Origin of the sequence: Streptomyces sp. NPDC093261, assembly GCF_044753645.1 — a bacterium.
Classification (GTDB): domain Bacteria; phylum Actinomycetota; class Actinomycetes; order Streptomycetales; family Streptomycetaceae; genus Streptomyces.
This window is the reverse complement of record NZ_JBIVNO010000001.1, coordinates 859,789-916,594: the sequence shown is the minus strand read 5'-3', so window position 1 is coordinate 916,594 and position 56,806 is coordinate 859,789. Positions and strand designations below refer to the sequence as shown.

Genomic DNA, 56,806 nt, shown 5'->3' with positions numbered 1-56,806 from the left:
CGCGCTCGCGGACGCCGGGGTCACGGTCCACGCCGACGACCGCGTGCTGGCGTACGCCAAGGACTCCCGAGCCACGGTGGTGGAGGCCACGCCGGAGGACTGGGACACCGAGTACCTCTCGTACGACATCGCCGCCGCGGTCGTGGACTCCCTGGACAAGGCCGTACAGCACATCCGGCTGTGGAGCTCCGGTCACACCGAGGCGATCGTCACTACCTCGCAGCAGGCCGCCCGCCGATTCACCCGACTGGTCGACTCGGCCACGGTGGCCGTGAACGCCTCGACGCGCTTCACCGACGGCGGCCAGTTCGGCTTCGGCGCGGAGATCGGCATCTCCACGCAGAAGCTGCACGCCAGGGGCCCGATGGGCCTGCCGGAGCTGACCAGCACCAAGTACATCGTCACCGGCGACGGGCACGTACGGCGCTGAGCGGGCGCTCGGCGACGGCCGTTCGTCGCCCCTGGCAACCACCTGTGAATCCCGTCTCGCCAGGCGGATGAATTTCCTTACCGTCTGCCCAAATTGACCCCCCAGGTCTACTCTGGAGCCGTGCCGGAGGACGTGGGGGGCACGCCGTTCGCTGACGGCCGGGAGCCCGACGACGACCGCGACCGCGGAGGTATGGACGAAGAGTTCGCCTCCGTGGTCTTCGACGAGGCCTTCGTACGGGCGGCCGTGGTCCACGAACCGACGGCCGTCGAGAGACTCCTCGCGGCCGCACAGGCCCGCGCCGAGGCCCAGGAGGCCGAGGCACGCCGGGCGCGCGGCCGGGGCACACGCGGTGACGACGACCGCTACGAGGACGCATACGGTCCCGACGAGGACGGCGCCTTCGGCTACCACCGGGACCTGGACGACCTGGACGACCCGGAGCTCCTGGAAGGCCGCTACGGCCCCTCGGGCGTCTGGGGCAGGCCGTATGGCAAGGGCGCCCCCCGCTGGCACCGTCCGGTCGCCTGGATGCTCGCCCTCGTGATGGGCATAGGCATGGTCGCGCTGGCCTTCACGGCCGTCTACCGGGGCGGCTCCTCAGGCCGGCAGGAGGTCCCGCCCGCCAGGACGGGTCTGGAGCAGGGCCAGGAGACGAGCGCCGGCCCGGGCCCCTCGGCCTCCGCGGAATCCTCGCCCCCGGTCTTCTCGGCCGTACCGCGGACCCCCTGAGCAAGCCCTACGGCGTACGGTGTACGCAGGCCCGTAGACGCCCCCAGGCCTCCTGTAGACGCCCCCCACCCCGCCCGGCGACCTGCCGCGCATCCCGCCGGCGACCCGCCTGGAACCCCGCCCGACGACCCGCCCGACGAGGTTCGGCGTCCTTTCGGCATCCGTGCGAAAACCTGGTGAGAACCTGTCAGAAGTTGTCGTGTACCAGGGCGTTTACCGCGGCTTCCGCAGACCTACCCTGAAGGTATGGGCGGGCCTGGGGACCCACCTGAGGGGACGCCCGAGGGTGCTCCCGGCGGTGGCGAGGACGAGTACCGATCCGTCGTGTTCGACGAGTCGTTCATCCGTGCTGCCCGCCTCCAGGAGTACTCCGCACGGGAGCGGATGGCCGACCACGCCCCGGCCGTACGCCGCCGTCCGGCGCTGCGCCGCGGACTGCCCCGGCAGGCGCTGATCCTCGTCCTGCTGCTGGCGCTCGCCTTCGGCACCGCCATCTACATGGGCGTGCGCCACCCCTACCAGGCACCCAAGGCCCAGCTCGTCGAGCAGCTGCGCATGACGGTGATACCGCTCGCCCCCCGGTCCGCCGTCCCCGGCGCCACGGACCCCGAGGTCCTGTACGACCACAGCCCCGCCGCCCAGTTCCGGATCGGCGCCGAGGGCTTCACCCTGCCCCCCGTCCGGCGCACCGCGCACTTCTCCGAGAGCCAGGTCGTCGCCGCCGTCACCATCGCCAAGGACTACCTCGTCGAATCCTCGCTGGACCCGGACGTCCTCACCGGCGACGCCGTGCGCGCGGTACGCGTCCTGGTCGCCCCGGAGCAGCTCGACCAGTTCGACCAGAGCTTCTACCGCCCGGCCGCGGACGGGCGGCACTCGCCCACCGGCTGGCTCGTCCGCTTCGACCCCGCGCGTGTGCAGCTGGCCGACCACCGGATCCGTGTCCAGGGCACGCTTCAGGCGGCGGAGCCCGGCTCGGACGCCCTGGAGGTCACCGCCGACCACACCCTCGTCTACGCGCTGAGGCCGGCCGGCGCGGATGCCAGGGCGAAGGCCTCGCTGGTCACCGTGCGGCGCGAGCTGACCTTCCGCTTCGACCGCGACGACCTGCGGATGCACCAGGCCGAGCTGCTTACCTCCTACGTCCAGGCGGGCCCGCTCGCCTGCGCCGGGGACACCGCGGACCGCCTCCATCCGCTTCTCGCCGGCCAGACCGCCAAGGCGGGCGCACCGGCCGGCACGAACCCGTACGAGAACGACAGCCCCACAGCCCTGTGCGGCACCCTGTCCTCGGACGCGGAGCCGAGGGTCTGACACCGGGGGTCTGACACCGGGGGAGAACCCGCGGGAGACGCCACAGGCGGCCGCGAGCCGCGCCGGCGGCCCGCCAGGTGCCCTCGGGTCGTGCGGGCGGCCCAGGGCCCCCGCAGGCCGCCCGGGGTCCCGCCCGCGCCGGAGGCTCAGCCCTCGCCGTTCCCGGCGTCGTCGTCCCGCCGGCTGTCGTCCGGGCGGGTGCCGCCCGGGCCGCCGTCCCCGTCATGGCCCTCGCCGGGGGCGCCCGGCGCGTCCTTGGGGGCGCCGCTCGCGAAGCCCGCGAAGCCGCGCCGCACCCGGCCCCCGAGGTCGCCCGCACCGTCCGCTATGTCGCTGACCAGCTTCATCAGCGGGTCCTTGGACTGCTTCACGTCGTTCGCGTAGTGGGCCGCCGACTGCCGGAAGGAGTCCGAGACGGAGGTGTTCTTGTCCTCGCTGCGCCGGTCGTAGTGACCGTCCATGATCCGCTGGTGGTCACGGGAGCCGGCCCACCTCTTCAGCTCGGCCGCGCGGACCGCCGCGAAGGGATGCGTACGCGGCAGGACGTTCAGGATCTTCAGCACGGAGTCGCGCAGATCGCCCCCGGCCTCGTACTCCTCGGCCTGCTCCAGGAACGCGTCCACGTTCATCTCGTGCAGATGGTTGCCGCCCGCGACCTTCATGAGCCCGCGCATCGAGGCCTGGAGGTCCTGCCCGACCAGGAGCCCGGCCCGGTCGGCCGACAGCTCCGACTTGCGGAACCACTCCCGCAGCGCGGTCACGATCGCCGTGATCGCGAGGCTGCCCAGCGGGATCCACGCGACCCGGACCGCGAGATTGGTCAGGAACAGCAGGATGGTCCGGTAGACGGAGTGGCCGGAGAGCGCGTGCCCGACCTCGTGGCCGACGACCGCCCGCATCTCCTCCTCGTCGAGGAGCTCCACGAGCCCGGTGGTCACGACGATGATCGGCTCGTCCAGGCCGATGCACATCGCGTTCGGCTGCGGATCCTGGGTGACGTACATCGGCGGGACCGTGGCCACGTCGAGGATGTAACAGGCGTCCCGCAGCATGTCGTTGAGATGGCCGAACTGCGCGTCCGAGACCCGTACCGAGTCGGACAGGAACAGCAGCCGCAGACTCCGCTCGGGCAGCAGACCGCTGAGCACCTTGAAGACCGTGTCGAAGCCGCTCAGCCTGCGCAGGGCCACGAGAGCCGAACGGTCCGCCGGGTGTTCGTACGCGCGTGAGGAGATCCCCGGGAAACGCCTGCGTCGCCGGCTCGGCACGGTGCCGGGCCCCTGGTCGAACGCGTTCTGCTCGAGACCCTCGTCGGACATGTGTTCCCCCATGTGTCTGATGGCCGGATCGACGGCGGGTCCACCGCGCGACCACGCGAGGAGCGACGACGACCCCGATGTGCCCCCGAAGCGGAGTCCAGCCTAGGCGGAGATACCGTGGCAGGGCAGCACACCGTTAGGAGCGATCCCATGGAGCATGTATCCGCCGCATGGCTCACCGAGGCCGCGCAGGCCGCCGACCGACAGGGCTCGGGCGATCTGCTCCGGGTCGTGCTGGTCGTGATGGTCCTCGGCTGCATTCTGACCGCGTGGTTCCTGCTGCGCGGCTACAAGCGCAAGTGACGGCCCGCGGGGCGCGGCCACCGGCGGCCGTGCCCCGTCCCGGCGTCGGAGCCGCCTCGGGCGCCGGCTTCGACGCCGGGACGGCCGGAGTCCCCCTGAAACGGCGGAGTCGCCGTGAGCGGCGCGACGGCACCCGCATACGATGAGCCGACGTCTTTATCCCGCCCACACCGGATAGGTTCTGCCGAAGATGAGCTTCCACAGCACCGCTGCCCAGTTGGCCACCCTCGCCGAGGGCGAGACCGAGCGCCACACGAGCATCAGCCCCTTCATGACGGGTGGTGGCGCCCTCGTCATCCTTCTCCTGCTGCTGTGGATCACCACCCGCTTCAACCGCGACCGCTGAGTCCGGCACCGGGCCCGGCCCCGGCCGCCCGCGGGGGCCTGTCGGCCGGTGCCCGTCGGCCGGGCCGGTAGGGTCTGCACGCATGGGAGAGCAGCACATGCCCACCGGTCCGGCGAAGGGCACGCGTATCGGCCCCGGCAACGGTCCGTCGAACCCCGGCAAGCGCCGACTCGGCGTCATGGGCGGAACGTTTGACCCGATCCACCACGGGCACCTTGTCGCGGCCAGTGAGGTCGCCGCGCAGTTCCATCTCGACGAGGTGGTGTTCGTGCCCACCGGCCAGCCGTGGCAGAAGACCGACCGCAAGGTCTCCGCGGCCGAGGACCGCTATCTGATGACGGTCATCGCGACCGTCGAGAACCCCCAGTTCTCGGTCAGCCGCATCGACATCGACCGCGGCGGCCCCACCTACACCACGGACACCCTGCGCGACCTGAAGGCGCTGAACCCGGACACCGACCTCTTCTTCATCACCGGAGCCGACGCGCTGAGCCAGATCCTCACCTGGCGCTACACGGACGAGTTGTTCTCCCTCGCGCACTTCATCGGCGTCACCCGCCCCGGCCACACCCTGGCCGACCCCGGCCTTCCGGAGGGCGGTGTCTCGCTGGTCGAGGTTCCCGCGCTCGCCATCTCGTCCACAGACTGCCGTGCGAGAGTCGCCAAGGGCGAACCCGTCTGGTATCTGGTGCCGGACGGTGTGGTGCGCTACATCGACAAACGGCAGCTGTACCGCGGCGAGTGAGCCGAGAGGGGCACCGGTGAACGACCGATACGACGGGTACGCGGGCGGCGACCAGTACGAACTCGTCGGCTACGACCAGTTCGGGCAGCCTGTGTACCAGCAGGTCCCGACGCAGCGCACCCCGCAGGGCTACGACCCCTACGGCACCCAGCAGCACCAGCAGCCCCAGGGCCATCAGCAGCCCCAGGGGTACGGCTACGACCCCTACGCGACCGGCCCCCAGCAGCCCGTGCCGCCGTATCACCACGGTCAGCAGCAGCCCGGGTCCCCCCACGACGCCGGCACCCAGCCGCCCACCGCCCCGTACGACCCCTACGCCCCGTACGGCACCACCACGGCCGGCGGCTACGACCCGTACGGCCAGACCTCAACCAGCGGACAGCAGCCGCGCGTTGCCGAGCAGACCGCCTACATCCCCCAGCAGGCGGGCCCGGCCGACAGCGGCCCGGAGCACGACGACGGCCCGGCCAGCCGCACCGAAGGCGGTGCGGCGGGACGGTCCGGGAGCGCCCCGAAGGAGCCGCAGGGCGACCGAGCCGCGGGCTCCGAGCAGTTCGCCTTCGCCGAGGAGCCCGACGCCGACTCCGAAGACGTCATCGACTGGCTGAAGTTCACCGAGAACCGCACCGAGCGCCGCGAGGAGGCCAAGCGCCGCGCCCGCAGCCGGGTCGTCGCCCTCGTCGTGGTCCTCGCCCTGGCCGTCGTCGGCGGCGTCGGCTACCTCTGGTACGCGGGCCGGCTGCCCGGCACCTCCTCCGGCGGCAAGTCCGCCCCCACCACGGCGACGGGCGCCCAGAACCGTGACGTGCTGGTCGTCCATCTGCACAACACCAAGGGCGGCGGCACCTCCACCGCGCTGCTCGTCGACAACACCACCCTCAAGCAGGGCGCCACCGTCCTGCTGCCCAATTCCCTCGCGCTGACCTCCGACGACGGCTCCACGACCACCCTCGCCAAGTCGGTCGCCGACGACGGCTCCTCCGGCACCAGCGACGCCATCGACTCCGCCCTGGGCACCAACATCGAGGGCTCCTGGCGCCTCGACACCCCGTACCTCAACAACCTCGTGGAACTGGTCGGCAACATCGAGGTCACCACCAACGCCGACGTCCCGGACCCCGACGCCAAGAAGAAGGGCGGCTCCACCCTCGTCCACAAGGGGGAGGACCAGACCCTCAGCGGCAAGATGGCCGTCGCCTACGCCACCTACCGCGCCGCCGGCGAGTCCCAGGACGCCCAGCTCGAGCGGTTCGGCCAGGTGATGCAGGGCGTGCTGCGCAAGCTGTCCTCGGACCCGCAGGGCGCGACGACCACCGTGCAGACGCTCGCCCAGATCCTCGACCCGCCCCTGACCGACAAGGACCTCGGCAGCTTCCTCGCCAAGCTCGCGGACCGCGCCAAGGAGGGCGCCTACAAGACCGCGCTGCTGCCGGTCCGCTCCGACGGCACCGTCGGCCAGGACGCCACCGACAGCGTGGTCAAGACCCTGCTCGGCGGCACCGTGAAGAGCCCCCGGCCCGGCGACGCCGTGCGGGTCGGCATCCAGAACGCCACCGGCTCCAAGGGCGCCGCGGAACAGGCCCGCGTCGTCCTGGTCAACGGCGGCTACGCCTTCGTCGACGGCGGCACCTCGGCCGTCCGGACCGCGTCCCGGATCACCTACGCCGACGACGGCGACAAGGAGAACGCGATCGAGGTCGCCAAGACCCTGGGCCTGCCCACCAGCGCCGTGCAGAAGGGCAAGGTCACCTCGAACGCCGACGTCTCCGTCGTCCTCGGCCAGAACTACAAGGCAAGTCCGTGACGGGGGCCACACGCCGGGCGCGTGGCGTGCCCCGTTAATCACATGGGGTGCTGTCGGCGGTCCGTGAGACCCTTGAGGTAGCACTGACCGCCGACCGAAAGCCACGTAGTGACCGCCACGGACCGCTCTCTCGAACTCATCACCGCCGCCGCCCAGGCGGCCGCCGACAAGCTCGCGCACGACATCATCGCCTACGACGTCAGCGATGTGCTGTCGATCACGGACGCCTTCCTGCTGGCCTCCGCGCCCAACGACCGCCAGGTCAAGTCGATCGTCGACGAGATCGAGGAGCGGCTGCTCAAGGAGCTCGGTGCCAAGCCGGTGCGCCGCGAGGGCGACCGCGAGGCCCGCTGGGTCCTGCTGGACTACGTCGACATCGTCGTCCATGTGCAGCACAGCGAGGAGCGCGTCTTCTACGCCCTGGAGCGGTTGTGGAAGGACTGCCCCGAGCTGGAGCTGCCCGCCGACGCCCAGGCCACCCGCGGCAAGGCCGAGGAGCACGCCCGGCTCCAGGCCGCGGGGGAGGCCGCCGCGCTGAACGCCGAGCTGGGCGGGGAGCTGCGGTGACCGCCCCCGGCGCCGAGAACGGGCGGAAGGGCCGGGGCCGCCGCCTCATCCTGTGGCGCCACGGCCAGACGTCGTGGAACGTGGAGCGCCGCTTCCAGGGCTCCACGGACGTCGAGCTGACCGAGACCGGCGTCGGCCAGGCCCGCCGCTCCGCCCGCCTGCTCGCCTCCCTGAAGCCGGACGCCATCGTCGCCTCCGACCTCAGGCGCGCCGCCGACACGGCCGCCGAGCTGGCCACGCTCACGGGCCTGGACGTCACCCTTGAGGAGGGGCTGCGCGAGACGTACGCGGGCGTCTGGCAGGGCCTGACCCACGAGGAGATCATCGCCCGGTACGGCGAGGAGTACGCCGCCTGGAAGCGCGGTGAGCCCGTCCGCCGAGGCGGTGGCGAACTGGAGACCGAGGTCGCCGACCGCGCCGCCCCCGTGGTGCTGCGGCATGCCGAGAAGCTCCCCGAGGACGGCACCCTCGTGGTGGTCAGCCACGGCGGCACGATCCGCACCACCATCGGCCGTCTGCTCGGTCTGGAGGCCCGCCACTGGGAGAGCCTCGGCGGTCTCTCCAACTGCTGCTGGTCGGTCCTCGGCGAGGGTGTGCGCGGCTGGCGTCTCCTGGAGCACAACGCGGGCACCCTGCCGGAACCGGTCCTCGGCGACGACGACTGACACCGCCTCACCAGGCGGCGGGACCCGGATTTCACTTTCCGGCAGGTCGCAGGCTAAAGTTCTTCTTGTTCGCCCCGCCGAGCGGGGCGAGACACCAAGCGGCTTCGCCGCCTGGCCACGAGGGGCTATAGCTCAGTTGGTAGAGCGCCTGCATGGCATGCAGGAGGTCAGGAGTTCAATTCTCCTTAGCTCCACGGATCGACACTCTCGGGTGTCAGAGATCGGCAGAAGATCCCGTCCCACAAGGGGCGGGATTTTTTCTTGGCCGTATTCCGGCCGAGTGGCGCGTCCCGCAGCGTCCCGCCTCACACCGACCCGTGCCTGATGCGGCGTCACCTCAGCGGTGAGGCGGGACGCGACGGGCGGCCGGCTCGGGCGGTGTGCGGGGTGCGGTGTGCGGGGTGCGGTCCTCGGCACACTGTTCCCGGACCGGCTTGAGTCACTTGGGCCTCCGGGGCGTATACCTCTACGGACGCGCTCCTCCTGCGCACGTACGCGCTGGCCATGACGGCCACGCCGGGGGCCGTGTCCGGACTGGTACGAAGGCGTCGCTGACCGTATTGGCCCGGCCGTGGCAGAATCAAACGGCCGGAAGGGGGCGCGGCCCGACGGGAGGGAGTAGCGATGCCTGCGAGCATCCGCGGGGAGGTCCATGATCTCCTCGCAGTGGCGGTGCCACGTCGGAATGCCACCCTCCTCGACTGCCCTTCCTGCGGCTCGTCCCATGTCGCCCAGGTCCTCGGCGACAACGGGGGCATCTCGTACGTGTGCACGGCCTGCGGCCACAGCTGGAGCTGATCGATGGGTGCACACAGGCGGAAGTGCGACTGGTGCGGCAGTGGCACACCGATCGTCCGGGACATGGAGCCGGTCAACCCGGACTACCAGTACTGGTGCGAGGAATGCGCGCGGGCGCTGATCATAAAAGGCGACCCGATCGAGACCTATCGGGAGCTGGAGGGCGAGCCGATCTACGGCCGCCTCCTCGACGAGCACTGCACGCTCAAACGCTTCTACTCGTTCGCCACGGCCTGACCCCGGGGGCGCGCCACGCGTGATCCGTGGCGGGCGGGGAGGGCCGCGGAACGGGTCTTCACCCGCGTCCGCGTGCCCCAGGGAAACGATTTGGTGTTTCACCCGGTGGACCGTGTAATGTTGGCGTCGCCGCCAGGGAAACCGGGCGACGCGGTGAACACCCGGTTCCGCCGGGTGGCCACGAGGGGCTATAGCTCAGTTGGTAGAGCGCCTGCATGGCATGCAGGAGGTCAGGAGTTCAATTCTCCTTAGCTCCACAGGAATTGAAGGCGGTCCATCCGGTCGGATGGGCCGCCTTCGTCGTAGGCGCCGCCCGGGTCGCTGGGGCCGCCTCTCGTGGTAGGCGCCGCCCCGGGCCGTAGACGCCACCTTCCCCGTGAGCCCGTAGAACGCCGACGGCGGGCCGCCCTCCTCGGGGCGGCCCGCCGTCGGCGTCCTCGCGGCCGTGCCGGCGTCTCAGCGGCCGAGAGCCCGGCGTCCCCGGCCCTGCGACAGCACCGGGAGGTTGCTGCGGGACGGCGCCGACCGGGTGTCCTCCTCGATCCGCAGCGCGAGCGCGGGGCAGCGGCGTACGGCCCGCAGCGCCTTGGCCTCCGCATACAGCGGCACCGGCGCCTGGGCGACCGTCGGGAAGCCGTCGGCGCCCAGTTCGAAGACCTCCGGGAGGATGTCCGCGCACAGGCCGTGGCCGCGGCACAGCGTCCAGTCGACGTAGATCTTCTGACGGCTGGCGCCCGCCTCGGGCTCGGCCTGGCCGCCGCCCGGGATCCCCGTGGGGGCCCGGCCGCCCTCGAAGAGCGGCAGCACGCCCTCCACGGGCCTGCCGCAGCCGTTGCCGAGGACATGCGCCGCCAGGTCGTCCGTGAAGGCCTTGATGGTCGATTCCAGGAACATCGCCGAGCCGTCCGGGTGTGAACAGGCACCGCGCCGCTTCACGGCCTTGGCGACCTGCTTGAGGGCCTCCAGGGCGGCCGGACCGCCGCCGTTGAGGATGTCCTCCATGCCGCGCGCCGCGGCCGGCAGCCCGAGGTAGCAGGGGCCGCACTGGCCCGCGCTCTCCTCGGCCAGCCACTTGGCCACCTGGAGGGACTCGCCGAGCGGGCAGGTCTCCTGGCTGATGGGCAGGATCGCGCCGGCTCCGAGCGCGCCGCCGACCGCGTCCAGGTTGTTGCGCGAGACGATCGCCTCGTCGACCGTCTGCGCGTCGATCCACTTGCCGTGGTAGCCGCCGGTCAGCACGCCCTGCGGGGCCGGCGGGGCGCCGGCCAGCTGGAGCACGTACCGCAGCGGCACCCCCGTGGGGACCTCGATCACCATGGGGCGGTTGACGGCGCCGGAGACGGTGAGCATGACGGTGCCGGGCTCGTCGTAGAGCCCGGTGTTGCAGTAGCGCTCGGCGCCGATCCGCGCCGCGATCGCGAGCTGGGCGAACGTCTCGGCGTTCGACAGCAGGGTGGGCGCCCCGCCCACGCCGCTCTGCGAGGCGCTGGTCTTGCGTCCGGGCGGGATGGGCGGCCCGCCGTCGATGGAACGGATCAGCGACGCCGCGGCTCCGGTGACCATGCGGACCGGATTGCGCTGCACGCGCGCGCGTATGGGCGCGCCGCGCCGGTCGCTGAGGCCCCGCTCGGCCAGCGCCTGCTCCATGGAGCGTTCGGTGGAGGCCCGGGTCACGCCGACCACGAGCTGCCGCGCTCCCAGGGCCTCGGCGACCAGGAGGGCGCCGTCCAGGATGAGGTGCGGGGCACGGTTGATCAGCACCGTGTCCTTGCGGCAGGCCGGCTCGTCCTCGCTTCCGTTGACGACCACGACCGGCCGGATGCCCCGGCGGATCGCCGACTCGGCGACCGACCGCAGCTTCTTGTGGAAGGGGAAACCGGCACCGCCGCGCCCCTTCAGGGAGATCTGCTCGGCCAGCTGTGCGAGCTGTTCGCCGCCCATCGGTTCGAGCGGGCCGTGCACCTTGAGGTGCATGGGCAGGTCGAGTCTCTCGACAAGGTCGAAGCCCGACGTGAGCTGCGGAAGTCCGACCACGCGGACCTCTGGGACGTCGGGCAGGGCCTCGTTCACTTAAAAACCTCCGGAAGGCGCGTTCCAGGGTTCGCCGGTTCCCGGCGTGTCATAGGCGCCGGGAAGCGTTTCCGTCGCGGGACCGCTGTTGTACGTGTTGTTGGAGTTGTACGTCCCGTAGGCGGCGTTCGTCTCACCGGTGTCGTACATCTCACTCCCGCCATAGCCGCTGTATCCCGAATTGCCATAGGACGAGATGGTGTAGCCGGTGTCCTGAAGCGGGTCGTACGCGGAGGGCGGCGCCTCGCCGACGGGCGGCGGCGACGGGATCGGCCAGCTGCCGGAGGTGCTGCCGGCTCCGTCGATCCGGGGCATCGCCTCCGTGGCCTGCATGTCACGGGGCAGGTCGATGCGCCGGGTCGCGTCGGGGGTCATCGGGCCCTGCGCGGCCGGGGTGCCCGCCGTGGCGCGGTAGGCCGCCGCGAAGCCGTTGCCCGGCTCCGGGGTCATGGTGCGCGCCGGAGGGGCCTCGTAGAGGGGCGCGGAGGGCTGCGGAGGGATCAGGCCCTCGCCGGTGCCGCCACGGCCCGCGGAGCGCGCTCCGAAGCCCGCCAGGGCGGCCGCCGCCTCGGCGTTGCGGGCGCGGCTCGCCTCCAATCCGTCGCGGCCCGGCCGCTCGCCGGTCCCGATGATGGCGAAGATCCGGTCGGCCACCTTGCGCTTGAACGAGCGCGGGGCGGCGCGCAGGCCCAGCGCCGCCATGACCCCGAGCAGGCACAGCTCGTAGGACACCATGAAGAACGGCTTCGCCGCGCGCCCCGCGTACAGGCCGTGCACCAGTGCGGCGCACCAGGACGGGTAGGCCAGCATGTGCATCGCCCGCCAGCGCGCGGCGACCGGCGCCGGGGAGGCGAAGTTGCTGCGCAGGGCGCCGGTGACTCCGACGAAGATCATGAGCAGCCCGGCCAGGGAGCCGAGGCCGATGAGCCCGGCCGAGCCGCTGACGCCCAGGCTGAAGGGGATCAGCGCGGCGATCAGCACGGTGTGGTCGAGGGCCAGTTTGACCGTGATGTGCACCAGAAGGAACGCGATCGAGGCCACCGCGGTCGTGCGGTGCACGGCCTGCGCCACGATCCGCTGGCGGATGTTGAGGAAGATCCGGTCCTGGGCGACGAGCCCCCAGATCACCGAGCAGCTGAGGGAGACGAGCGAGAGAACGCCCGCTCCGAAGTTGAGGAAGTCCCGGACTGCGTTTCCGCCCGCGAGCACGATGACGGGTATCAGCAGCAGGACCACAGCCGACGCCACGCCGTAGGCCGAGCGGCCCGGCTTGGGTAGCGAGCTGTTACTACGTGGAGGGTTCATGGGGGCAACTCCGAACAGTTTCGGGAAGGCGGTCCCGCTGCCGCACTCTAAGGGGCTCCAAACCGAGCAGTACGAGGTTTGAGTTATTGCGTTGTTATCAAAGGGCAACGGGCCGGTAGTGATGTCCTCTTAGTGGCTGTTACGCGAAGTAACAGTTGAACTTTGTTCAGCTTTTCGGGACCTTCACAACTGGACCGTCGGTGACTGAGTACGGTTCCGCCCCGCGTTGGGTTCAGTCACCTTCGCACGCGGGCGTGCCGCCCGAGGCCCGTCGCGGCGCGCTCGGACGCTGGGGTACCCTGGCGCCATGCGTGCCGTACGCCTTCTGCTTAGCGGGCCGCGCTGATCAGTCCCGACCACCGGGTGCATCGGATGGTCGGCATCGGCGCGGCGTCCCCTCCTGTGCGAGGGGATTTTTCGTTTCTTGAATGTCGCAGCCGCAGGCAGAGACGATCGATGGAGCTTTGAGGACCATGAGCGAGACGAACCCCGCCGCCACCGCCGCCGCGTCGGCGGAGGCCGCGCCGCACCGCTACACGGCCGCGACGGCGGCCGAGATCGAGGCACGCTGGCAGGACTTCTGGGACGCCGAGGGCACCTATGAGGCGCCGAACCCCAAGGGGGACCTGGCCGGCGACCCCGAGCTGGTCGCCAGGCCCAAGAAGTTCATCATGGACATGTTCCCGTACCCCTCCGGTGCGGGCCTGCACGTCGGTCACCCCCTGGGCTACATCGCCACCGATGTCTCCGCCCGGTTCCAGCGCATGACCGGCCACAACGTCCTGCACACCCTGGGCTTCGACGCCTTCGGCCTGCCCGCCGAGCAGTACGCCGTGCAGACCGGCACGCACCCGCGCGTGTCCACCGAGGCCAACATCGCGAACATGAAGGCGCAGCTGCGCCGGCTGGGCCTGGGCCACGACAAGCGCCGGTCGTTCGCCACGATCGACCCGGACTACTACAAGTGGACCCAGTGGATCTTCCTGCGGATCTTCAACTCCTGGTACGACGAGGAGGCCCGCAAGGCACGCCCGATCTCCGCGCTGATCGCCCAGTTCGAGTCGGGTGAGCGCGCGATCCCGGGCACCACGCGCGCGTGGAACGAGCTGAGCGCCACCGAGCGCGCCGACATCCTGAGCGAGTACCGCCTGGCCTACGCCTCCGACGCACCCGTCAACTGGTGCCCCGGCCTGGGCACCGTCCTGGCGAACGAGGAGGTCACCGCCGACGGCCGCTCCGAGCGCGGCAACTTCCCGGTCTTCAAGGCCAAGCTTCGCCAGTGGAACATGCGCATCACCGCCTACGCCGACCGGCTGCTGGAGGACCTGGACGAGCTGGACTGGCCCGAGGCCATCAAGCTGCAGCAGCGCAACTGGATCGGCCGCTCCGAGGGCGCCCGCGTGGACTTCCCGATCGACGGCGAGCACATCACGGTCTTCACGACGCGCCCGGACACCCTGTTCGGCGCGACCTACATGGTGCTGGCGCCCGAGCACCCGCTGGTCGACAAGTTCACCCCGGCCGCCTGGCCCGAGGGCACCCACGAGGTGTGGACCGGCGGCCACGCGTCCCCGGCCGAGGCCGTCGCCGCGTACCGCGCGCAGGCCGGCGCCAAGTCCGACGTGGAGCGGCAGGCCGAGGCCAAGGACAAGACCGGCGTCTTCACGGGCGCGTACGCGACCAACCCGGTCAACGGCGAGCGGATCCCCGTCTTCATCGCCGACTACGTCCTGATGGGCTACGGCACCGGCGCGATCATGGCCGTCCCGGCGGGCGACCAGCGCGACTTCGAGTTCGCCCGCGCCTTCGAGCTGCCGATCCGCTGCGTCGTCGAGCCCACCGACGGCCGGGGCACCGACACATCGACGTGGGAGGACGCCTTCGGGTCGTACGACGCGAAGATCATCAACTCCTCCAACGACGACATCAGTCTGGACGGCCTGAGCGTCAACGACGCCAAGGCGCGCATCACCGAGTGGCTGGAGCGCAAGGGCATCGGCCAGGGCACCGTCAACTTCCGTCTGCGCGACTGGCTGTTCAGCCGCCAGCGCTACTGGGGCGAGCCCTTCCCGATCGTCTACGACGAGGACGGCGTCGCCCACGCGCTGCCCGAGTCGATGCTGCCGCTGGAGCTGCCCGAGGTCGAGGACTACTCGCCGCGCACCTTCGACCCGGACGACGCCGACACCCAGCCCGAGACCCCGCTGTCGCGCAACGAGGAGTGGGTCAACGTCACCCTGGACCTGGGTGACGGGCCGAAGAAGTACCGCCGCGAGACCAACACCATGCCCAACTGGGCCGGTTCCTGCTGGTACCAGCTGCGCTATCTGGACCCGCACAACAGCGAGAAGCTGGTCGACCCGGAGATCGAGCGCTACTGGATGGGCCCGCGCGAGGGCATGCCGCACGGCGGTGTCGACCTGTACGTCGGCGGCGCCGAGCACGCCGTGCTGCACCTGCTGTACGCGCGGTTCTGGTCAAAGATCCTGTTCGACCTGGGGCACATCTCGTCGCCCGAGCCGTTCCACAAGCTGTTCAACCAGGGCATGATCCAGGCCTACGTCTACCGCGACAGCCGTGGCATCGCGGTGCCGGCCGCCGAGGTGGAGGAGCGCGACGGCGCCTACTACCACCGGGGCGAGAAGGTCACCCGTCTGCTGGGCAAGATGGGCAAGTCCCTGAAGAACGCGGTCACTCCGGACGAGATCGCCGCCGAGTACGGGGCCGACACGCTGCGCCTGTACGAGATGGCGATGGGCCCGCTGGACGTGTCGCGGCCGTGGGACACGCGCGCGGTGGTGGGCCAGTTCCGGCTGCTGCAGCGCCTGTGGCGCAACGTCGTCGACGAGACGACCGGCGAGGTCACCGTCGTCGACGCCGAGCCCGACGAGGACACCCTGCGCGCGCTGCACAAGGCGATCGACGGCGTCCGCCAGGACCTGGAGGGGCTGCGGTTCAACACCGCCATCGCCAAGATCACCGAGCTGAACAACCACCTGACCAAGGCGGGCGGCGCGGTACCGCGGCCGGTCGCCGAGGCCCTGGTGCTGCTGATCGCGCCGCTGGCCCCGCACATCGCCGAGGAGCTGTGGCGCCGGCTGGGTCACACCGACTCGGTCGTCCACCAGGACTTCCCGGTCGCCGACCCGGCGTATGTCGTGGATGAGACCGTGACCTGCGTGGTCCAGATCAAGGGCAAGGTCAAGGCGCGCCTGGAGGTTCCCCCGTCGATCTCCGACGAGGAGCTGGAGAAGGTGGCGCTGGCCGACGAGAAGGTGGTCGCCGCGCTGGGTGGCGCCGGGATCCGCAAGGTGATCGTGCGCGCACCGAAGCTGGTGAACATCGTCACGGCGTAGCGCCCCGGCGGCGGTGTCGCCGATGTCGGGGTAGTCCCCTACGGGCAGGTTCGGGGTTCTCACGGAACCCTGGACCTGCCCGCTGCGTTTACCGTGGAAGAGGGGTGCAGCCACCGCCATGGCCGGCCGGAGGAGGAGCGTCGTGGAAGCCGTTTTGACCGTCATCGCGCTCCTGTTCGTGTTGTGCGTCGTGCTCGGGGTGTACGCGACGGTGAAGGCGGTCGGCGCGGCCAAACGCGGCGTGGACCGCACGATCGCCCAGGCCCGGCGCACGGTCGAGGACACCACCCTGCGCGCCAGGACCCTCGCCCAGCCGGGTCCGGCCGGTGAACTCGCCCAGCTCCGCCTGACGCTGCGCACATCGATGCGGGCCACGCAGGACGCGCTGCACGCGGGGGTCGCCGAGGACGCGTCGCTGAAGGAGTCGCTGGGCCTCTTCGAGCGCCTCAGCGTGCACGGACGCGAACTGGACGCCGAGCTGCGACGTCTGGAGGCCGAGCCGGACCGGGGCACGCTCGCCTCCCGGCTGCCCGACCTGCGTGAGCGCACCGAGCGGATCACACGCTCCGCGGACGCCTTGCGCTGGGCGGCACACGACCGGGCACGCCGGTTCGCGGACGACGACCTCGACACCCTGAGCGCGCAGATCGACGTGGAGGCGGGCGCGTTGCGCCACTGGGCCAAGGAGCGGCCGACACCGTCCGCCACCGCATGGCCGGAGGCACCGGCGCCCGAGGCCACGGCCGCCGACCGCCAGACCTGGCCCGAGACACCCGAGTCCCATGAGGCACACGAGTCCTCCCGGCCTTCCCTCACCCCGCCCGGGCAGCGGTCCGCCTACCCCTGGCAGAGGAAGCCCCGACCCGAGAGCACCACATGATTCCGCCAAGGTACGACCAGGTCGGAGGGGCCGGACTGCCCCTCATGCGATCCGGCAGGTAACCTCCAGCACATGTCCCGCCATGTCGCTGTCGTCACCGATTCAACGGCCTATCTGCCGCCGTGGACGATGGAGCGCCACGGCATCACCGCGGTGCCGCTGACGGTGGTCCTGGGTGACCGGGCGCTCGAGGAGGGGACCGAGATCTCGGCCCGCTCCCTCGCCCAGGCCCTCCAGAAGCGACAGTCCGTCACCACATCACGGCCCAGCCCCGAGCTGTTCGCCGAGACCTACCGCAAGATCGCCGAGTCGGGCGCGACCGACATCGTCTCCCTGCATCTGTCGTCCGAGTTCTCGGGAACGTACGACGCCGCCGTGCTGGCCGGGCGCAACGCCCCGGTGCCGGTACGGGTGGTGGACACCGGGATGGTCGCGATGGCCCTCGGCTTCTGCGCGTTGGCCGCGGCGGAGGCCGCGGAGGCGGGGGGTTCGGTCGACGAGGCTGTCACCGCCGCGCAGAAGCGGGCCGCGGACACCTCGGCCTACTTCTACGTCGACACGCTGGACTATCTGCGGCGGGGCGGCCGCATCGGGGCCGCGCAGGCGCTGCTGGGTTCGGCGCTCGCGGTGAAGCCGCTGCTCCAGCTGAACGGCGGACGCATCGAGCTGCTGGAGAAGGTGCGCACCGGGTCCAAGGCGATCGCCCGCCTGGAGGAGATCGTGGCGGAGCGCGCGGGCGGAGGGCAGGTCGACATCGCGGTCCACCATCTCGCCGCCGCCGAACGGGCGTCGGCCCTCGCGGACCGTCTGAGCGCACGGGTGCCGGGTCTGGTCGATCTGCATGTGAGCGAGGTCGGCGCGGTGATCGGGGCGCACACGGGGCCCGGGCTGCTCGGGGTCGTGGTGTCGCCGCGCTGACTGGGCGTTTTGCGGCTCGTGTGGGGCCTGTGGACCCGTGGGGCTTGTGGACCTGTGGGGTTTGTGGACCTGTGGGGTTTGTGGCCCGTGGGGCCTGTGGACCTGTGGGGTTTGTGGCCCGTGGGGCTTGTGGACCAGTGGGGCTTGTGGAGCCCGTCGGGCGGTGGGGCCCTGTGGCTCCCGTCGGTCGGTGGGCCCTGCGGATCGTGGGGGCGGTGCCTGCGGATCGTGTGGGTGGCGCGGTGCCTGTTTGCCCATCGTGTGAGTGACGGAGTTATCCACAACTATCGAGTAATCCCCGGCAATTGACCAAGATCACCAGACGTCGGCGGTCTGCCCGATCCTCGGCGTATGGCACTTCGATCACGTTCACGCACGGTTGTCTCCACCAGCGGTCCGGGCCGCGGCCCCGGCTCCGACGGCCGCACCCGTCACCGCGCGAACCCCGCGCCGGGACGTCCGAGTCGGCACCACAGGACCCCCTCGGCCGACGCACTGCGCCTGCGCGCGGAGGCACTCTTCGCCTCAGGACCGACGGACGGGCGGACAGGGGGAAACGGGCCGCCGGGGACGGACACGGCGGAGAAACCGGAAGCCGGTGACTCGGCTCTTCCGGCGGCCGACGGCCTGGCTCTTCCGGCGGCCGACGGCCTGGCCCTCCCGGCGGCCGACGGCCTGGCCCTCCCGGCGGCCGACGGCCTGGCCCTCCCGGCGGCCGGTGGCTTGGACTCCGCGACGGCCGGTGGCCTCGGCGACCCGGCGGTCCGCGGCCGGGGCATCCCCACGGACGACGCTCCCGCCGCCCCTGAACCCCCGGGCCCGGGCATGGCCTGGCGGGAGCGGTTCGGTCCGGCGCTGCGGGAGCGCATGCCGCTGTGGTTGCAGTCGAGGTGCGGTCTGGAGCGCAGGAGCGTGGCCGCGCTGGGGGTGCTGCTGGTGGTGGCCGTGGTCTTCGCCGCACAGCACTTCTGGTCCGGCCGGACGCAGCAGGTGCGGGCACCGGAGGTGGTGCGGGCGGCGGCGCCGTACGGAGCGCCGGACCCCCTCGGGGCCAGGCGGCCGGCGGAGCCCGTGGCAACAGCGGGCCCCCGGCCCACGGGCGGTGCCGGGCCGACGAGTGCGGCGGTCGTCGTGGATGTCGCCGGCAAGGTGCGCAAGCCCGGGCTGCTGAGGCTCCCGGCCGGGTCCCGGGTCGCGGACGCCCTGCGCGCGGCGGGCGGCGTGCGCCCGGGCACGGACACCGACGGCCTCAACCGCGCCCGTCTGCTGGTGGACGGCGAACAGATCGTGGTGGGCGGCGGCCCCGCGCCCGCACCAGGCCCGGACACGGCGGCTCGGGCCACCGGCCGCTCGGCGGCCGGCGCGGCACCCCTCGCCGGTCCGGTCTCGCTCAGCACCGCGACCGTGGACCAACTCGACACACTGCCCGGGGTGGGACCCGTTCTGGCCCAGCACATCATCGACTACCGCTCCCAGCACGGCGGATTCCGCTCTGTCGACGAACTCCGCGACGTCAACGGCATCGGTGAGCGACGATTCGCCGACCTACGGAATCTCGTTCGGCCATGAGGCCGCCGGAGGATCACCGCGCTCACCGCGCTCCGTCGGCCGTGCGTGAGGCGGCCCCCAGCAGGCTCGGGGAGGCACACCCCCGCCAGGAGGGCCCGGTGGATCTACGGCTGGTGGGGCCCGCGGCGGGAGCCTGGGCGGCGGCCGCCTGGGCCCTGGGCGCCCCGCCCGCGTGGGTCACCGTCGTGGTGGTCGTCGCCTTGGCCGCGGCCGGAGGACTGCTGGCGGTGCGGAGGAGGGAAGCCGGGGCCGGTGTGCGCCGGACCCGGGGCTCGCGGCCGACGGTGTCCGCGGCGGCGGTGCTGCTCTGCGTAGCGGCGGCAGGGGCCTCCGCCGGGCTGAAGGCGGCGGATCTGCGGCGGGGGCCGATTCCCGACCTGGCGCGTCGGCACGCAGAAGTGACCGCGGACATCGAGATCACCTCCGATCCACGGCTCACCAGGCCCAGGATCATGGGGGATCACCCGGCGCCGACCGCCGTGCTGCTCGACGGGGAGGTCCGGCGGCTGACGAAGGCGGACGGAACCGTGGTGCTGACCCGGACGCCGGTGCTGATGGTCGTCGACCTGAACACCCGGCCGGTCCACGGGTCGGCGGACATGGCCGGGGGAGGCGTGCGGTCCCCTTGGCTGGCTCTGCTGCCCTCCACTCGGGTGCGGGTCGCCGCCTCGCCGGCACCTGCGCTGACCGGAAGCGATCGCGTCGCCGCCGTGGTGCGTGTACGGGGCGCACCGCCCCGGGTCGTGAGCGGCCCGTCCGGGGCGCAGCGGTGGGCGGGACGGATGCGGGCCGGGCTGCGTGCGGCGACCGACGGGCTCGATCCGGACGCGCGGGCGCTGCTGCCCGGGCTGGTCGTCGGGGACACCTCGCGGGTAGGGCCCGAGCTGGACGACGCCTTCCAGCGGACGGATCTCACGCATCTGCTCGCGGTGAGCGGAGGCAACTTCACGGTCCTGCTGGCCCTGATCGTCGGCCCGGCCGGGCTGGCGCAGCGCGTGGAGCGCCGGGGGCTCGCGCCCCGGCTCGGCATCCCGCTCCGGGGAACGGCGGTGCTCGGCGGAGTGCTGACGCTCGGGTTCGTGGTCGTGTGCCGGCCGGACCCGAGTGTGCTGAGGGCCGCGGCCTGCGGGGCGATCATGCTGCTCGCCCTCGCGACCGGGCGCCGTAGATCCCTGATCCCCGCGCTGGCCACGGCGGTGCTGCTGCTGGTGCTCTGGGACCCCTGGCTCGCCCGCAGCTACGGCTTCCTGCTCTCCGTGCTGGCGACGGGTGCGCTGCTCACCGTCGCCCCGCGCTGGAGCGCGGCGTTGTCGCGGCGTCGTGTGCCGCCGCGACTGGCCGAGGCACTGGCTGCCGCGGCGGCCGCGCAGGTGCTGTGCGCGCCGGTCGTCGCGATGCTGTCGGCGAAGGTGAGTCTGGTCGCGGTGCCGTGCAACCTGCTCGCGGAGCTCGCCGTGGCACCGGCCACCGTACTGGGGTTCGCCGCGCTGGCGGCGGCGCCGGTGACGATGCCGATCGCCAAGGGGCTCGCGTGGTGCGGCAGTTGGCCCGCCGGATGGATCGCGGACATCGCGCGCACCGGAGCCTCGCTGCCGGGCGGCGCGGTGGACTGGCCGGGCAACTGGGCCGGAGCGCTGCTGCTGGCGGGGGTGACGGCGGCCGTCGTCCTCGTCGGGCGGCGGGTTCTGCGGCGGCCCTGGGCGGCCGGGATCGGTCTCGTGGTGCTGCTGCTCGTGGTGGTGCGGCCGCCGCCGCTGACCCGGGTGATCACCGGGTGGCCGCCGTCCGGCTGGCGGTTCGCGATGTGTGACGTGGGGCAGGGCGACGCGACCGTGCTCGCGGCGGGCGATGGCACGGCGGTGGTCGTGGACACGGGCCCCGATCCCGCGCTGGTCGACCGCTGCCTGACCGCGCTCGGTGTCACCCGCATCCCGCTGCTCGTGCTGACCCACTTCCACGCCGACCATGTGGCGGGACTGCCGGGAGTGCTGCGCGGCCGGTCGGTGGGGGCGATCGAGACGACCGCATTCGAGGAGCCACCGGAGCAGGCGGCGTTCGTCCGCGCCCGGGCGGCCGCCCGGCACATTCCGATGACGCGGGCTCTGGCCGGGGAGCGCCGCCGCATAGGGGCCCTGGACTGGCGGGTGCTGTGGCCTCCGCCGGACCCGGCGCCCTCGCCGGACGGGCCGAACGACGCGAGCGTCGCCCTGCTCGTCCGGTCGGCGGGGCTGACCCTGCTCCTGCTCGGCGACCTCGAACCTCCCGCCCAGGAGGCGCTGTTGAGATCGCCCGAGGGCGCCGGCCTGGGGCCCGTGGACGTCCTGAAGGTCGCCCATCATGGGTCGGCGTACCAGGACCCCGAGCTGATACGCAGGATCGCCCCCCGGCTCGCGTTGATCTCGTGCGGCAGGGACAATCCGTACGGCCATCCGGCTCCGAGCACGGTGGCGGCCTTGCGGGGCGAGGGCGCGCTGGTGCTGCGGACGGACCGGGACGGGGCGATCGCGGTCGTCGGGGCGGGCAATGAGCTGAGGGTCGCGAGAGACTGAGGTCATGGATTCCGCACAGGTTGACGCGTATCTGGACCGGATCGGCTCGGACCATCCCGCGTGGCCCACCATCGATGTACTGCGCGAGCTGCACCTCCGTCATCTGTGGACCGTCCCGTTCGAGAACCTGTCGATCCATCTCGGCGAGGAGATCGTGCTGGAGGAGAGGCGGCTGTTCGACAAGATCGTCGGGGCTCGCCGGGGTGGCTTCTGCTACGAACTCAACGGCGCGTTCGGGGCGTTGCTGGTGGCGCTCGGCTTCGACGTCACCCTGCTTGCGGCGCGGGTCTACGGGGAGGAGGGGCGGCTCGGGGTGCCGTACGACCATCTGGCGTTGCGGGTGCGGACGGTGGACGGGGGTGACTGGCTGGTCGACGTCGGGTTCGGGGCGAACAGTCACTTTCCCTTGGCGTTCGGGGAGCGGGGCGAGCAGCGGGATCCGGGCGGTGCGTTCCGGGTGATCGAGGCCGGGGCGGACGCGGCGGGGGTACGCGGGGGCGGGGGCTCCGCGGAGTCCGGAGATCTCGACGTGCTGCGGGACGGCACGGCGCAGTACCGGCTGGAGACGCGCCCGCGGGTGCTCGGGGACTTCGTGGGCGGGGCCTGGTGGAACACCACCTCGCCGGTGTCGCACTTCGTGCGCTCGCTGGTGTGTTCACGGGTCACCGAGGACGGAGGGCGGATCACGCTCAGCGGCCGCCGTCTCTCGGTGACGGACCCGGGCGGGCGGAAGGAGGTGTCGGACCTGGCGAGCGACGAGGAGGCGCTGGAGGTGTACCGGGAGCGGTTCGGGATCGTCCTGGACCAGGTGCCGACGGTGCGGCAGGCCGACCGGAACGACTGAGCGGGACCACTCGGTTCACGGCGCCAGGACGGCACGGACGGCGGCGCTTTCCCCGCGCGGGGCGAGGGAGGCGACGGGCGGGAACCCCGGGACCCACCCCGGCGTCGGCGGTGTTCCCCATAGCGGAAAATGGCCGGGTGAGCGATGTGAGACATGTGCTGGTGCTGCCCGACCGTGACGCGGCGGAAGAGGCGGCGGAGGCGCTCGGGGAACGGTTCGCACTGGATGAGGAACCGCGGATCGTACGGGACGCGCTGGCCGGTGAGGACGACGCCGAGGACGCGCAGTGGCTGGTGGTGCTCCGGGACGAGGAGGAACGTCTCGCCCCGGAGGCGTTGGACGCGTTCGCGCACGAGTGGGACGGCTGGCGGGAGGAGCCGTAGTCCCGCGGCGCTGATCCGGGGGCCCGGCGTACGGGCGACGGTGGGACCGCCGATGTCGGTGGCGCGTGCGATGCTTTCCGTGATGGCCAAGAAGACCGCGAATGACGACCCTCTCGCCCCTGTGACCCTTGCCGTGGGCCAGGAGGACCTCCTGCTCGACCGTGCCGTGCAGGAGGTGGTGGCCGCCGCCCGGGCCGCCGACGCCGACACGGATGTACGGGACCTGACTTCGGACCAGTTGCAGCCCGGCACGCTCGCCGAGTTGACGAGTCCGTCGCTCTTCGCCGAGCGCAAGGTCGTGGTCGTGCGCAACGCGCAGGACCTGTCGGCCGACACGATCAAGGAGCTGAAGGGGTATTTCGGCTCGCCCGCCGAGGAGATCACCCTTGTGCTTCTGCACGCGGGCGGAGCCAAGGGCAAGGGCCTGCTCGATGCCGCCCGCAAGGCGGGGGCGCGGGAGGTGGCCTGCCCCAAGATGACGAAGCCGGCGGACCGGCTGGCGTTTGTGCGGGGAGAGTTCCGGGCCCAGGGGCGTTCGGCGACGCCCGAGGCGTGCCAGGCGCTGGTCGACGCGATCGGCAGCGATCTGCGGGAGCTGGCGTCCGCGGTGTCGCAGCTCGTCGCCGATGTCGAGGGGACGATCGACGAGGCGGTGGTCGGGCGGTACTACACGGGACGGGCGGAGGCGTCGAGCTTCACGGTCGCGGACCGGGCGGTGGAGGGACGCGCGGCGGAGGCGCTGGAGGCGCTGAGGTGGTCGCTGGCCACGGGGGTGGCGCCGGTGATGATCACGAGTGCGCTCGCGCAGGGGGTGCGCGCGATCGGCAAGCTGTCCTCGGCCCGTGGCGGGCGTCCCGCGGATCTCGCCCGGGAGCTGGGCATGCCGCCGTGGAAGATCGACCGGGTGCGCCAGCAGATGCGCGGGTGGACGCCGGAGGGCGTGGCCGTCGCGCTGCGGGCGGTGGCCGAGGCCGACGCCGGCGTGAAGGGCGGCGGTGACGACCCGGAGTACGCCCTGGAGAAGGCGGTCGTCACGATCGCGAGGGCGGCCCGTTCCAGGGGACGGGCGTGAGGACGGGCATACAGGTTCCGTGCGGGACCTGGCAGTCGTGATCGTCCTCGTCGCCGCTGCCATCCCCGCGCCATGACCGTCGAAGGCCCCGGCGTTCTCCCCGACGGGGCGGGACGGCGGAGCCCTCGGGCCGCGGCGATGGAGCCTTCGGACGCGGCGAAGGGGGTCAGGCCGCCTGGCGCCAGCTGAACGGCTGGGCGTACGGTGCGCGGCGCCAGGCCGCGAGGGGGGTGACCGGAGCCGGCAGGGGCTCCGGGGTGTTGAGGGCGAGAAGAACCACGGCGAGGGCGGCGAGTTCGGACTCGGTGGCCGTGCCGCGCACGATGCGGAACAGCGGTTCGCCGGTGCCGTCGGCCTTGTCGGCCTCGTCGACGTGGCAGGGTCCGGTGGGTCCGGTGGGCTGGCCGGTGGGGTGCATACGGTCTCCGCGAGTGTCGGACAGGGGTCGGGCGGGGTTCACTGAGGCGGGTTGCCGTGTTTGCGGGAGGGCAGCTCCGCGTGCTTGGTACGCAGCATCGCCAGGGCGGAGGCGAGGACCTGGCGGGTCTCCGCGGGGTCGATGACGTCGTCGACGAGGCCTCGCTCGGCCGCGTAGTACGGGTGCATGAGCTCGGACTTGTACTCCTTGACCATCCGCGCCCGCATGGCCTCGGGGTCCTCCGCGCCGGCGATCCGGCGGCGGAAGATCACGTTCGCAGCGCCCTCGGCGCCCATGACGGCGATCTCGTTGGTGGGCCAGGCGAGAGTCAGGTCGGCGCCGATGGACTGGCTGTCCATCACGATGTAGGCGCCTCCGTACGCCTTGCGCAGGACCAGGGAGATCCGGGGCACCGTCGCGTTGCAGTAGGCATACAGCAGCTTCGCGCCGTGGCGGATGATCCCGCCGTGCTCCTGGTCGACTCCGGGCAGGAAGCCGGGCACGTCCAGCAAGGTGATCAGCGGGATGTTGAAGGCGTCGCAGAACTGGACGAAGCGTGCCGCCTTCTCACTGGCACCGATGTCCAGTACCCCGGCCAGCGACTGGGGCTGGTTGGCTACGATCCCCGTGACGTGCCCGTCGATGCGGGCCAGCGCGCAGATGACGTTGGTCGCCCAGCGCTCGTGGACCTCCAGGCACTCGCCGTCGTCGACGATCTCCTCGATCACCCTGCGCATGTCGTAGGGACGGTTGCCGTCGACCGGGACCAGGTCGAGCAGTGCCTCCGTGCGCCGCCCCGCCGGGTCGACCCCCGGGGCCGGCGGCGGCGCCTCGCGGTTGTTCCGCGGGAGGAGAGACAGCAGGTAGCGCACCTCGGCGATGCAGGTCTCCTCGTCGTCGTAGGCGAAGTGACAGACGCCGGAGGTCTCGGCGTGCACATCGGCGCCGCCCAGGCCGTTCTGGCTGATCTCCTCGCCGGTCACGGCCTTGACCACGTCCGGGCCGGTGATGAACATCTGGGAGGTCTCACGGACCATGAACACGAAGTCGGTGAGGGCGGGGCTGTAGGCGGCGCCGCCCGCGCAGGGGCCGAGCATCACGCTGATCTGCGGGATGACGCCGGAGGCCTTGGTGTTGCGCTGGAAGATGCCGCCGTAACCCGCGAGCGCGCTGACGCCCTCCTGGATACGGGCGCCCGCGCCGTCGTTCAGCGACACCAGCGGCGCCCCGGCCGCGAGGGCCATGTCCATGATCTTGTGGATCTTCGTGGCGTGGGCCTCGCCGAGGGCGCCGCCGAAGATACGGAAGTCATGGGCGTAGACGAAGACCGTACGGCCCTCCACCGTGCCCCATCCGGTGATCACACCGTCGGTGTACGGCTTCTTCGCCTCCAGGCCGAACCCGGTCGCCCGGTGGCGGCGCAGCTGCTCGACCTCCTGGAAGGACCCCGGGTCCAGGAGCAGCTCGATCCGCTCCCGGGCGGTGAGCTTGCCCTTGGCGTGCTGCGCCTCGGTCGCCTTCTCACTCGGCCCTGCCAGGGCCCGCGCACGGATCTCGTGCAGCTCGGCCACCCGCCCGGCGGCGGTCACAGTCGTACTCATCTCTCCTCCGTCCCTCCTGTCGCCCTCCTGGCCGAGGCGAAGGCCAGGGCCGAAGTCGGGGTCCAGTTCATTGCCGGGCCGCTCGCGCCCGTACCGTGTCCAGGAGCGTGGCCTGTTCCAGGCACTCCGCGTCGGCAGCGGGGTCGGTGCCGCCGGAGCGGGCCGCCTCGACGAAGGCCTTTATGGTCGAGGCCACTTGGTCGTGCGGTGCGAGGGTCAGCTCGCGCAAGCCACGGGAGTCCGTCACCCACACCGTCGGCTTGTGGTCGGCGGGCGGGGTGAACGCGCTCTCGACGCGGATCCGCCCTTCGCTGCCCCATAGTTCGTACGCCGACTGGTACGCGTGCTCCATGCCGAAGGCGAGCTGCCCGAGCACACCGTCCGTGGACCGTACGAGGACCGCGCCCGATGTCTCCACGGGTGAGCCGTGCGAGTGCTCCAGCGCCGCGCCGACCACGCCGAGGCCGGTGCCGAGAAAGTGCAGGGCGGCCCGCACCGGGTAGTAGCCGATGTCGAGCAGGGCGCCGCCGCCGAGTTCGGGACGGTGGCGGATGTTGCCCGCGGGCAGTGGCGGAACGGCGAAAACCGCGGTGAGGGAGCGGAGTTCGCCGATCGTCCCGGCGGAGACGAGCTCGCGCACCACCGTGTGCTGCGGATGGTGGACGAACATCACGTTCTCCATCAGGGCGAGCCCCGAGGCGCGGGCCAGAGAGAGGAGCTCGGCGGTCGTGCGTGCGTGCGCCGTGAGCGGCTTCTCCGCGAGGACGTGCTTGCCCGCGGTGAGCGCGCGGCGGGTCCACTCGGCGTGCAGGGAGACGGGCAGCGGGACGTAGACGGCGTCCACGTCGGCCCGGTCCAGGACCGCGTCGTACGACGTGAACGCCGCGCAGCCGTAGTGGTCCGCCACCTCCCGTGCCCGCTCGCCGCTCCGGCTCGCCACCGCGGTCAGTTCCACGTCCGGATCCGCGGCCAGGGCGGGCAGGACACGGCGGCGGGCGATGTCCGCGGTGCCGAGGACGGCGACGCGCAGCGGACGTTCAGTCATGTGCTCGGGTTTCCGTGGAGTCGTCGTCGGGAGTGGCGGTGGCCGCGGACATCGCGCCCAGGCAGGCGAGCAGGGTCCTGGCCTGCACATTGACGTAGTGGCCGTGCTTGACCAGTTCGGAGAGCTGGCCGACCGTCACCCACTGGAAGCCGGCGGGCGGCACCGTCGGCGCCTCGGACTCATCCGCCTCGATGACCAGGTAGCGGTTCTCGGCGTACAGGAAGCGGCCACCTTCCTCGGAATGGATGGCGTCGTAGCGGATGCGGTCGGGGTCGGCGGACAGGACCAGGTCGAGGAAGGGCGGGCGGACCGGGATTCCCGCGAAGTTGTCCGGCGAGGCCTGCACGGTGGGCGCGAGCTCGACGGTGTCCAGGAAGCCGCCCTCGACCTTGGCGTTGGCCAGGACGTGCAGGACGCCGCCGAAGGAGCGGGTGAGGAAGGCGGCGACGCCCCGGCTGGACGGCTCGATCAGCGGCTGGGTCCAGCCGGTGACCTCGCGGTTGCCGGCCTGCACCTCGACCGCGACGACGTCGAACCAGCGGCCGTCGTCCTTGCCGATCCGGGCCTCGTCGCGGGTCCAGCCGGGCACCTCGGCGAGCGGGATGCGCTCGGCCCGGACGTCGTAGCGGGAGCGCTCGGAGGTGAACCAGGACAGCAGGTCGACGTCGCTCAGCAGCGCGCCGGCCTCCGGGTCGCGGGAGCGGGCGAGGGCGCGCGCGAAGCCGTCCTCGGCGGGCAGTTCGGGACGGTACGGCGGCAGGCAGGCCAGCACCGTGCGCGAATCCATGTTGACCAGGTTGTCGTGGTGCAGCAGCTCGTTGAGCTGGCCGAGGGTGAGCCAGCAGAAGTCCTCGTCGAGCGGGACCTCGTCGTCCACCTCGACGATCATGTTGCGGTTGCTCTTGTGGAAGAACCACGAGCCGTGCTCGGACTGCAGCACGTCGGCGAGGATCCGCCCCCGCTCGGGGCCGGTGAAGTACTGGATGTACTTGACGTCCGTGCCCTTGTGGACCTTGGTGTAGTTGCTGCGGGTGGCCTGGACGGTGGGGGAGAGCTGAAGGAGGTTGCGGTTGCCCGGCTCCATCTTGGCCTGCATCAGGAAGTGCAGGACGCCGTCGAACTCCCTGGCCAGGATGCCCAGGATGCCGACCTCGGGCTGCTTGATGATCGGCTGGTACCACTCCCGGTGCGGACCGTCGTCGGCGGTGACGTGCAGGCCCTCGACGCTGAAGAAGCGTCCGCTCGCGTGCACCAGGTTGCCGGTGTCCGGCTCGAAGGACCAGCCGCGCAGCTTCGAGAAGGGGATGCGCTCGACGCTGAAGCGGCCCGCCTTCCCGCGGCCGGCGAACCATTCGTGGAACGCGTCGGTGGTCATCCGTCCCGCCGTGGCCGTCGCGGACGCCGCGATCCGTTCGGCGACCGAGGCCGGTTCGCGGGGCTGGACCATGGACTGCGAACGCGTCAACTCCATGAGTGTCGACGACATGTACGGTCTCTCCTTGTCAAGGACGTCAAGGGCTGTGCATCTCGGAGGGGATCGGCATCCGGGATCCGGGAACGGCGATCGGGGTCCGCGGGAGGCGGGCCCCGCTTGTCACCGGCCCGCGAGGAACTCGTGGACGGACGCGACCATGTAGTCGGTCATCTCGTCGGTGAGGCCGGGGTAGACACCGATCCAGAAGGTCTGCTCGGTGATGATGTCCGAGTTGGTGAGGTCGCCGACCACCCGGTGCGGCACGTCCTGGTAGGCGGGCTGGCGGGTGAGGTTCCCGGCGAACAGATTGCGGGTGCCGATCTTGCGGGACTCCAGGAAGTCCACCAGTTCCTTGCGGGTGAACGGCGCGTCGGGGGCGACCGTGATCACGAACCCGAACCAGCTGGGCTCGCTGTTCAGAGTGGCTTCCGGCAGGATCAGATGGGGGGTGCCGTCCAGGCCCTCCCGCAGTCGGCTCCAGTTGTGGCGGCGGGCGGCGGTGAACGCGTCGACCTTGGCGAGCTGGGTCAGGCCGAGCGCGGCCTGCAGGTCGGTGGCCTTGAGGTTGTAACCCACGTGCGAGTAGATGTACTTGTGGTCGTAGCCGGCCGGCAGGGTGCCCAGCTGGTAGTCGAACCGCTTGAAGCAGCGGTTGTTCTCGCCGGGCTCGCACCAGCAGTCGCGGCCCCAGTCCCGCATCGACTCGACGATGCGGGCGAGCGCGAGGTTCGAGGTGAGCACGCAGCCGCCCTCGCCCATCGTGAGGTGGTGCGCCGGGTAGAAGCTGACGGTCGTCAGATCACCGAAGGTGCCGGTGAGCCGCCCGTCGTAGAGGGAGCCGACGGCGTCGCAGTTGTCCTCGATGAGGAAGAGGTTGTTCTCCTCGGCGATCTGCGCGACCTCGGCGACCTCGAAGGGGTTGCCGAGCGCGTGCGCGATCACGATGGCGCGGGTCTTCGGTCCGACCGCGGCCTTGATGCGCTCCGCGGTGGTGTTGTACGTCTTCAGCTCGACATCGACGAAGACGGGCACGAGGCCGTTCTGGATGATGGGGTTGACGGTCGTGGGGAAGCCCGCCGCGACGGTGACGACCTCGTCGCCGGGCCGGAGCCGACGCTCCTCCAGATGCGGTGAGGTGAGGGCCGACAGGGCGAGCAGGTTCGCCGACGAGCCGGAGTTCACGAGGTGAGCCTTGCGGCGCTTCATGTAGCGGGCGAAGCGCGACTCGAACCTGCGGGAGTGGGTGCCGGCCGCGATCCTCATGTCGAGGGCCGCCTCCACGAGGGCGACCCGGTCATCGGGGTCGAGCACCGCGCCGGACGGCCAGATCTCGTCGACGCCTGGACGGAACACGTCCGACGGCTCCTTCTCCAGGTGGTAGTCGCGCACCTGACTCAGGATCCGTGCCTTCGTGTCACTCATCTTGTCCTGCCTCCATGGTGAGTCCGGCACGTGGCCGTCAGCTGTGGGCCGATGCGGACATCGTGGGCGCCGCTGCTCGAACGGCACTGGACAACAGGTCGCGCAGCGACTCGTCGAGGCTCCGGCGGGGCCGCCAGCCGAGCAGGGTCCCGGCCAGGGTGATGTCCATGCGCTGCCACTCGGCCTCCGGGGGCCGGCCGCCCCGGACGGGAGCCTCCACGATCCGGGCGCCGCGCCCGTCGGCCGCGACCAGACGGCCGACCAGATCACGCACCGAAGTCGCCTGCCCGCCACCGATGTTGACGACCCGTCCGGTCACTTCGGACGCGGCGGCGGCGACCACGGCGTCGGCGACGTCCCGCACGTCCACGAAGTCACGGTGGGCGAGCAGCGGCGCGAGGCGCAGGGGCTCGGCGGGACCGGAGGCGAGGTGCGCGGCGACCATGCCGAGCAGGCTGACGGGGGAGGTGCCGGGGCCCGCCACGTTCGACACGCGCAGCACGAGCCCGTCGGTGCCGGAGTCGAGCAGGGCCCGCGCCCCGGCCAGTTTGGAGCGCCCGTACGGGGTGACGGGCGCCGTCGGGGTGGTCTCGGTGATGGCGGTACGCGGCACCGGACCGTACTCGTGCACCGAGCCCAGCTGGATCAGGCGGGGCGGCCCGGCCGCGACCAGACGCCGCACCAGGTCCCGGTTGCCCAGATCCATTTCGGCCTCGGTGACGCCCCAGACCGCGCCGGCCGCGTTCACCACCACATCGGCGCGATGGCGGCGGACCAGCTCCATGAGGCGGTCGGGCCGGGCCCGTACGAGGTCGAGCTCGTGGATCTCGTACGAGGTGGCCGTGCCCCGCGCCGTGCGGTCCACCGCCGTACGGGCCACGCCCGCGACACGCCAGCCTGCCTCCGTGAAGGCGCGGCACACATGCCCGCCCACGAATCCCGAGGCACCCAGCACCAGTACCGCGCGCCCGCCCTGTGACCGTCGATCGATCGCCGACACCGTCCCGCCTTCCCAGTCGTCAGTACTGGACGGCACTGTGACGGGTCGCGCTAGGGCACGGCTGGACTCGTCGCCCCCGCGCTACCGGGAATCGAGCAGGGGCTCCTAGCGTGCCGGACCATGAGGATCGAAGAGACCGCTGTGCCGGACGCATACCGCATCATGCCGAGGCTGCTGCCGGATCCCCGCGGCAGCTTCCACGAGTCCTACCGCTACGACCGCCTCGCCGCCGAGACGGGCCACTCCTTCCTGCCCCGGCAGGTCAACTACTCGGCGTCCGCGCGCAACACGGTCCGCGGGCTGCACGGGGTGACGATCCCGCCGGGACAGGCCAAACTGGTCAGCTGTGTGCGCGGGGTGCTGCTCGACGTGGTGGTCGACGTGCGGGTGGGGTCGCCCACCTTCGGGAAGCACGAGTGCACGGTGCTGGATGCCCGCAGTGGCCGGGCGGTGTTCGTGGCGGAAGGCCTGGCGCACGGCTTCGTCGCGCTCACCGACGACACCTGCATCAGCTACCTCTGCTCTACGGAGTACGTGCCGGGCACGCAGCTCGACCTGCGGGCGCTCGACCCGGAGCTCGGCCTGCCGTGGGCCAAGTGGCTCACCGGCGAGCCGCTGCTGTCGGAGAAGGACGCGAACGCGGTGACCCTGGCCGAGGCCGCCGAACGCGGCATGCTGCCGTCGTACGAGCAGTGTCTGGAGCTGTACGGGAAGCCCGTGCACGGGAAGTCCGTGCGCGCGGCCGCATAGAGCACGCATGAGCCGAGGCCCGCCCCGAAGCGCTGGGGCGGGCCTCGGCTCATACATGCCGGCCGGTGCTGCCGGTCAGGCTGCCTGTGCGAGCGTCTTCAGCCGGACGCCCAGCGACGTCAGTGCCGCCGACGGAGTCTGCCCGGCGTTCCCGCGGGCGGCCGCATAGCCGTCGGGGCGGACCAGCAGCCATTCGCCCGCGCTCAGTCCGAGGTCGGCGGCGACCGACGCGTCGGACAGGCACAGGGTGCGCAGATCGCCGTCCGCCGCGGCGCCGTAGGTGAGCAGCAGCCATTCAGGACGGCGCAGTTCGTCCAGCACCCGCTGCCACTCCGGCGAGCCGGCGGCCCGGGCGGCGTCGACCCGGGCGACGCGGTCACCGGGGCGGACGCCCGTGGTGGCCGATGCCAGGGTGAGCGGGCTGTCGCCGTAGCCGAGACCGAGGGCCGACATGCCGCCCATGATCTTGCGCTGGATACGGCCCTTGAGCGGCGGCACATTGCGCAGGATCGTGAAGGCGGTGCGCAGGAACGCCGCCGCCTTGCGGCTGCGCAGCTGGACCAGCAGCGTGGCGACCTTGGTGGTGCGCAGCAACTCCGCGCCCACCGGGACCCGTTCGGTGCTGTAGGTGTCCAGCAGTGAGTCGGCCGCCTCGCCGCGCAGCACCGCCGCCAGCTTCCAGGACAGATTGACCGCGTCCTGGACCCCGGTGTTCATGCCCTGGCCGGAGGCCGGGCTGTGGACATGGGCGGCGTCGCCCGCCAGCAGCACCCGGCCCTGGCGCATCTGAGGGATCATGCGCTGCTGGATGGTGAACACCGAGACCCAGCTCGGAAGTCCGACCCCGGCCGGCTTCCCCGTTCCCGTGGAGATCTTCTCCGCGAAGCGTTGGGCGACCATCCGGTCGTCGCCGCCGTAGGAGGTCTCCGCCGTGTCGAGCAGCCGCCACTTGCCGGCCTCCGGGAAGGGCACCATCATCACCGTGCCGCGCGGGGTGCGCATCCAGTGGATGCTGTCCTTGGGCAGGTCGCAGTCGACGACCGCGTCCGCGATCAGCCAGGTCTCGCTCGACTCGCCCTCCAGCTTCAGGCCGAGCTGCTTGCGGATGACGCTGTGCCCGCCGTCGGCGCCCACCAGCCAGTCGGCGACGACGGTCTCGGCGCGGCCGTCCGGGCCGACCAGTTCGGCGAGCACGCCGCCGGAGCCCAGGTCCGTGAAGCGCTCCAGCCGTACGCCCGACTCGACGGTGACGCCCCGGCGGGCCGCCGCGTTCCGCAGCACCTCCTCGGTGATCACCTGGTCGACCATGAGGGTGAAGGGGAAGCGGGTGGGCAGCCGGCTGTAGTCGGTGTCGAAGCGGATCAGCCGGCGGCCGTTCTGGTGCAGGGTGAAGTGCTCGACGCGCTGGCCACGCGGCAGCAGTTCGTCCAGCACGCCCATCTGGTCGTACGTCTCCAGGGTGCGGGCGTGGGTGGCCAGCGCCCGGCTGGTGGTGGCGGGGCCCTCCGCCGCGTCCACCAGCCGGACCCGTACACCGTGCCGGGCCAGTTCGTGGGCGGCGCTCAGACCGACCGGGCCGGCACCGACCACGAGCACCTGGGCCTCGGTCCTGCTCACCGCTGCTCCTCCCGCGCCCCCTGCTCGACCGCTTTCCACCAGCCCGGGTTGTCCTGGTACCAGGCGACGGTGGCGGCGAGCCCCTCCTCGAAGGTGACGCGAGGCGCGTAGCCCAGCTCCTCGCGGATCTTGGACTCGTCGAGCGAGTAGCGCAGGTCGTGACCCTTGCGGTCGGCGACCCGCACCACCTTCGACCAGTCGTTGCCGGTCAGCTCCAGGAGCCGCTCGGTGATCTGGCGGTTGGTCTGCTCGTTGCCGCCGCCGACGTTGTAGACCTCGCCGGCCCGGCCGCGGGTGAGCACCAGCTGGATCGCCCGGCAGTGGTCGTCGACGTGCAGCCACTCGCGGATGTTGGCGCCCTCGCCGTACAGCGGGACCGTCTCGCCCTGAAGGAGGTTGGTGACGAAGCGCGGGATCAGCTTCTCCGGGTGCTGGTAGGGCCCGTAGTTGTTGGAGCAGCGGGTGATCGAGACGTTCAGGCCGTGGGTGCGCCAGTAGGCGCGGGCGATCAGGTCGGAGCCGGCCTTGGACGCCGCATAGGGCGAGTTGGGCAGCAGCGGCCACTCCTCGGTCCAGGAGCCCTCGTCGATGGTGCCGTACACCTCGTCGGTGGAGACGTGCACCACCCGCTCCACGCCGGAGCGCAGCGCGGCCTCCATCACGTTCTGGGTGCCGCCCACATTGGTCGCGACGAACTCGGCGGCGGACTCCAGGGAGCGGTCCACGTGCGACTCTGCGGCGAAGTGCACCACCGCGCCGTGGCCCGGGAACAGCCGCAGGAGCAGCGGCATGTCGCAGATGTCGCCCTCGACGAAGGTCAGCCGTGGGTGGGCGGCGGGCAGGTTGTCGCGGTTGCCGGCGTAGGTCATCTTGTCGAGGACGGTGACCTCGGCGTCCTCCCAGCCGGCGTAACCGCCGTCCAGGAGCGTGCGTACGTAGTGCGAACCGATGAAGCCAGCGCCGCCTGTGACCAGGATCTTCTTGTTCATGCCGCGACCTCCACGCGGGTGTGGTCGCCGACCACCAGACGGTGGTGGCGCTCTTCGAGCTGGGCGCCGGTGACGGCGGCGGACCGGCCCAGCAGCGAGCCGCGCAGTCCGCGCACGCCGGAGACCGTGGCGCCGTCCAGCGCGATGGAGTGGTCCAGATGCGCGTCGGTCAGGACGCAGTTACGGCCGATCGAGGTGTACGGGCCTACGTGGCTGTCCTCCAGGAGGGTGCCCGCGCCGATCACCACCGGGCCGACCACGAACGAGCGGACGACCCGGGCGCCGGGCTCGAGGACGACGCTGCCGATCAGCACCGAGTCCTCGTCGCTCTCGCCCTGGACGCTGCGCGTCACGGCGTCCAGGAGGATCCGGTTGCAGTCCAGAACGTCCTCGACCCGGCCGGTGTCCTTCCAGTACCCGGCGTACTCCTGGGCCCGCACGGTCTGTCCGTCGGTCACCAGCCACTGGATGGCGTCGGTGATCTCCAGCTCACCCCGGGCGCTCGGCTCGATGGACTCGACCGCCTCGTGGACGGCCGGGGTGAAGAAGTACACGCCGATCAGCGCCAGGTTGGAGCGCGGCGCCGGCGGCTTCTCCACCAACCGCTCCACCACACCGTCCGCGTCGACCTCGGCGACCCCGAAGGCACGCGGGTCCTCGACCTGCGCGACCAGGACCTGGGCCGTGGGGCGAAGGGCACGGAACTCGGCGGCGGCCTCCTGGATGCCCTCCGGCAGCATGTTGTCGCCGAGGTACATCACGAAGTCGTCGTCGCCGAGGAAGCCGCGGGCCAGCTGCACGGTCTGGGCGAGACCGGCCGGGCGGTCCTGCGGAATGTACGTGATGCGCACCCCCAGACGGGAGCCGTCACCGAGCGCGTCGACGATCTCGGTGGCGTGGTTGCCGACGATGATGCCGATCTCGGTGACACCGATCTCGCGGATGTTGTCCAGGACGTGCTCCAGGACCGGCTTGTTGGCGATCGGGATGAGCTGTTTGGGCATGGAGTAGCTGAACGGGCGCAGCCGGGATCCCGTTCCGCCGGCCAGCACAAGAGCCTTCATGGGGGCCTCTTCCGTGGGGTTCGGTGTGACAGTCATGGGTCAGGCGACCGCCGGCGCCGGACGGCGGGCGGGACGGTGCAGGGCCTCGACGAGGCCGGCGAACCGGTCGGTGGCGGATTCGAGCAGGTCGCCCATGGCTTCTGCCTGCTCGGCGTGCACGAAGACGCTTTCGGCTACGGCGGCCGGTTTCATCGACATCAGTACGGGGCGCAGGCCGTAGTCGAGGGCGAGTACATGGGCGAGGGAGCCGCCGGTGGCCAGCGGCAGGACGACCTTGCCCTCCAGGGCGAACTGGGGCAGCAGGTCCAGGTATGCCTTCAGCAGGCCCGAGTATCCGGCCTTGTACACGGGCGTCGCGAGGACCACCGCGTCGGCCTCGGTGAACCGCCGCACGGCGGCGGCGACGCAGGGGTGACGGGTGTCGGCCGCGAGCAGTTCCGCGGGCGGCAGGGTGCGTACGGCCAGCACGTCGACCAGGTGGCCGCGTCCGCCCAGCCGCTCCGCGGCGCGGGTGAGCACCCGGTGGGTGAGCGAGACGGGAGACGGGCTGCCGGACACGGCGAGTATCGTCGGCACGGGGCGACCTCCTGAGGTCAGCGGGCCGCCACGGGCTCTGGGGCCCGCGCGGCGTCACGTCGTACGGCGTCCAGCAGCTCCAGGGAGCCGAGCACCTGCTCCGCGTCCGGCACGAAGTCCACCAGGCAGGCGATCTCGTCGACGCCGGCGGCGCGCACCCGGCGGGCCGTTTCGGTGCACTCTCCGACGGAGCCGATCAGGGAGTTGCCGGAGAGGTAGCGGTTGACGCCCAGTTCGGCCAGCTTCTGCTGGGCCCGGGCCGCGGACAGCACGTCCCGGCCCTCCTTGTTGCCGCTCATCCGGCCGCCCGCCTGGACGGCGCCGGCCTCCAGGTCGATGGCGGACAGCAGATAGTCGCGCAGGGCGCCGCCGCCGACCTCGCGCGCCTGCTCCGGGGTCGGGGCCACGTAGGTGTGCATCATCACGGTGACCGTCCCGGGGCCCGGCAGGCCGGCCTCGGCACGGGCCGCGCGGTACAGGGCGACCTTGTCGCCGAGGGACGCGACGTCCTGGTTCTCCAGGTGCGTGAGGATGTTGCAGCCGAGCCGGCCCGCCTGGACGAAGGTGCCCTCGCTGCGGGAGGCGGTGATCCACACCGGCAGCTCGTCCTGCACCGGGCGCGGGTACAGCGGCAGCGAGGCCTCGGTGCCGAGCGGGGTGGGGCCGCTCCACCGGCCCGTGCGCCAGGCCTCGCGGATGTCCGTCACGTCCTTGAGCATCTGCTCGCGGCGTGTCTCGTACCTCTCGGGCGCGATGACGAAGTCGTTGACGTTCCAGCCGGAGCCCACCGAGATCCCCACCCGGCCGCCCGAGATGCCGTCCACGGCGGCGAAGTCCTCCACGATCCGCGACGCCGGGTGCAGCGGGGTGACCACGCTTCCCGCGCGGATCTGGATGCGCCGGGTCGTGGCGGCGATGGCGGCCGAGGTGACGGCCGGGTTCGGGAAGGCGCCGCCGAAGCGGTGGAAGTGGCGCTCGGGCGTCGACACGAAGCCGAAGCCGAGCTCGTCGGCGCGGCGCGCCGCGTCGAGCATCAGCCGGTATGTCTCCTCGGACCGGTCGCCGACCGCGGCGAAGAAGAAGACACCGAGGTCCAGCGGGCGCACATCGGGTGCTGTGCCGCCAGGGCCGGCCGACTGCCGGGATTCCGCGTTCATCCTGTGCTGCCTCCTTCCCCGTCGGACGTCGTCGCGGCGGGGTCGTCTTCGTCATGGGGCGTGCTGCCGCGGTCACCATCGGGCCGGTCCCTCGCAGCGGACTTGAGCGCGGGCAGGCCGACGGCGGTGCGAGAACGACTCCACCGGGCGTCGAGCGGTGGCCCGGAAGCTTGCCGGGACCGACTTCCGCTCCGACGGACCCGATCGCCCCAAGAGGTTGCCGAATGACGACTCAGACACTGGTGGCCGCCGACACCGTCGACGGCCTGCTCGCCGCGGCGGTCGCCGCCCGGCCCGACGCCCCCGCCGTGCGGGACGCCTCGGGCTCCTGGACCTACGCGGAACTCGACGCCTGGTCACGGGCGTACGCGGACTGGCTCACCGCCGGGGGCGTGCGCCGCGGTGACAGGGTGCTGGCCCGGGTCGGCAACGTCCGCGAGTTCACCGCCCTGCTCTTCGGCGCGCTGCGCCGCGGGGTCGTCTTCGTGCCCGTCAACCCGGCGATGAAGCGCTTCCACCTGAACACCGTGGTGCCGGACTGCGACCCCGTTCTGCTGATCGCGCACGAGGACGAGGACGTCGCCCTCCTGACGAAGCTGACCAAGCGTCCGGTCGTGTCGCTCGACCAGGCCCGGTCCGGCGCCGAGCGGCGGCTCGGCGCCGACACGGGTGCCGTCGAGGACACCACCCCCGTGCGCCCCGACGACCTCGGCCTGCTGATCTACACCTCCGGCTCCACCTCGGCCCCCAAGGCCGTGGCGAGCCCGCACGCCCCGATCGTCTTCGCGGCCCGCGCCATCCAGGCCCGGCTGAACTACCGGGAGGACGACGTCGTCCTCGCCGCCGTGCCGCTCTCCTTCGACTACGGGCTCTACCAGATCTTCCTCTCGGTGATCGCGGGGGCGCAGCTCGTGCTGACCGAACCCGACCGCCACGTACGGCTGCTGGGCACCCTGCACGACCACGGCGTGACCGTCGTACCGCTCGTGCCGTCGCTCGCCGAGATGCTGCTGACCCTCTCCCGCCGCGACCGCCGTGAGGCTCCCCCGGTGCGGCTGTTCACCAACACCGGCGCCGCCCTGACCGCCCCCGTCATCGCCCGGCTGCGTGACGCCTTCCCGCGCGCCCGGGTGTCGCCGATGTTCGGCACCACCGAGTGCAAGCGGATCACCGTCCTCGAACCGGACGGCGACCTGGTCAGGCCCGGCTCGGTCGGCCGTGCCCTGGACGGCACCGAAGTGCTGATCCTCGACGACGACGGCGCCCCGCTGCCGCCCGGCACCGTCGGCGAGATCGCCGTGCGCGGCCCGCACATCATGGCCGGCTACTGGCGCGCCCCCGAGCAGACCGCGCTGCGCTTCCGCCCCGATCCGGCCACCGGGGAAGTCACTCTGCACACCGGCGACTACGGGCACCTGGACGCCGACGGCCACCTCTACTTCGAGGGCCGCAGGGACGACCTGTTCAAGCGCAAGGGCGTCCGCATGGGAACCCTCGAGATCGAGACCGCCGCCCTGGACATCCCCGGCGTCACCGCCGCCGCCGCGCTCGCCCCGGCCGACGGACACGACCTCACGCTGTACGCCGTCGCCGGGCTGACCCCCGACGCCGTGCTCGCGCAGCTCGACGAGCGGCTGGAGACCGCCAAGGTCCCCGCCGCCTGCCACCTGGTCGACGAGCTGCCCCTCACCCCGAACGGCAAGACCGACAAGCAGCGGCTGCGCCGCGAGCAGAACGCCCACATGTAAGGAGAACCCACCATGACGACGACCCCGGACCCCGGCTTCGAGCAGCTGCTGCGCTCCGTCCTGCCGCGCCTGGCCGGCCCGGACCCGATCGACCCGGCCCGCGACCTCAAGGAGGCCGGCCTCGACTCGATGGCGACCATCGAGCTCCTGGTCCGCCTGGAGGACACCTACGGCGTGGAGTTCCCGGAGGAGACCCTCACGGCCGCGACCTTCGCCACCCCGGCGGCCCTGTGGGGCGTGCTCAGCGCCCAGCGTGCCGCCGTCGCCCACTGAGCCACCTCACCTCGGCACGTCCCACTTCTCATCCGCATCTCTCATCCAAGGAGAAACACCATGACCCACCTTTTCATCGGCCTCGGAGTGACCGTCGCCCTGATCCTCGCCGCCAAGTTCGTGGGTGACGCCCTGAAGCGGAAGCGCGGCTGATCCTGACCGAACCGAAGGGGCCCCGACCGGAAGATCCGGCCGGGGCCCTCTCGTCGTGCCGGTCAGGCGGCTGCCGCCAGCCGCTCCAGGTCGGCCACGACCTGTGCCGGGCTGGGCATCGCGGCCATGTCGTCGCCCAGCTCACGGGCACTTTTCAGATACCGCTCGTCGGACAGGACCTCCGTGACGGCGGCCCGGATCCGCGCCGGGTCGTTCTGCGGCTCCGCCTCGCCGAGCACCTGGGCGGCGCCCGCCGCGGCGAGCAGTTCGGCCGACGCGAACTGGTCGACCAGCTGCGGCAGCACGACCTGTGGCAGCCCGAAGTGGCAGCCGGTCATGGTGGTGTTGGCGCCGCCGTGGTGGACCAGCGCGTCGCAGTCGCGCAGGAAGAGGTTGAGCGGCACCGGCTCGATCACCTGGACGTTGTCCGGCAGCCGGCCGAAGCCCTCGTGGTACTCGGGAGCGGCGGTGACGACCGCCTGCACGTCCGTGAGGCCGTCGAACGATTCGATGATCGTGCGGAACAACCGGCTGCCGTTGAGCACCAGAGTCTGGTTGCCCAGACACACCGCCACCCGGCGCACACTGTCCGGCGCCGGGACGCGCAGCCACTCGGGCACGGTGCCCACGCCGTTGTAGGGGACGTGGCCGAGGGGCGAGCCCGGCGGGGCCGTCGGGTGGCGCAGGGCGGGCGGGCACGGGTCCAGGAGCAGGTCGGGATCGGGCAGGCCGTCGAGGCCGAGACGGGTGCAGACGCCGTGCAGGAAGTTGCGGGCGGAGGCACGGGAGGGGCCGCTGAGCGGGTCGACGCCCCAGCGCACCTGCACCGACGGAACTCCCAGTACCGCGCCGACGACCGGCCCGGCGAGCTCCAGCTGCTCGCTGACGACGAGATGGGGGCGCCACTCGCGGGCGAACTCCACATAGGAGCTCAGCAGATACCGGGCGTGGGTCTCCCACAGCTTGGTGGTGCCCGCCATCTTCTCCGGCGGGGTCGGCCCCATCAGCTCCAGCGGACGTACGCCGGGCGGCAGATGACGCTGCAGGACGTCCAGGCCGTGGAACCGGTCGCCGATGTCGACGGCCGCGATCCCGGCCATGCGGGCCGCGTCGGTGACATCAGGCTGGGCGGCCACCGTCACCTCGTGCCCCGCGCCCCTCAGCGCCCAGGCCAGCGGGACCAGCGGGGTGAAGTGGGTCGGAAACGGTGTGCTCAGCATCAGTACGCGCATCTTCTCGCGCCTCCTCGGCGGCTTCGTTGACTTCGGCGGCTTCGTCGACGTCGTTGACGTCGTTGACGTCGACCTCGCCCATCAGCAGGGCGGTGATCAGGGCGGCCAGCAGCAGCCCTGCGGCGGTCAGCAGGACGGTGCCGGTGGCGTGTGCGAAGGCGGCCGTCACCAGGTGCCGGCCGGCGGGCGGGAGTCCGGTGAGGCGGGCCGCGGCGGAATCGGGGTCGGTGATCCCGGACGCCTTCGCCGAGGAGGCGAAACGGGAGCTCAGGACGACGCCGAGCACGCTGCCGCCGATCGTGGTCCCCAGCATGGTGGCGAACCGGGAGGTGGTGGTGACCACGCCGAGCTGGTCGGGGTGGGCCGCCGACTGCGTCATGAACAGGGCGATCTGAGTGCCCCCGCCGAGGCCCACGCCGAGCAGCACCAGCAATACATCCAGCTGCCACATGGGTGCGTCGGCCACGGTCAGGGCGAGCCCCGCGGTGGCGGCGACCGCCGTCGTCATGGTGGCGATCAGGACGGGCCGGCAGCGTCCGGTGCGGGCGATGACCCGGCCCCAGATGAGAAAGACCAGGACCACGCCGACGGCGAGCGGGATCAGATGCAGCCCGACCGCGTCGAGGTCAACGCCTCGCACGATGTTCAGGTAGTTGATGAGGAACACCGGCAGGGACAGCAGGGCGAACCCGCCCACGAACTGCAGGATCGCGGCAGAGCGGAACACCCTGTCCTTGAAGAGGGCCAGCGGCATCAGCGGGTCCGCCGCCTTCAGCTGACGGACCGCGAAGAACACGAACATCATCAGGCCGCCGTAGAAGTACGGCACCACCGGACCCGAGAACGAGTGCTGCTCGCCGTATGTCTTGACGCCGAGCAGCAGCGCGCAGGTGGCGGAGGCGACCAGGGCCGAGCCGAAGAAGTCGACCGGACGGCGGGTGCCCCTCACGGGCAGGCGCAGCGCCCAGGTGATCCCGGCGAGCGCGAGCCCGGCGAGCGGCACGTTGAACAGGAAGATCCACCGCCAGGACAGCTCCTGGCTGAGCGGGCCGCCGATCATGGGGCCCGCGATGATGCCCGCCGCGATGAGCGCGCCGCCCGCGTTCGAGCGTCCGGCACGGGACTTGGGCGGGTACAGGGTGGCGATCACGATCAGCGTCATGCTCATCAGCCCGCCGCCGCCGAGCCCTTGCACAGCACGGAAGAAGATCAGCTGGGGCAGGGACCGCGCGCTCGCGCACAGCGCGGACCCGGCCAGGAAGGTGGCCAGCGCCGAGAGGTAGATCGGGCGCGGCCCGTAGCTGTCGCTCAGCCTGCCGTAGAGCGGCTGGGCGGCCGTCGCGGCGAGCAGATAGGAGGTGATCAGCCAGGGGAAGCGGTCGATGCCGTGGGCAGGGTCGAGGTCGCGCACGATCGGCAGGACGGCTGAGGAGACGATCGAGCCGTCGAGCAGGGCGAGCGTCATGGTCGCCATCGCGCACACGATGAACACCAGCACCTGGGGGTCGGTCATGCCGTGCGGATTCGCCTTCTTCTCCGCCTCCTGCTGCGGGTGAGCCGTTCCCGCTTCGGCCACTGGAATGTCCACGGTCATGCCGGCACCACCTGACGGGACGCCATGTCCGACAGGCGCACGGCGAGCTCGGCCGGTGACGGCATGGCGTCGATCTCGGCACGCACCCCGGACGCGTCCGTACGGTAGGCGGGCTCCTCCAGCAGCGCCCGGACGGCGTCGGCCAGCCGGTCCGGGGCGTTCTGGAGCTCCGCCGAGTCCAGCGTGAGACCGGCGCCCGCGTCCGCGATCCGGTCGCCGGCGACGAAGGCGTCGCCGAGCTGGGGGAGCACCAGCTGCGGGACACCGAGGGCGGCGGCGCCCAGGGTGGAGCCGGCGCCGCCGTGGTGCACCACCAGGTCGGCGCCCGGGAAGAGGGTGCCGGGCGCGGTCAGCGAGGTGTAGGTCATCCCGTCCGGCAGGGCTCCGAGGGCTGCTCGGTGCCGGGGAGCCGCGGACACCACCGCCTCGACGCCGCGCACCCGCGCCAGCACGTCCACCACGCGTCGCAGCAGGCTTGTGCCGCCGAGATCCAGGGTGTGCCCGCCCAGCGCCACGGCCACCCGTCGGCCCGGCGGGGTGCGGTACGCCCAGGGGGCGCCCGGCTCCGTGTGCGGGACGGGGCGGATCGGGTCGGCGGCCGGTGCCTCACGGTCGGCGAGGGACGGCGGCGCCGGGTCGAGCAGCAGGTCGGGCACCGGCACGGAGTCCAGGCCGACCCGGGCGCAGACCGGCCCCTGGTAGAGGCGGACGAAGCCGAGCATGGCCGGGGAGGTCGGGTTGACGCCCCAGCGGTGCTGCACGCTGGGAATGCCGAGGACCGCACCGATGATCGAGCCGGCGAACTCCATGTGCTCGGAGAGCACCAGGTCGGCTCGCCACGTGCGGGCCACCTCCAGGTAGTCCGGCAGGAAGTACGGGACGTGGTTGCGCCATACCTGGGCGACCCCGCCGATCTGCTGCCGGTCCGGGCGCCCGGACACCTCGATGGGGCGCATCCCGGCGGGCCGCCTGCCGCCGCGCAGGTCCTCGGAGTGGAAGGCATCCCCGAAGGTGACCGTGGGCAGTCCGGCCGCCTCCGCGGCGCGGGTGACGTCGGGCTGGCCGGTCACGAGGATCTCGTGCCCGGCGTCGGCGAGCGCCCGGATCAGGGGCAGCATCGGCAGGAAGTGGGTGTCTACGGGGGTGCTGATGACTAGGACGCGCATCGCAGGTTCTCCAGGTCGCGGACGACGGCGGCGGGGCTCGGCATGGCGGCGACGGAACGCGCGAGTTCGGCGGCGCCCTTCGCGTGGCGCTCGGCGCCGAGCAGGGTGCTGAGGGCTTCGGCGACGGTCGCCGGATCGTTCTGCTCGTCGGCGGTGCCGAGCGAGATGGCGGCGTCGGTGGCGGCCAGCAGCTCGCCGCCGGCGAACTGGTCGGCCAGCTGCGGCAGCACGAGCTGCGGGATGCCGGCTCCGGTGGCCGTCATCAGGGTGTTGGCGCCGCCGTGATGGACGATCGCGGCGCAGTTGCCGAGGAACCCGCTCAGCGGCGCCGGTGAGATCAGCCGCACATTGGCGGGGGTGGGGCCCAGCGCTTCCAGGTACTCGTCCTGGACGGTGAACACTCCCTCGACGTCGGGGAGTTGGCCGAACGCCTCGATCACCGTGCGGAACAGCGGGATCCCGCCGAGTGCGATCGTCTGCCGGCCCATGGACACGACGACCCGGGGCCTGTCTCCGGGCCGCTGCAGCCACGCGGGCACGGCTCCGGTGCCGTTGAACGGGATGTGCCGGATCGGCGTCGCCTTGGGCGTGCCCGGGTAGAGCAGCTCAGGCGGCGCGGGGTCCAGGATCACGTCCGGCAGCGGAAGGCCGCCCTCGATGCCGTTGCGGTCGCAGGTGCCCTGCAGGAAGTCGACCGCGGTCTCCCGCATCAGCGGGCTCAGCGGGTCGACGCCCCAGCGGTGCGAGACGACCGGGATCCGCAGGACCCCGCCGACCAGCAGCGCCGCGTAGTCCATCTGCTCCGACACCACCAGGTCGGGCCGGAACTGCAGGGCCACCTCCAGATAGCGCGGGAACTGGTAACGGGCGTGCAGCACCCACACCTTGGAGCCGATGGCGATCATCTGGGGCGTCGTCGGACCCGCCACCTCGATGGGGCGCCGGTCGGGCGGCAGCGGCGGGCTGAGCAGGTCCTTGGCATGGAAGGCGCGGCCGACGGTGACCGTGCACAGGCCGGCCGAGCGGGCCGCCGGGACTATGTCCGGCTGGCCCGCGACCAGCACCTCGTGCCCGGCACCGCGCAGCGCCCAGGCCAGCGGGACCATCGTGGTGAAGTGGGTGGACTCGGGGGTGCTCAGGATCAGAACGCGCATGAGGGGTCCTCGGGGTGGGAGGGCAGATCGGCCGGTCCGCGCCGTACCGCCTCGGCATAGGCGGTCACGACGGCGTCCGCGAGGTCCGCGGGCAGCCGGTCGGTGCGGACCGTGGCGGTCACGTCGGCGCCGGTGCCGCGCAGGCGGACGTCGAGCTCCAGCTCGGTGCCCATGACGGGGCTGTCGATGCGCAGCAACTCGGTTTCGCAGAGCGGAAGTTCGAGTACCGGATCCGGATCGTCCTGCATCAGGAAGGTGGGCATGGAGGGCAACGCCTCGCTGCCGCCCGACCACACCAGGATGTGATCCAGCGCGGCTCCGCCGAGCTCCAGGGCGGCCAGCGACGCGTCCGTGCTCGTCACGGCGCTCGTCAGCGCGTCCGTGCCCGTCTCCGCGCCCGGCGGCCAGAAGCGCAGGTAGACCAGGTCGACGCGGCAGGTGACCGCCGTCCGCAGCACACTGCTGCCGCGCCGGGCCACCGGTACCTTGACCGTGATGTCGCGCCCGCCGCTCAGCTCACGCAGCACGACGCCGAACAGTGCGGCGAGCAGAGCGAAGCGGGTGGTGCCGAGGGCACGGGCACGAGCGTCCCAGAGAGCGAGCTCGTCGCCCCGCAGGGGAAGCGAGCGGGCGTGCTTGGGGCCCGCAGACAGGGCGCTGCCGGTCCGGCCGGGCAGCCGCAGGGGCTCCGGCTCGTCCAGCAGGTCCTCCCAGAAGGCACGTTGGGCGGCCAGGTCGGCACGGGACAGGGCGCGCCGGTGGTCGGCGGCCACCTCGGCCAGGCTCGCCGCCGGGGCAGGGAAGCGGGGCTCGCGGCCCTCGGCGCGGGCCGCGTAGGCGAAGGCGAGGTCCGCGGCGACGACCGTCTCGGACGCGCCGTCGAAGGCGGCGTGATGGGCGACCAGGCCGAAGAGGGTGCGGCCGGTGTCCCGGCTGCGCAGCGCCGCGCACCGCCACACCCGGCCCTCGCCCACCCCGAGCGGGGTGAACGCCGCTGCCAGCCACTGCTGCACCGCCGCCGCCTCGTCGTCCGCGTCCGGGAGGTGGAGGAACTCAGCCCCTGACGGACGCTCGGGGAGCACGGCCAGCGCCGTCTGCTCACGCAGCACGTACCGGGCGTGCAGGGCCTGATGGCGCAGATGCACGTCGCCGACGGCCAGTTCAAGGGCGGCACGGTCCACCGGGCCCGAAATCCACCAGGTCAGCCTGCACAGCCCGCCGATGCCGGTGCTGTCATGGGCGGAGGCCCACAGGAAGCCGGCCTGCTGCGGCGGCAGTACGACCTCGCCGGACATGTCGTCGGGGCCGGGGCCCGACGGCTCGGCGGCCGCGCGCGGCATGGCGTCGAGCCGGTCCGCGAGGCCCCGCACCGTCGGCGTACGGAAGATCTGTGAGAGCTGCACGGCCGCGTCCAGCGCCTCGTCCAGGTGCCGGCACAGCCGGGCAGCGTCCAGCGAGCTGCCGCCGAGTTCGAAGAACGACGCGTGCTCAGGCACGGGACCGGTGCCCAGCACCGCCCGGAAGGCCTCGGCGACCGTGCGGGCCGTACCGTCGAGGGCCGCTGCGCCGGTACCCGGGTCGGGGGACCTCTGAGACCGGGCTCGCTCGGCGAGTTCACGCCGGTCGAGCTTGCCGTTGGCGAGCAGCGGGAAGCGGTCCAGCCGGTGGACATGGCGGGGGACCAGATACTCGGGGAGCAGCGCGGCCAGCCGCTCGCGCAGCTCCCCGGGGCCGATGCCCGCCTGGTCGGCGCCCGTGTAGAAGAGGGTGAGGCCGTGGTACGAGCCGTCCGGCGTCGGCAGCGGCACGACCGCCGCCCCGGTGACCGTCGGGACCCGCTCGACGGTCCGCTCGACCTCGGCGGGTTCGATCCGGTGGCCCCGGATCTTGACCTGCCGGTCGCCGCGTCCGGTGTAGTGCAGGACGCCCTCGGCGGTGCGGTGGCCCAGGTCGCCTGTGCGGTAGAGGCGTTGCCCCCTGACGTTCGAGAAGACCGACTCGGTCAACTCCGGTCTGCCGAGGTAGCCGCGAGCCAGACCGGGACCGCCGAGGCACAGCTCGCCCGTCTCCCCGGGGGCGCAGACCCGCTCGCCGTCGAGCACCAGGATGTCGGTGTGGGCGAGTTCGCGGCCGAGCGGGATCCCGGCGGGGTCGTCACAGTCCTCGGGACGGATGTCGTGCGCGGTGACGATCGCCCCGCACTCGACGGGACCGTACACATTGAGCAGCCGGATGCCGGGGTGTTCGGCGAGAAACCGGCGGATGCGGGTGGGGGCGGCCCGCTCGCCGCCGACCGCCAGCCACTTCATGCCCGCGAACGCCCCCACGTCGGTGGTGACCAGCATGTTGAAGAGCTGCGTCGTCATGAACGCGGCGTTCACGCCGTCCTCGGCGATCAGAGCGCGCAGGGCGCGCGGCACCAGCACCGGCTCGTCGAGCAGCACCGTCGTGCCGCCGGTGAGCAGCATGCTCCAGCAGTCCAGGGTGAAGCCGTCCCAGGTCGGCGGCGCGGTCTGCGGCATCACGGTGCCCGGGCCGAGTTCGGCGAAGGTGTCCTCGTCGAAGAGGCGCACCGCGTTCTCATGGGTGGAGATCACGCCCTTGGGGGCACCACTCGTGCCCGAGGTGAAGAACACCGCGCACGGGTCGCCGCCGCCCACCGCCACGGGGGCCGGACACAGCCCGCGCGCGGCGGTGACCGTCAGGTCCTCGGCGGGCGGTGCCCACGCGGGCACCGGCCAGTCGCCCGCCTCGGCCGTGACGAGCAGCGGCGCGTCGAGCTGGCCGATCTGTGTCAGAAGACGCTCGGCCGGCCAGCGGACGTCGAGTACGGAGTAGGCGGCCCCGCACTTGAACAGCGCGACCAGGACCGCGATGAGCCGGGTGCCACGCTCCAGGAGCACCGGCACCAGGTCGCCCGGCCGCACCCCCTGTTCCTGCAGGAGCGCCGCCAAGGTGTCGGTGGCCGCGTCGAGTTCGCGGTACGAGACCCGGACGGGACCGTGGACGAGGGCCGTCGCCTCCGGGAAGCGGCGGGCCGCGTCCTGGAAGAGGGCGTGCATGGTCTCGCCCCGCGCGAACCGCGGCGCCTCGTGCTGCGCGGCGGGTGAAAGGAGCTCTACGGTCATCGTCTTCCTGCCTCCGCGGGGATGGGGACTTCGGTGTGACCGGCTCTCGCGCACTCCTCGAGGAAGCCCACGAGCCGGTCGGGCGTGGGCATCGCGTCGATCTCGGCCCGCAGCGCGCGGGCCCGCCGCCGGTAGGAGGGGCGGGCCAGCAGGTCCCGCACGGCAGTGCCGACCGCACCCTCGGCGGCATCGGCGGGCAGCGCCGCGCCGGCGCCGGAGGCGCGCACGAGGTGCGCCCAGTGCTCCTGGAAGGCGTTCTGCGGGAGCAGCAGCTGGGGCAGGCCGTGCGTGACGGCGATCAGCCCGCTGCCGACACCGCCGTGGTGCACCAGCGCGTCGCAGTGGGCGAGCAGGACGTCCAGCGGGAAGGACTCGACCGCCCTCACCCCGTCCGGGAGTTCGGGCAGGTTCTCGGCCTGGGCCGCGGTGACGGCGAGGACCACGTCCGCGCCCAGCTCGCGCAGGCTCGCGACGACGTGGTCGCGGACCTCGTCGAGGGCGGTGGTGGTGACCCCGCCGGTGACGCATACCAGTGGCCGGTCGCAGTCCCGTCCGGTGCGCAGCCACTCGGGCAGAGCGGCCGGTCCCGCGAACGGCACATAGCGCATGTCGGCCCTGCGCACCTCGTGCGGCGGTCGCAGGCCCGGCGGGCACGGGTCGATCCAGACGGACGGCCCGACCAGCGGGTCGGCACCGAACCGCTCGAAGAGGCGCGCGTACGAGGGCCTGAGGGCGGCCTCGCTCTCGCAGTGCACGCCGAGCGAGACGCCCCAGGTGTGGCCGACGGCCGGGACCTTGACGGCCGCGGCGGCGACGAGGCCCGCCGCGGCGGCGGTGTCGTGGACGACGACGTCGGGCCGCCAGAAGCGGGCGAAGCCGACCAGGTCGTCGGTCAGCGTGTCGGCGACCGCGATCATCTTCTCGACGAGGGCGTCCGCGACATCGGCGTCCAGGGCGCCCGCCGCCCGGTCGGCCGACTGCAACCGGCCCGGACCCAGTGACAGCCGGCGCGCGGCCACCTCGCCGGCCACGGCCTCGTCCCCGACGGGCACGGCTACCAGCCCGGCACGGGTGACCGGCGCCACGCACTGCGGTCGCACCGCCACCCGCACCTCGTGCCCCGCGAGCCGGGCGGCCCATGCGAGCGGGATGATCCAGGGGATGTGGGCCGGACCGTGACCCACGAACAACACGCGCATCCAGTTGCCTCACTCCATCGCGTCCGGTCAGTGGCAGGGCAAGGGTGCGGTGGGCCACTCGAATGAGGCTCGCGCGGTGTAGGAACGCGAAAGTGCCCGCACGGGGCGTCGAACCCCCTGCGGGCACTGCGGATCAGGCGCTCAGGCGCGTCGGCCGCCCCTGCGGTAGGCGAAGGACGCGAAACCGGCCAGGAGCACCGTCCAGAGTGTGAGGACGCCTACCCCGGCCAGGGTGGGTGCCGAGCTGTCGGCGGCGTTCCAGGACAGCTGGGCGTACCGGAAGACCGGGGTGGCCCGCGACAACTCCTGCGCCCAGTGAGGGAAGTTGTCGATCGGCAGCAGCAGGCCGCCGAGCAGCGTCAGGGACAGGTAGGCGACGGTGCCGGCGATCTGCGCGAGCTGGGCCTTGAACAGGTAGCCGATGCCGATGCCGAGCATCGCGAGCGGGGCGATGCCGAACCACAGCAGGAAGAACACCGCGAGCCAGGTGCCGAGGCCGAGGTGAACGCCCCGGTAGAAGACGCCGATCAGTGAGATCACCGTGATCGGCAGGATCGCCAGGCAGGTTGCGACCGCGCCGCGCGCCACCACCACCTGCACCGGGGACAGCGGGGTCAGCCGCAGCTGGCGCAGCCAGCCCAGCGCCCGGTCCTCGGCGATCCCGGTGCCGTTGGTGATCACCACGCCGAGCGCGCCGAAGGCCGCCGCGCCGACCATGGACTGCGCGAGGGACTTCTGGTCCGGGCCGCCGCCCGCGAAGGTCACGTACATGCCGACCGGCATGACGAGACTCATCATCAGATACCCGCCGTTGCGGACCAGCCGCAGGATTTCCAGCCGGATGTAGCCGATCATCAGTGGGTCCGTCCTTCCTGGGCGGGCTTGCGGTGGCGCGTGCGGTGGGTCAGTGCGATGAAGGCCTCTTCCAGGCCGACGCCCGAGACCTCCAGGTCGGTGAAGGCGTCCGAGCGGGCCAGCGCGTGCACGGTCCGGTCCGAGTCGGTGGTGCGCAGGTGCACCCGGCCGCCGTGGAACTCCACCGAGACGACGCCGGGCAGCAGTTCGTAGCTGTCGCTCGTGCCGCCGCGCGGGACGAAGCTGACCGTGCGCCCCTCGACCATGCTCTTGATCTGGGAGGTCGTGCCGTCGGCGACCACCTGCCCGGCGGCGATCACGATGACACGGTCGGCGCTGTCGTCGGCCTCCTCGAGGTAGTGCGTCGAGAACAGCACCGTGTTGCCACGCTGGGCGTACCGCTGCATCGCGGCCCACAGCTCTCGCCGCGACTCCACGTCGAGGGCGGCCGTCGGCTCGTCGAGGACCACCAGGTCGGGGTCGCCGGCCAGGGCGAGCGCGAAGCGCACCCGCTGGGCCTGGCCCCCGGAGAGCCGGTCCACCTTCTGGTCGGCGATCTTGGTGAGTTCGGCCAGTTCCAGGACCTCCCCGAGGGGCAGCGGGGCGCGGTAGGTCTGGCGCACGAAGTCGACCAGCTCCCGCACGGACACCCGGGGAATCATCTTCCCCTCCTGCAGCATGGCGCCCAGGTGACCCGCCCGCATGGCGAGTTCGGGCTTCTTGCCGAACACCTCGATGGTGCCCTCGTCCGGCGGGAAGAGCCCGAGGAGCATGCCGATGGCGGTGGACTTGCCGGCGCCGTTCGGGCCGAGCAGGGCGACCGTCTCGCCCCGGTGGATCGTCACGTCGATCCCGTCGACGGCGCGGACGCTGCCGTACGTCTTGACGACGCCCTGGAAGACGACCGCGGGCGGGCCGTGCTGTTCTGCCATGGGGGGTGGCACCTGCTCCCTTTCCTGTACGTGCTGTGTGAGCGGACGCATATCAGATCAGCCCCTCCAGGGTGTGCACCAGTTCGGCGGGGCCGGGCAGGCCCGCGATCTCCGCGCCGACCGCACGCGCGGCCTTGCGGTAGTGGTCTTCGGTGAGCAGTCCGGCCAGCGCGGCGCGGACCAGAGCGGGGTCCCGCTGCTCCTGCTCCTCGGCGAGGTTGCGTCCGGCGCCGGAGGCATCGACGAGGCGTCCGGTGGTCTGCAGGAACGGCTTGCCGCCGGGCAGAACCAGTTGCGGCACACCGGAGGCGAAGGACGTCATGCTGGTGCCGCTGCCGCCGTGGTGCACGGTCAGCGCCGTGTGCCGCATCAGCGGACCGATCGGGAACCGGTCCACCACCTGGACCGTGTCCGGCACGTCGGCGAGCAGGGGGTGGTACTGGGCGTCGATCGGGAACAGCACGTCCACGCCCAGCTCGGCGCAGGCGGACAGCGCGTGCCGGAAGCCCGGCGGCAGCTCACCGGTCTCGGCGAGCAGCCGGCCGTGCCACATGCCGAGGCAGAGCAGCGCCCTGGGCCGCTCGGGCCGCCGCACGGCCCAGCCGGGCAGTTCGGCGGTGCCGCAGTAGGGGACGTAGCGCGTCAGCAGACCGGGGGTGTTGTCACCGCCGGGGAGCAGCGAGGCGGGAGACGGGTCGATGATCAGGGCCGGATCGGGGAAGCCGTCGGCGGCGAACTCCGTGCTCATGCCGCGGAGTTGTGTCTTGGCCTGGCGCAGCAGAGGGCTCGTGAAGTCGTCGGGCCCCCAGCGGTGGACGACCCCGGGCACGCCGAGCGCGGCGGCGGTGATCAGCCCGCCGAACTCGACGGGGTCGGTCACCACCAGATCCGCCTCCCAGTCCCGGCCGAGGGCGACCATCTCGTCGATGTAGCCGCCCAGCCGGGTCCGCCAGCGTTCACCGGCCTCGTCCCACTCGGACTCCGCGCGGCGGTCCATCCCCGCCCGGTCGGGCATCCGCACCGCGCCGGGCCTGGTCAGCCGCTGGCGCACCTCGCCGCCGCCGACCAGACGGGTGTCGAGGCCGGCATCAGCCGCGAACCGCACCAGCTCGGCGTCCCCGGCCACCAGCACCTGGTGCCCGGCGGCGCGCAGCGCCCAGGTCAGCGGCACCATCGGCACGAGGTGGCTGGGGACCAGGGCGGTGATCAGTACGCGCACGACGTCTCCTCGACGGGTGCGCGGGTGACCGCCCCCGCGTCCGCCACCAGTTCCTCCAGGTCCGCCACCAGGCGCTCCACCGGCGGGCAGGCGAGGATCTCCCGCTGGACGGCCGCGGCGCGGCGCCGGTAGGCCGGGTCGGTGAGCAGGGCCGTGACGGCCGTGGTGACCGCCTCCGTGTCCACGAGGGGGGCGGGCAGGTCGATGGCGCAGCCGAGGGCGGCGCAGCGGGCCGCCGAGTGCGGCTGGTCGTCGTACATGGGGGTGACGAGCATCGGCGTGCCCGAGCGCAGTCCCTCCCGGACACCGCTGTGGCCGCCGTGGGTGATGAACACGTCGGCGGCCTCCAGCAGGACGTCCTGCGGGATCCACTCCGTGACCAGCCGGACGTGGTCGGGCACCGGCCCGAAGGCCCCGGGGTCGCGGCCCACGCCTATCGAGACGACGGCGGTGCAGTCGATGCCGGACAGCGCCTCGATCACCGCGGTGAGCACGGTGTCCGACAGGCCGGGCAGGGACGGCGCGATGGTGCCGATCGACGCGTAGACCACCGGCCTGTCGTCGGGCAGCTCGGCGAGCCAGGGCAGCACCGGGTCGTCGCTGCGGAACGGTGTCGTCTGGCGGTAGTGGCGCAGGGTGCGCCCGTCGAGTCCGTCGCCGGTCCAGCTCGCCGGCAGCCAGCTCACCAGGAGGTGGCGGTAGGCGGTGTTGTCGTCCGGGTCGGCGGGCAGGCCGAGTTCGGCGCGCAGCGCGTTCAGCGGCTCGTGGGTGACCGAGGGCGGCAGCAGGTGCGTGGAGCCGCCGGCCACCGCGACGTGCGGGATGCCCAGCGCCTCGGCCGCGAGGTAGCCGCCCATCTCCTCGCCCTCGCGGACGATCAGGTCCGGCTTCCACTCCCGGGCGGCGGCGATGATGTCGCGGGCCGCGTGCAGCGCGGGCGCGCCCAGGATGCAGTCGACGAGACCGTCCTCGTACGCCTCCTGGTCGCCCGACCACAGTCCGGGCGCGATCGCGGCGACGCAGTCGGGGTCGAGAGCCCAGTCGAAGCCCGCCGGGAGGAAAGCGAGGCCGTAGCTCTCGCTCTCCCCGCGCATCGACTCGTCGTCGGCGACGGCCACGGCGTGCCCGGCCCGGACCGCCGCCTGGGCCAGGGGGATCAGCAGCCGCAGATGCGACTTGCCCGCATGGGCGGTGAACAGGATGCGCACGGCGGGTCTCCGAGGAGTCGGTGGGGGCGAGGGCGTCGGGGCGTCGGGCGCGGTCCGCCCGCTCTCCGGTCGTGCATCACAGCCTCGTCACCGCGTCTTGGGCGCCGCTTGGGTCCCGCTTGAGCGGGACTCGAGACCGCCGCCTCCGTCCGTTCCCCTCCCGGACTCCAGTGCGGTTCAAGAGCGTGCGCCGACCTTGGGCGCATGCCGAAACGCCCGAGTTCCGAGCCGGAGGAGTAGCTGGATGCGCTGGAGAGATGTCTATGTCGCCGGACTCGGCAGCTGGCTGCCCGACCCGGTGCCGGTCGGTGAGTGCGTCGCGGCCGGGGAGTGCGGCCAGGAGTGGATCGACGACTTCGGGTACGAGTCCGTCCGCATCGCCCGGGAGGGCGACGGGGAGGCGTGGACCGCCCCGCCGGACATGGCCGTCGCCGCGGGCCGCACCGCCCATGAGCGCTCCGGCCTCGCGAAGTCCGCGTACTCCCTGCTGCTGCACGGCAGCACCTGGTTCCAGGGGCTGGACATCTGGCCGGCCGCCTCCTACGTGGCCAAGCGCACCGTCGGCTCCACTGTGCCCGGAATGGACGTGCAGCAGCGCTGCAACGTCGGCATCAGCGGCCTCGAGCTGGCAGCCGCCCATCTGACGGCCGGTCTCGGCAGCGCGGTCATGCTCACCACGGCCGACCGGTTCGGCGGCCCCGGCGCCGACCGCTGGCGTCTGAGGCACGGCAACGCCTACGCCGACGGAGCCACCGCCACCGTCCTGTCCACCGAGGGCGGCTTCGCCCGGCTGGTGGCCACCGCCACCGTCGCCGACAACACCCTCGAACCGATGGCCCGAGGCGACGAGGAGTTCGCCCCCGTCTCCCGCGCCGCCGAACGGCAGATCGACCTCACCGCACGCGGCGACGCCCACCGGGCCGTCAGCGACGAGACGTTCACCAACATCCGGTTCGGCAAGGTCATGCAGGAGGCCAAGCAGGCCGTCCTGGACGACGCGGGCCTGGAGACCGAAGACCTCACGTATGTCGTCATCCCGTCCACGGGGCGGATCCAGGGACCCTTCCAGATCCACCACCTGCTCGGCGTCGACGAGGAGCGGACCACCTGGGAGTTCGCTCGCCGCAGCGGCCACATCGGCGCGGGCGACTGGGCGGCGGGACTCGAACACCTGCTGTGCACGGGCGCGCTGAGCCCCGGCGACCACGTGATGCTCTACGGCGGCGGCGCGGGCTACACGATCACCACCGCCGTCCTGGAGATCCTCTCCGTCCCCGACTGGGCCGCCTCGCCGCGTCCGTGAACCATCCATCCACCGCAAGGAGTTGGCACACCCCATGGAGATCGTCGGCAGGGGATTCCTGGCCGGGCATCTGGCAGGCATCAGCGACCACCACCCCGACGTGGTGGCGCTCGCCGCCGGGGTCTCGGCCGCCGGAGACATCCCGCCCGAGCAGTACACGAGGGAGTCGGCCCGGCTCTACGAGACGCTGCGGTACTGCGAGAAGCACGGCAAGCGGCTGGTGTTCTTCTCCACGGCGTCCGCCGGGATGTACTCGGTGCCCGACGCCTCGCCGGGCCGTGAGGACGGACCGGTCTACCCGGCCACCCCCTACGGCCGCCACAAGCTCTCCCTCGAGGCCGTGGTCAAGTCCTCCGACGTCGAGTACCTGATCCTGCGCCTGTCCCACGTGGTGGGCTTCAACCAGCCCGCGCACCAGCTCCTGCCCGCCCTGGTGCGGCAGTTGACGAGCGGGCGCATCCAGGTGCACCGCGGTGCGCAGCGCGACCTGATCGATGTCGAGGACGTCGTCAAGATCGTGCACACACTGCTGGTCGACGGCCGCACCCGCGATGTCGTCAACGTCGCCTCCGGGCAGGCCTCGCGCATCGAGGACGTCGTCGCCCACATGGAGGCCATTCTCGGCACCAGCGCCGAGAAGACCTATGTGGAGGCATCCGGCGCCCAGCCCGTCTCCATCGACAAGCTCTGCCGCTTCGTACCGACCGTGTACGGCCTCGGCTTCGGCCCCGACTACTACCGGGCCGTGCTCGACAAATACGTCCGCGCCTACGTTCCGCAACCCGCCTGATCGACCGTCACCTAACTGGAAGGTACAGACACATGACCGCCAACGCTCCTGTCGTCGCCGTCGCCCACTTCGTGCTCAAGGACAAGCACAAGGAGAAGGGCGCCGAGTTCGAGAAGGCGTACCAGACCTACAAGGAGGCCGTCTCACAGCGCGACGGCCTGCTGCGCACCGCGCTGCTGCGCGGCATCTCCTCGCCCGACTCCTTCGTCATCCTGACCTGGTGGCGTGACGCGGAGACGCACCGCACGGTCGTCGGCGACTGGCAGTTCTTCACCGCCGTCAGCAGCCGGTTCGTCCACCTGGCGTCGATCACCAGCGTGCACGGCCCGGTGCTGGCCGGCGAGCGTGCCGCGGACGGCGTGGGCGAGATGCAGGCCCCGGCGGCCGACGCCGCGGTCGCGCTGACGACGTTCACCCTGCGCGAGGGCGCCGACCAGCAGGCCTTCGAGGAAGCCTTCCTCGGGCACGTCTCCTTCGTGAAGGCCAACGAGGGCTTCCTCGCCCACCAGCTGGTCCACTCCGACCGCGAGACCGGCTCCTACGTCAACGTCGGCTGGTGGACCGGGCCGGAGGCCTACGCGCCGGTCCTGAAGAGCCCCGAGATGGCCGCCGACGCGCAGCGCATGGCCGCGCACGCGGAGGTGCAGGGCGGACTGTACGCCGTGGTCGTCGACACGGCCCGCGAGCGGACGCTGGTCGCGTAACGAAGCAGAACATGCGAGAGGGGGGGGGGGGGGGCCCGGCCCCCCCCCCCCCCCCTCTCGCATGTTCCGGCTACAGCACGAACAACTCCTCCGCGACCCGGATCGACGGATTGCCGTACGCGATGGTGCGCAGGATCCTCCGGTACAGCGGCGTGTGGCGGACCACCGCTGCCAGGCGGGGCCTCACCTTGGTGGCGAACGTGCCCGTAGACAGCATTGCCTTGCTCTGGATGCCCTGCAGTCGCATCATCGCCGCGATGTCGGGCGCCCGCAGCCGCTCGAAACGGGACAGGAACTCCACGCCGGCGTCCTCGCGGCGCACCGACTCGACCAGCAGCGGGTGAAGCACCACGGCGTCCTGCACGGCCAGGTTGATGCCCTGCGCGCCGATCGGGCTGTGGGTGTGCGCGGCGTCCCCGATCAGCACCAGGCCGTCCACGGCCCAGCGCTCGGCGCGCCCCGAGAACACGTCGAGCAGGCTGAGGTCGCGCAGCGAGGTGATCTGGTCGTCGATGAGCGTGGCGTAAGCGGGCACGGCCCGCGCCAGCTGGGCCTTGATGTGCCCGAGGCCCCCCTGGGCGACTTTCCGGTAGCCCTTGTGCGGCAGCGTCCAGCCGACCTGCACGTTGTCCGGCCACGACCCGTAGACCAGGACCGGGCTGGTGCCCGCGCCCCGGAACACCCGTACGTCCCGGCCGCCCTCGCTCCGCTCGCCGCGCAGCTTGAACCAGAGCACGTCCTGGTCGAACGCCTCGGTCCGGCCCGCCTCGATCCCGGCAAGCCGCCGCACCTTGGAGAACCGCCCGTCGGCGCCGACCACCACCTTCGC

Annotated in this window: 50 protein-coding genes and 2 tRNA genes (2 of these 52 running past the window's edge); 27 read left to right on the top strand and 25 right to left on the bottom strand. The window is 72.1% G+C overall.

Annotation, left to right across the window (positions count from 1 at the left end):
* From ACIP94_RS04205 to ACIP94_RS04195, 3 genes are all read left to right on the top strand, one after another.
* Positions 1 to 430: the 3' portion of a glutamate-5-semialdehyde dehydrogenase gene (locus ACIP94_RS04205; RefSeq protein WP_402419241.1), read on the top strand. It extends 857 nt beyond the left edge of the window; 430 of the gene's 1,287 nt are visible here — the last part of the coding sequence; its start codon lies beyond the left edge, outside the window; its stop codon occupies positions 428 to 430.
* Positions 431 to 523: 93 nt separating this feature from the next.
* Positions 524 to 1,162: a hypothetical protein gene (locus ACIP94_RS04200; RefSeq protein ID WP_402419238.1), complete on the top strand. Its 639-nt coding sequence runs from the start codon at positions 524 to 526 to the stop codon at positions 1,160 to 1,162.
* A gap of 246 nt (positions 1,163 to 1,408) precedes the next feature.
* The gene (locus ACIP94_RS04195) at positions 1,409 to 2,476 is read left to right on the top strand and encodes a hypothetical protein (protein ID WP_402419235.1); all 1,068 of its coding nucleotides are present in this window, start codon (positions 1,409 to 1,411) and stop codon (positions 2,474 to 2,476) included.
* 146 nt (positions 2,477 to 2,622) lie between these two features.
* Here the strand turns inward: ACIP94_RS04195 and ACIP94_RS04190 are convergent, their stop codons facing one another.
* Complete coding sequence (locus ACIP94_RS04190) at positions 2,623 to 3,795, bottom strand: M48 family metallopeptidase (RefSeq protein ID WP_402419232.1); 1,173 nt, start codon at positions 3,793 to 3,795, stop codon at positions 2,623 to 2,625.
* A 150-nt stretch (positions 3,796 to 3,945) separates the two neighbouring features.
* On the opposite strand from ACIP94_RS04190, the gene ACIP94_RS04185 reads away from it, so the two are divergent.
* The 10 genes from ACIP94_RS04185 (at position 3,946) to ACIP94_RS04140 (ending at position 9,517) form a co-directional block, all read left to right on the top strand.
* A complete protein-coding gene (locus ACIP94_RS04185; RefSeq protein WP_402419229.1) occupies positions 3,946 to 4,098 on the top strand; it encodes a hypothetical protein in 153 nt (50 codons plus the stop codon).
* Positions 4,099 to 4,288: 190 nt separating this feature from the next.
* Positions 4,289 to 4,444 (top strand): hypothetical protein, encoded by a 156-nt coding sequence (locus ACIP94_RS04180; RefSeq protein ID WP_402419226.1) that lies wholly within the window; start codon positions 4,289 to 4,291, stop codon positions 4,442 to 4,444.
* 82 nt (positions 4,445 to 4,526) lie between these two features.
* Entirely contained in the window at positions 4,527 to 5,189 is a 663-nt protein-coding gene (nadD, locus tag ACIP94_RS04175) for a nicotinate-nucleotide adenylyltransferase (protein ID WP_402419223.1), read from the top strand.
* Between the two features lie 16 nt (positions 5,190 to 5,205).
* Positions 5,206 to 6,993: an LCP family protein gene (locus ACIP94_RS04170; protein ID WP_402419221.1), complete on the top strand. Its 1,788-nt coding sequence runs from the start codon at positions 5,206 to 5,208 to the stop codon at positions 6,991 to 6,993.
* A 108-nt stretch (positions 6,994 to 7,101) separates the two neighbouring features.
* The gene (gene rsfS, locus ACIP94_RS04165) at positions 7,102 to 7,560 is read left to right on the top strand and encodes a ribosome silencing factor (protein WP_402419218.1); all 459 of its coding nucleotides are present in this window, start codon (positions 7,102 to 7,104) and stop codon (positions 7,558 to 7,560) included.
* A complete protein-coding gene (locus ACIP94_RS04160; protein WP_402419215.1) occupies positions 7,557 to 8,225 on the top strand; it encodes a histidine phosphatase family protein in 669 nt (222 codons plus the stop codon). The genes rsfS and ACIP94_RS04160 overlap by 4 nt, the downstream gene beginning before the upstream one ends.
* 121 nt (positions 8,226 to 8,346) lie before the next feature.
* Positions 8,347 to 8,419: transfer RNA gene (locus ACIP94_RS04155), tRNA-Ala, on the top strand.
* A gap of 430 nt (positions 8,420 to 8,849) precedes the next feature.
* Positions 8,850 to 9,023, top strand: a complete 174-nt coding sequence (locus tag ACIP94_RS04150) for a hypothetical protein (RefSeq protein ID WP_402419212.1) — start codon at positions 8,850 to 8,852, stop codon at positions 9,021 to 9,023.
* Positions 9,024 to 9,026: 3 nt separating this feature from the next.
* Positions 9,027 to 9,260, top strand: a complete 234-nt coding sequence (locus ACIP94_RS04145) for a hypothetical protein (RefSeq protein WP_016643127.1) — start codon at positions 9,027 to 9,029, stop codon at positions 9,258 to 9,260.
* A 184-nt stretch (positions 9,261 to 9,444) separates the two neighbouring features.
* Positions 9,445 to 9,517, top strand: a tRNA-Ala gene (locus tag ACIP94_RS04140).
* Positions 9,518 to 9,716: 199 nt separating this feature from the next.
* Here ACIP94_RS04140 and ACIP94_RS04135 read toward each other — a convergent pair.
* Both ACIP94_RS04135 and ACIP94_RS04130 read right to left on the bottom strand, forming a co-directional pair.
* Positions 9,717 to 11,330: an NADH-ubiquinone oxidoreductase-F iron-sulfur binding region domain-containing protein gene (locus ACIP94_RS04135; protein WP_402419209.1), complete on the bottom strand. Its 1,614-nt coding sequence runs from the start codon at positions 11,328 to 11,330 to the stop codon at positions 9,717 to 9,719.
* Positions 11,331 to 12,635: a cytochrome b/b6 domain-containing protein gene (locus ACIP94_RS04130; RefSeq protein WP_402419206.1), complete on the bottom strand. Its 1,305-nt coding sequence runs from the start codon at positions 12,633 to 12,635 to the stop codon at positions 11,331 to 11,333.
* A 473-nt stretch (positions 12,636 to 13,108) separates the two neighbouring features.
* Between ACIP94_RS04130 and leuS the strand changes: the two genes are divergently transcribed.
* From leuS to holA, 8 genes are all read left to right on the top strand, one after another.
* A complete protein-coding gene (leuS, locus tag ACIP94_RS04125; protein ID WP_402419203.1) occupies positions 13,109 to 15,991 on the top strand; it encodes a leucine--tRNA ligase in 2,883 nt (960 codons plus the stop codon).
* A gap of 142 nt (positions 15,992 to 16,133) precedes the next feature.
* Entirely contained in the window at positions 16,134 to 16,871 is a 738-nt protein-coding gene (locus ACIP94_RS04120) for a hypothetical protein (RefSeq protein WP_402419200.1), read from the top strand.
* Between the two features lie 72 nt (positions 16,872 to 16,943).
* Entirely contained in the window at positions 16,944 to 17,789 is an 846-nt protein-coding gene (locus ACIP94_RS04115) for a DegV family protein (RefSeq protein ID WP_402419197.1), read from the top strand.
* Between the two features lie 351 nt (positions 17,790 to 18,140).
* Entirely contained in the window at positions 18,141 to 19,358 is a 1,218-nt protein-coding gene (locus tag ACIP94_RS04110; RefSeq protein WP_402419193.1) for a helix-hairpin-helix domain-containing protein, read from the top strand.
* Positions 19,355 to 21,907: a ComEC/Rec2 family competence protein gene (locus tag ACIP94_RS04105; RefSeq protein WP_402419190.1), complete on the top strand. Its 2,553-nt coding sequence runs from the start codon at positions 19,355 to 19,357 to the stop codon at positions 21,905 to 21,907. Before ACIP94_RS04110 ends, ACIP94_RS04105 begins: the two co-directional genes overlap by 4 nt.
* A gap of 4 nt (positions 21,908 to 21,911) precedes the next feature.
* Positions 21,912 to 22,751 (top strand): arylamine N-acetyltransferase, encoded by an 840-nt coding sequence (locus ACIP94_RS04100; RefSeq protein ID WP_402419187.1) that lies wholly within the window; start codon positions 21,912 to 21,914, stop codon positions 22,749 to 22,751.
* Between the two features lie 137 nt (positions 22,752 to 22,888).
* Positions 22,889 to 23,134 carry a hypothetical protein gene (locus ACIP94_RS04095; protein WP_402419185.1) on the top strand — a complete coding sequence of 82 codons (246 nt, stop codon included), beginning with the start codon at positions 22,889 to 22,891 and terminating at the stop codon, positions 23,132 to 23,134.
* A gap of 82 nt (positions 23,135 to 23,216) precedes the next feature.
* Positions 23,217 to 24,206 (top strand): DNA polymerase III subunit delta, encoded by a 990-nt coding sequence (holA, locus tag ACIP94_RS04090; RefSeq protein ID WP_365165988.1) that lies wholly within the window; start codon positions 23,217 to 23,219, stop codon positions 24,204 to 24,206.
* 166 nt (positions 24,207 to 24,372) lie between these two features.
* On the opposite strand, the gene ACIP94_RS04085 is transcribed toward holA, so the two are convergent.
* The 6 genes from ACIP94_RS04085 to ACIP94_RS04060 all read right to left on the bottom strand — a co-directional run bounded on the left by ACIP94_RS04085 (position 24,373) and on the right by ACIP94_RS04060 (position 31,166).
* Entirely contained in the window at positions 24,373 to 24,624 is a 252-nt protein-coding gene (locus ACIP94_RS04085; RefSeq protein ID WP_402419181.1) for an acyl-CoA carboxylase epsilon subunit, read from the bottom strand.
* 38 nt (positions 24,625 to 24,662) lie between these two features.
* The gene (locus ACIP94_RS04080) at positions 24,663 to 26,225 is read right to left on the bottom strand and encodes an acyl-CoA carboxylase subunit beta (RefSeq protein ID WP_402419178.1); all 1,563 of its coding nucleotides are present in this window, start codon (positions 26,223 to 26,225) and stop codon (positions 24,663 to 24,665) included.
* Between the two features lie 67 nt (positions 26,226 to 26,292).
* Positions 26,293 to 27,270: a Gfo/Idh/MocA family protein gene (locus ACIP94_RS04075; RefSeq protein ID WP_402419175.1), complete on the bottom strand. Its 978-nt coding sequence runs from the start codon at positions 27,268 to 27,270 to the stop codon at positions 26,293 to 26,295.
* Positions 27,263 to 28,756 carry an NDP-hexose 2,3-dehydratase family protein gene (locus tag ACIP94_RS04070; RefSeq protein ID WP_402419172.1) on the bottom strand — a complete coding sequence of 498 codons (1,494 nt, stop codon included), beginning with the start codon at positions 28,754 to 28,756 and terminating at the stop codon, positions 27,263 to 27,265. The genes ACIP94_RS04075 and ACIP94_RS04070 overlap by 8 nt, the downstream gene beginning before the upstream one ends.
* Positions 28,757 to 28,864: 108 nt before the next feature.
* On the bottom strand, positions 28,865 to 30,166 hold the full coding sequence (rfbH, locus tag ACIP94_RS04065; protein WP_402419170.1) for a lipopolysaccharide biosynthesis protein RfbH: 1,302 nt from the start codon (positions 30,164 to 30,166) through the stop codon (positions 28,865 to 28,867).
* Between the two features lie 37 nt (positions 30,167 to 30,203).
* Entirely contained in the window at positions 30,204 to 31,166 is a 963-nt protein-coding gene (locus ACIP94_RS04060) for an NAD-dependent epimerase/dehydratase family protein (RefSeq protein WP_402419167.1), read from the bottom strand.
* A 120-nt stretch (positions 31,167 to 31,286) separates the two neighbouring features.
* Between ACIP94_RS04060 and ACIP94_RS04055 the strand changes: the two genes are divergently transcribed.
* Positions 31,287 to 31,916 carry a dTDP-4-dehydrorhamnose 3,5-epimerase family protein gene (locus tag ACIP94_RS04055; protein ID WP_402419164.1) on the top strand — a complete coding sequence of 210 codons (630 nt, stop codon included), beginning with the start codon at positions 31,287 to 31,289 and terminating at the stop codon, positions 31,914 to 31,916.
* Positions 31,917 to 31,991: 75 nt separating this feature from the next.
* Here ACIP94_RS04055 and ACIP94_RS04050 read toward each other — a convergent pair whose 3' ends face one another.
* The 5 genes from ACIP94_RS04050 to ACIP94_RS04030 are packed head-to-tail and all read right to left on the bottom strand — an operon-like array spanning position 31,992 to position 37,319.
* A complete protein-coding gene (locus tag ACIP94_RS04050; RefSeq protein ID WP_402419161.1) occupies positions 31,992 to 33,533 on the bottom strand; it encodes an FAD-dependent oxidoreductase in 1,542 nt (513 codons plus the stop codon).
* A complete protein-coding gene (gene rfbB, locus ACIP94_RS04045) occupies positions 33,530 to 34,522 on the bottom strand; it encodes a dTDP-glucose 4,6-dehydratase (protein ID WP_402419158.1) in 993 nt (330 codons plus the stop codon). Before rfbB ends, ACIP94_RS04050 begins: the two co-directional genes overlap by 4 nt.
* A complete protein-coding gene (locus tag ACIP94_RS04040) occupies positions 34,519 to 35,586 on the bottom strand; it encodes a glucose-1-phosphate thymidylyltransferase (protein ID WP_402419155.1) in 1,068 nt (355 codons plus the stop codon). Before ACIP94_RS04040 ends, rfbB begins: the two co-directional genes overlap by 4 nt.
* Before the next feature lie 39 nt (positions 35,587 to 35,625).
* Positions 35,626 to 36,162 (bottom strand): NADPH-dependent FMN reductase, encoded by a 537-nt coding sequence (gene ssuE / locus ACIP94_RS04035; protein WP_402419152.1) that lies wholly within the window; start codon positions 36,160 to 36,162, stop codon positions 35,626 to 35,628.
* A gap of 17 nt (positions 36,163 to 36,179) precedes the next feature.
* Entirely contained in the window at positions 36,180 to 37,319 is a 1,140-nt protein-coding gene (locus ACIP94_RS04030) for a MupA/Atu3671 family FMN-dependent luciferase-like monooxygenase (protein ID WP_402419149.1), read from the bottom strand.
* 224 nt (positions 37,320 to 37,543) lie between these two features.
* On the opposite strand from ACIP94_RS04030, the gene ACIP94_RS04025 reads away from it, so the two are divergent.
* Complete coding sequence (locus tag ACIP94_RS04025) at positions 37,544 to 39,067, top strand: class I adenylate-forming enzyme family protein (protein ID WP_402419147.1); 1,524 nt, start codon at positions 37,544 to 37,546, stop codon at positions 39,065 to 39,067.
* A gap of 12 nt (positions 39,068 to 39,079) precedes the next feature.
* Positions 39,080 to 39,340 carry a phosphopantetheine-binding protein gene (locus ACIP94_RS04020; RefSeq protein ID WP_402419144.1) on the top strand — a complete coding sequence of 87 codons (261 nt, stop codon included), beginning with the start codon at positions 39,080 to 39,082 and terminating at the stop codon, positions 39,338 to 39,340.
* 215 nt (positions 39,341 to 39,555) lie between these two features.
* Here the strand turns inward: ACIP94_RS04020 and ACIP94_RS04015 are convergent, their stop codons facing one another.
* The 10 genes from ACIP94_RS04015 to ACIP94_RS03970 all read right to left on the bottom strand — a co-directional run bounded on the left by ACIP94_RS04015 (position 39,556) and on the right by ACIP94_RS03970 (position 53,180).
* Positions 39,556 to 40,725 (bottom strand): nucleotide disphospho-sugar-binding domain-containing protein, encoded by a 1,170-nt coding sequence (locus ACIP94_RS04015; protein WP_402419142.1) that lies wholly within the window; start codon positions 40,723 to 40,725, stop codon positions 39,556 to 39,558.
* Positions 40,613 to 42,319 carry an MFS transporter gene (locus ACIP94_RS04010; RefSeq protein WP_402419139.1) on the bottom strand — a complete coding sequence of 569 codons (1,707 nt, stop codon included), beginning with the start codon at positions 42,317 to 42,319 and terminating at the stop codon, positions 40,613 to 40,615. Before ACIP94_RS04010 ends, ACIP94_RS04015 begins: the two co-directional genes overlap by 113 nt.
* On the bottom strand, positions 42,316 to 43,485 hold the full coding sequence (locus ACIP94_RS04005) for a nucleotide disphospho-sugar-binding domain-containing protein (RefSeq protein WP_402419136.1): 1,170 nt from the start codon (positions 43,483 to 43,485) through the stop codon (positions 42,316 to 42,318). The genes ACIP94_RS04010 and ACIP94_RS04005 overlap by 4 nt, the downstream gene beginning before the upstream one ends.
* Positions 43,473 to 44,639, bottom strand: a complete 1,167-nt coding sequence (locus ACIP94_RS04000) for a nucleotide disphospho-sugar-binding domain-containing protein (protein ID WP_402419134.1) — start codon at positions 44,637 to 44,639, stop codon at positions 43,473 to 43,475. The genes ACIP94_RS04005 and ACIP94_RS04000 overlap by 13 nt, the downstream gene beginning before the upstream one ends.
* A complete protein-coding gene (locus ACIP94_RS03995; RefSeq protein ID WP_402419129.1) occupies positions 44,627 to 47,767 on the bottom strand; it encodes an AMP-binding protein in 3,141 nt (1,046 codons plus the stop codon). The genes ACIP94_RS04000 and ACIP94_RS03995 overlap by 13 nt, the downstream gene beginning before the upstream one ends.
* Positions 47,764 to 48,966, bottom strand: a complete 1,203-nt coding sequence (locus tag ACIP94_RS03990; RefSeq protein ID WP_402419126.1) for a nucleotide disphospho-sugar-binding domain-containing protein — start codon at positions 48,964 to 48,966, stop codon at positions 47,764 to 47,766. Before ACIP94_RS03990 ends, ACIP94_RS03995 begins: the two co-directional genes overlap by 4 nt.
* Positions 48,967 to 49,107: 141 nt before the next feature.
* Positions 49,108 to 49,821 (bottom strand): ABC transporter permease, encoded by a 714-nt coding sequence (locus tag ACIP94_RS03985; protein WP_402419123.1) that lies wholly within the window; start codon positions 49,819 to 49,821, stop codon positions 49,108 to 49,110.
* Entirely contained in the window at positions 49,821 to 50,753 is a 933-nt protein-coding gene (locus ACIP94_RS03980) for an ABC transporter ATP-binding protein (RefSeq protein WP_402419120.1), read from the bottom strand. The genes ACIP94_RS03985 and ACIP94_RS03980 overlap by 1 nt, the downstream gene beginning before the upstream one ends.
* A gap of 52 nt (positions 50,754 to 50,805) precedes the next feature.
* Positions 50,806 to 51,972, bottom strand: coding sequence for a nucleotide disphospho-sugar-binding domain-containing protein (locus ACIP94_RS03975; RefSeq protein ID WP_402419117.1), 1,167 nt, complete (start codon positions 51,970 to 51,972; stop codon positions 50,806 to 50,808).
* A complete protein-coding gene (locus ACIP94_RS03970) occupies positions 51,960 to 53,180 on the bottom strand; it encodes a glycosyltransferase (protein WP_402419114.1) in 1,221 nt (406 codons plus the stop codon). Before ACIP94_RS03970 ends, ACIP94_RS03975 begins: the two co-directional genes overlap by 13 nt.
* 244 nt (positions 53,181 to 53,424) lie before the next feature.
* On the opposite strand from ACIP94_RS03970, the gene ACIP94_RS03965 reads away from it, so the two are divergent.
* From ACIP94_RS03965 to ACIP94_RS03955, 3 genes are read left to right on the top strand one after another with little or no spacing between them, the layout of a single operon-like run.
* Complete coding sequence (locus ACIP94_RS03965; RefSeq protein ID WP_402419111.1) at positions 53,425 to 54,483, top strand: ketoacyl-ACP synthase III family protein; 1,059 nt, start codon at positions 53,425 to 53,427, stop codon at positions 54,481 to 54,483.
* Between the two features lie 34 nt (positions 54,484 to 54,517).
* Positions 54,518 to 55,273 carry an NAD-dependent epimerase/dehydratase family protein gene (locus ACIP94_RS03960; protein WP_402419109.1) on the top strand — a complete coding sequence of 252 codons (756 nt, stop codon included), beginning with the start codon at positions 54,518 to 54,520 and terminating at the stop codon, positions 55,271 to 55,273.
* A 32-nt stretch (positions 55,274 to 55,305) separates the two neighbouring features.
* Positions 55,306 to 55,977: an antibiotic biosynthesis monooxygenase gene (locus ACIP94_RS03955; protein ID WP_402419106.1), complete on the top strand. Its 672-nt coding sequence runs from the start codon at positions 55,306 to 55,308 to the stop codon at positions 55,975 to 55,977.
* 70 nt (positions 55,978 to 56,047) lie between these two features.
* On the opposite strand, the gene ACIP94_RS03950 is transcribed toward ACIP94_RS03955, so the two are convergent.
* On the bottom strand, positions 56,048 to 56,806 hold the 3' portion of the coding sequence (locus ACIP94_RS03950) for an FAD-dependent monooxygenase (RefSeq protein WP_402419103.1). Its footprint extends 513 nt past the window's final position; 759 of the gene's 1,272 nt are visible here — the last part of the coding sequence; its start codon lies beyond the right edge, outside the window; it ends in the stop codon at positions 56,048 to 56,050.

Coding starts and splice junctions, on each gene's coding strand:
- ACIP94_RS03980 (WP_402419120.1), bottom strand. CDS start 50,753: ATGGCAGAACAGCACGGCCCGCCCGCGGTCGTCTTCCAGGGCGTCGTC.
- rfbB (WP_402419158.1), bottom strand. CDS start 34,522: ATGAACAAGAAGATCCTGGTCACAGGCGGCGCTGGCTTCATCGGTTCG.
- ACIP94_RS04105 (WP_402419190.1), top strand. CDS start 19,355: ATGAGGCCGCCGGAGGATCACCGCGCTCACCGCGCTCCGTCGGCCGTG.
- ACIP94_RS04015 (WP_402419142.1), bottom strand. CDS start 40,725: ATGCGCGTACTGATGCTGAGCACACCGTTTCCGACCCACTTCACCCCG.
- ACIP94_RS04020 (WP_402419144.1), top strand. CDS start 39,080: ATGACGACGACCCCGGACCCCGGCTTCGAGCAGCTGCTGCGCTCCGTC.
- ACIP94_RS04075 (WP_402419175.1), bottom strand. CDS start 27,270: ATGACTGAACGTCCGCTGCGCGTCGCCGTCCTCGGCACCGCGGACATC.
- ACIP94_RS04000 (WP_402419134.1), bottom strand. CDS start 44,639: ATGCGCGTTCTGATCCTGAGCACCCCCGAGTCCACCCACTTCACCACG.
- ACIP94_RS03965 (WP_402419111.1), top strand. CDS start 53,425: ATGCGCTGGAGAGATGTCTATGTCGCCGGACTCGGCAGCTGGCTGCCC.
- ACIP94_RS04025 (WP_402419147.1), top strand. CDS start 37,544: ATGACGACTCAGACACTGGTGGCCGCCGACACCGTCGACGGCCTGCTC.
- rfbH (WP_402419170.1), bottom strand. CDS start 30,166: ATGAGTGACACGAAGGCACGGATCCTGAGTCAGGTGCGCGACTACCAC.
- ACIP94_RS04010 (WP_402419139.1), bottom strand. CDS start 42,319: ATGACCGTGGACATTCCAGTGGCCGAAGCGGGAACGGCTCACCCGCAG.
- ACIP94_RS04080 (WP_402419178.1), bottom strand. CDS start 26,225: ATGAGTACGACTGTGACCGCCGCCGGGCGGGTGGCCGAGCTGCACGAG.
- ACIP94_RS04190 (WP_402419232.1), bottom strand. CDS start 3,795: ATGTCCGACGAGGGTCTCGAGCAGAACGCGTTCGACCAGGGGCCCGGC.
- ACIP94_RS04185 (WP_402419229.1), top strand. CDS start 3,946: ATGGAGCATGTATCCGCCGCATGGCTCACCGAGGCCGCGCAGGCCGCC.
- ACIP94_RS04195 (WP_402419235.1), top strand. CDS start 1,409: ATGGGCGGGCCTGGGGACCCACCTGAGGGGACGCCCGAGGGTGCTCCC.
- ACIP94_RS04100 (WP_402419187.1), top strand. CDS start 21,912: ATGGATTCCGCACAGGTTGACGCGTATCTGGACCGGATCGGCTCGGAC.
- ACIP94_RS04005 (WP_402419136.1), bottom strand. CDS start 43,485: ATGCGCGTCCTAGTCATCAGCACCCCCGTAGACACCCACTTCCTGCCG.
- ACIP94_RS04180 (WP_402419226.1), top strand. CDS start 4,289: ATGAGCTTCCACAGCACCGCTGCCCAGTTGGCCACCCTCGCCGAGGGC.
- ACIP94_RS04055 (WP_402419164.1), top strand. CDS start 31,287: ATGAGGATCGAAGAGACCGCTGTGCCGGACGCATACCGCATCATGCCG.
- ACIP94_RS04130 (WP_402419206.1), bottom strand. CDS start 12,635: ATGAACCCTCCACGTAGTAACAGCTCGCTACCCAAGCCGGGCCGCTCG.
- ACIP94_RS04030 (WP_402419149.1), bottom strand. CDS start 37,319: ATGAACGCGGAATCCCGGCAGTCGGCCGGCCCTGGCGGCACAGCACCC.
- ACIP94_RS03960 (WP_402419109.1), top strand. CDS start 54,518: ATGGAGATCGTCGGCAGGGGATTCCTGGCCGGGCATCTGGCAGGCATC.
- ACIP94_RS04040 (WP_402419155.1), bottom strand. CDS start 35,586: ATGAAGGCTCTTGTGCTGGCCGGCGGAACGGGATCCCGGCTGCGCCCG.
- ACIP94_RS03985 (WP_402419123.1), bottom strand. CDS start 49,821: ATGATCGGCTACATCCGGCTGGAAATCCTGCGGCTGGTCCGCAACGGC.
- ACIP94_RS04110 (WP_402419193.1), top strand. CDS start 18,141: ATGGCACTTCGATCACGTTCACGCACGGTTGTCTCCACCAGCGGTCCG.
- holA (WP_365165988.1), top strand. CDS start 23,217: ATGGCCAAGAAGACCGCGAATGACGACCCTCTCGCCCCTGTGACCCTT.
- ACIP94_RS04115 (WP_402419197.1), top strand. CDS start 16,944: ATGTCCCGCCATGTCGCTGTCGTCACCGATTCAACGGCCTATCTGCCG.
- ACIP94_RS04145 (WP_016643127.1), top strand. CDS start 9,027: ATGGGTGCACACAGGCGGAAGTGCGACTGGTGCGGCAGTGGCACACCG.
- ACIP94_RS03990 (WP_402419126.1), bottom strand. CDS start 48,966: ATGCGCGTGTTGTTCGTGGGTCACGGTCCGGCCCACATCCCCTGGATC.
- ACIP94_RS04085 (WP_402419181.1), bottom strand. CDS start 24,624: ATGCACCCCACCGGCCAGCCCACCGGACCCACCGGACCCTGCCACGTC.
- leuS (WP_402419203.1), top strand. CDS start 13,109: ATGAGCGAGACGAACCCCGCCGCCACCGCCGCCGCGTCGGCGGAGGCC.
- nadD (WP_402419223.1), top strand. CDS start 4,527: ATGGGAGAGCAGCACATGCCCACCGGTCCGGCGAAGGGCACGCGTATC.
- ACIP94_RS04070 (WP_402419172.1), bottom strand. CDS start 28,756: ATGTCGTCGACACTCATGGAGTTGACGCGTTCGCAGTCCATGGTCCAG.
- ACIP94_RS03995 (WP_402419129.1), bottom strand. CDS start 47,767: ATGACCGTAGAGCTCCTTTCACCCGCCGCGCAGCACGAGGCGCCGCGG.
- ACIP94_RS04150 (WP_402419212.1), top strand. CDS start 8,850: ATGCCTGCGAGCATCCGCGGGGAGGTCCATGATCTCCTCGCAGTGGCG.
- ACIP94_RS03955 (WP_402419106.1), top strand. CDS start 55,306: ATGACCGCCAACGCTCCTGTCGTCGCCGTCGCCCACTTCGTGCTCAAG.